The sequence below is a fragment of the Blastococcus capsensis genome, from assembly GCF_030165005.1.
In the GTDB taxonomy this organism is placed as follows: Bacteria; Actinomycetota; Actinomycetes; order Mycobacteriales; family Geodermatophilaceae; genus Blastococcus; species Blastococcus capsensis.
The window spans coordinates 111,766-167,430 of record NZ_JASNNW010000002.1; the positions used below are offsets into that span (position 1 = coordinate 111,766).

The following is a 55,665-nucleotide window of genomic DNA, read 5'->3' on the forward strand; positions in this document are numbered from 1 at the left end:
TCATCCCTTACGGTCTAGCGGCTGTGTGTCCCTGGTCACGACATGGAAGACGTCCACCCGTGGGACACGGACTCATCCGTCTAGAGGAGCGCGCGAGTGGTGGTCAAGTCCGGAACGAAGATCCGAACAGTGGGGAGTCGCACGGGTGTGGCCGCCGCGCTGATGGCCACGGTCGTCGGTTGCTCGAGCGGTGGTGACGTCGAGGCAACAGGTGAAGGTGGCAGCCCCTTCGAGGGGGAGACGATCGACTTCGTCGTGCCCTTCGACCCGGGCGGCGGGTACGACACCTACACCCGGCTCATCGCCCCGTACCTGGGTGAGTGCCTGGGAGCCGAGGTGGTCGTGCTCAACGAGCCAGGTGCGGGCAGTCTTCTCGCCACCGGCCGGACGGCGACGTCCGCGCCGGACGGGCTGCGCATCCAGATCATGAACATGCCGGGTGTCCTCAGCTCGCAGATCGCCGAGGCCGAAGGCGTCCGTTTTGACCTCAGCGAGTTCTCCTGGATCGGCCGGATCGCCGCCCCGCCGGAGGTGGTGCTCGTCCAGCCCAGTGGCGAGTACCAGAGCTTCGAGGATCTGATGGCAGCGACCGAGGAAGTCCAGTTCGTGGCCACGGGTCCCGGCGCCAGCGACTACATCAACGCCTCGGTCCTGGCGCAAGCCTATGGCATCCCGTTCAAGCTCACCACCGGCTTCTCCGGCTCGCAAGAGGCGACCAACGCCGTGGTCGCCGGCAATGCCGACGTGCACGTCATGCCCTTCGACACGGTGCTGCCCGTGATCACCAGCGACCAGGCTAAGGCGGCCGCTGTCGTCGACGACGAGCTGCCGGAGTACATGACGGAGGCTCCGCTGATCGGTCAGTTCCCGCCGCCGGGTGACGGCGGCCAGGAGCTGCTCGACAGCCTGATGAACCTTTCGGCGGCCGGGCGGGCGGTCGCGGCGCCTCCCGGTGTCCCGGAGGAGGAGCTCACCGCACTGCGGGAGGGCTTCAGCTGTGCCATGGAGAACCAGGAGCTGCTCGACGAGCTCGCAGAGCAGGAGCGGCCGGTGAACTTTCTGGGCGGCAAGGAGACCGCCGACCTGGTCCAGCAGGTGCTCGACTCGCCCAAGGAGTTCCAGGAGGCAGTCAAGAACTCCTTCTGAGCCCAGCGCCCCGGATCGCCGCCCGGCGAGTATCGGTCGGCAGTCCGGGGCGTATGGCCGGGGCCGCCCGGCCGAAGTCGCATTCCCACGGCCGCAGCCGGACGCTGCGCCCCTCAGTCGCACCACCCGGTGCGGCGCCCGTTAGAGGTGAGCATGTTCGACGCGTTCTTCGGAAGTCTGGTCGAGGTCCTGCAACCGCAGACCATGGCCCTGCTGGTGACCGGTGTGGCGGTCGGCTTCCTGGTGGGCATCCTGCCGGGCCTGGGCGGGCCGGTCACGTTGGCCCTGATGCTGCCCTTCACGTTCAGCATGGAGCCGATCCAGGCGTTCGCCTTCCTGCTCGGCATGCTGGTGGTGACATCGACGACTGGGGACATCACCTCGGTGCTCTTCGGCATCCCCGGTGAGGCAACCGCAGCCGCCGCGGCGCTGGACGGCTATCCACTGACCCGGCGCGGTGAAGGTGGCCGCGCGTTGGGTGCCGTGCTGTTCAGCTCCCTGCTCGGGTCGCTGATCGGAGCGGCGGTGCTTGCCGCGGCCGTGCCGATCATCCGGCCGGTGGTCCTCGCCTTAGGCGCCCCAGAGTTCTTCGTCTTGACCCTCCTCGGGCTGACGTTCGTGGTGGCGCTGTCCGGCCACCAGGTGATCAAGGGTTTCTTGATGGCCGCCGCCGGCCTGCTGGTCGCGGTCGTCGGCGTCGACTCCCAGGACGGTGTCCCCCGCTACACCTTCGACCAGCTCTACCTGTTCGACGGTATCGGGCTGGTCCCGCTGGTGATCGGCCTGTTCGGCGGCGCAGAGGTCCTCCAGCTGATGCTCAGCCGGCAGAGCATCGCCGGCGGTGCGGAGGCTCCGAGCAAGGTGACCGGGGTCGGCCAGGGGATCCGCGACACCCTGAGGAACTGGTCGGTGGTGGTCCGGTCCAGCGCCATCGGCGTGACAGTCGGCATGATCCCCGGGCTGGGCGGCTCGGTCGCCCAGTTCATCGCCTACGGCTCGGCCAAGCAGTCGTCGAAGAACCCCGAGCTGTTCGGCAAGGGCGCCATTGACGGGGTCATCGCCAGTGGTGCGAACAATAACGCCCGCGACAGCGGGAGCCTGATCCCGACCATCGCCTTCGGCATCCCCGGCGGGGCGAATACCGCCGTTCTGCTCAGCGCCTTCCTCATCGTCGGGTTGAACCCCGGCCCGGAGATGCTCACCACGAACGTCGACGTCACGTTCTCGATGGTCTGGATCACGGTCATCGCCAACGCCATCGCCGTGGCCGCCGCTTTCCTGGTGCTCAAGCCACTGACCCGGCTCACCTTCATCTCCGGTCCGCTGCTGGTGCCGTTCCTGGTCCTGCTGATGGCGCTGGGCGCCTACAGTGCGACCAATTCCTACGGCGACATCCTGACCATGCTGGCCGCCGCCGCCATCGGCGTGGCGTGCATCCGGTGGAACTGGCCGCGGATCCCGTTCCTGCTCGCCGTCGTCCTCGGCGGCCTGGCCGAGCGGTACCTCTTCGTCTCCTACGGCCTGTTCGGCTGGTCCTGGCTCAGCCGGCCGGTGGTGATCGGCCTGCTGGTCGTCATGGCCCTGGTGCTGTTCGCCCCGCTGATCCGCCAAATCCGCGACAGACGCCGCGACCGCTCCCGCGATGAGGTGACCGTGCCGTGAGCACGTCCAGCAGCACTCCGCCGAACTCTTCGCCGACCCGGCGAGTCGCACTGGCCGATCTACTCCTCACCGTGGGCATGCTCGCGATCTTCGTCATCGCGTTCCTCACCGCGCTGGACTGGTCGTTCAACACCGGGGTCTTCCCGCTGCTGATTACCGGGCTGGGAATCGCCCTCGCCGTGCTTCACCTCGTCGTCCTGCTGGTCCGCCGGCCTGTTCCGGACCTGCACCCGCATGGCGAGGATGAGGAGGTCGAGGCGATGGACGTCGAGTACGCCTTCGAGCACGCCGGCCGCGCCATGTGGGCCCGCACCCTGGCATGGGTGTTCAGCTTCTTCCTCCTGCTCTACGTCGCCGGCATCTTCATCGCCGCGCCGGTCTTCACCATCGCCTACCTGCGGCTCTCGGCAAAGGCCTCCTGGCTGCTGAGCGTGGTCTATGCCGTCGTCATCGGCCTGGCCCTGTACGCCAGCTTCGTGGTCTTCCTCGGGCTTCCCACGCCGCCGGGGTTGTTCCAGTGACCGGCGCGGGCGGCAACCCCCTGGAGGCGCACGGGCGGGTCGTGCTGCGGACCGAGCGGCTGGAGATGCGCCCGCTCAGCCGGGCGTATCTCCCGCACATGCTCGCGTTGTACGAAGACCCGCGGGTGACCGAGTTCCTCGTGCCGCTGGACGAGGCCGGTCATCTGCGGCGGCTCGCCGAGGCCGAGCAGATGTGGGCGTCGAGGGGGTTCGGGCGGGTCGCGATCCACGCGCGGGACGGCGGCCGCTTTCTCGGCCGCGGCGGGCTGCACTACTGGGCGCAGTTCGACGAGGTGGAGGTCGGCTGGGCGCTGCGCACGGAGGCTTGGGGACGCGGTTTCGCCACCGAGGCCGCGCGGGCGTGGCTGGAATGGGGCCTGACGAACCTGGACGTTCCCTATCTGACCGCATGCATCGCACCGGACAACATGGCGTCCCGTTCCGTCGCGGCGCGACTCGGCATGTCGGTGCTGCGCGCGGACATCTTCCACGGACGCGAGGTCCTGGTCCACGCTCTGCACCGCGCCCAGACGGACGTGTCGCCGGGCGACGGCGACGAGCTGCCGGGCGGGGAGCGGCGATGAGCGGGCACCCTGGCCTTGCCCATCGAGTGGTATGACCGGATGCAGGCCCTGCGGGACGGAGCGGTCCCGCTGCGGGGCCCGGCCCTTGACTTCCTGCCGGTGCGGATAGAGGAGGCCTTCGACCGCATGTCGCGGTTCCGAGAGTTCGAACGTGGCCGAGCTATCGGACGTCCCGGCCAGCCACCGGGTGCGAGGCGGAGCCCGGCGGGAGGCATCGAGCACGCCGGCCGTCCACATGCGGGTCAGCCGCCCAGCTCCATGGCCGGACGGGACGTCGGGCGGGACCGGATCGCTAGCCTGGCCCCGTTGACGTTATGAGTCCTATCCGCTCTACTGTACAGAGAAGCTGTCTGCGCATCAGAACCGACCATGGCGTCCCTGTCGGGGACGTCCGAAGGGGGCGACAACGATGACCGATCAAACCGGCGTCCTGGCGGACGTGCGGCGGGGCATGATCCCGGCGCACATCTACAACGACCGCGAGCTTTTCGAACTCGAGCGGGAACGGATCTTCGGTCGGGCCTGGATCTTCGTCGCCCACGAGTCGGAGATCGCCAAGCCCGGCGACTACGTCGTCCGCCGCGTGCTGGAGGATTCCTTCATCGTCGCCCGCGACGAAAAGGGTGAGATCCGGGCACACTTCAACATGTGCCTGCACCGCGGCATGCAGGTGTGCCGGGCCGAGATCGGCAACGCCTCGCACTTCCGATGCCCCTATCACGGCTGGTCGTACCGCAACGACGGCCGCATCGTGGGGCTGCCGTTTCACCAGGACGCCTACGGCGGCGAAGCCGGGTTCAAGCGCAAGGGGCAGCGGCTCCTGCCGGCTCCCAATCTGGCGACCTACAACGGCCTGATCTTCATCTCGATGGACCCCGACGCCGAGCCGCTGGAGGACTTCCTCGGCGACTTCCGGTTCTACCTCGACTACTACACCAAGCAGAGCCCCAGCGGCATCGAGCTGCGCGGCCCCCAGCGGTGGCGGGTCAAGGCAAATTGGAAGATCGGCGCCGAGAACTTCGCCGGCGACATGTACCACACGCCGCAGACGCACACGTCCGTGGTCGAGATCGGGCTGTTCCGGGAGCCGAAGGCGGAGAAGCGCAAGGACGGCTGCACCTACTGGGCCGGCGCCGGCGGCGGAACGACGTACAAGCTCCCGGAAGGGGACCTGGACGAGCGACTGCGCTACGTCGGATACCCCCAGGAGATGGTCGACCGGATGAAGCATTCTCTGTCGGAAGACCAGCTCAAGGTGGTCGGCGACGACGGGTTCATGATCTCCGCGGCGTCGGCGTTCCCCAACCTGTCCTTCGTGCACAACTGGCCGCGGGTGGCGGAGTCCGATGACGTGCTGCCATTCATATCCATCCGGCAGTGGCAGCCGGTCAGCGAGAACGAGACCGAGGTGTTGTCCTGGTTCGCCGTGGACGCCGAGGCGCCTGAGGAATTCAAGGCGCTCTCCTACAAGGCCTACCTGATGTGCTTCGGGTCGACGGGCATGTTCGAGCAGGACGACGTGGAGAACTGGGTGTCGCTGACCAACACCGCGGCTGGGTCGATGGCCCGCCGCCTGCTGCTCAACAGCCGGATGGGAATCCTGGAGGATGGCACGGAAGTGGTTCCGGCGCTGACCCCTGAGCAGTTCCACGGCCCGGGTGTCGCGCACACCGGGTACGGGGAGTACAACCAGCGCGAGCTGCTCAACCGGTGGGCCGACCACCTGGAGCGGCCGGTGTCGACGGTGTCGACCGTAGAGGTCGGCGGCCCCGCCGCCGGCCCCGCGGCGGCGGGCACCGCGGCCGGTGCGGCGCCGGCCGGTGCTCCGCCGAACGCGGTCGCCCCGACCGCCGCCGACCAGGTCCGGGCGCAGGCATGAGCACCCCGGCTACCACGACCTCGACGACGCCCGGGACGACTGCGGCGGCGCCGGAGGCAGCGCCGGTGGAGACGCATTCGACCCGGTCGGTGCTGGGCGCGCACGCCTCGCGGCTGCAGCGGGTCGGCGCGACGCTGCCCTTCGACGACGAGCGGCACCTAGCCGCGCACCGATGGCTGGTCGACGAGGCCTGGCTGCTGGATGCCCAGGCCTACTCCGACTGGCTGGCGCTGCTCACCGAGGACATCCACTATGTGATGCCGGTGCGGGTCACCACGGCGCTGGGTGCCGGTTTCGACACCTCGCCGGGGATGGCCCACTTCGACGAGGACTGGTACTCGCTGTCCCGGCGGGTGGCCCGTTTCCTCACCGAGCACGCCTGGACCGAGGACCCGCCGTCCCGGCTGCGGCACCACCTGTCCAACGTGCGGACCTTCGCCACCGAGGACCCCGACCACCTGATCGTGGACTCCGCCACCCTGCTGTTCCGCAACCGGGGTGACGTGCACGAGGGGTCGCTGGTGTCGGCCGGCCGGGAGGACCTGCTGCGCCGCACGCCGGAGGGCTGGAAGCTCGCCCGCCGGACGATCATGGTTGACGACTCGGTGATGCGGATGCAGAACCTGGCGATCTTCCTGTGAGCGAGCAGGAGGTCGGGCTGCACTGGGAAGGGGAACAGGAGGACGCGCAGGCCGCCCGCCGGGCCGCGGCCCAGCGCGCGTCCTTGCTCGACGGTGCCCGCGGTGAGGCGATCACCATCGCCAACGAGTTCGCCGAGGTCCGGGTGGTGCGGGTCGACACCCGCAACGGCTCACGGCTGCTGATCGAGTCACCCAAGTCCGGGCAGTGGGTGGCCCTGGATCCGATCGAGATGGAAGCGCTCACCTGGCAGAACACCGCCACGTTCTCCGCGATGATCGGCAACCCCTTCGGTCCGCTGATCCCCGAGGGGACGGGGGGGATCGTGGTCGCCCGCACGGCCGACGGCGACGACGAGGCCCGAGGAGTGCCAGAGGGCGGCAACCGATGAGCGTCCGCTCGGGCGGCTGGCTCGGCGGCCGACGGGCACTGGTCGTCGGCGCCGGATCCGGCATCGGCCGGGCGGTCGTCGACGCCTTCCTCGCCGAGGGGGCCCGGGTCGCCGCGCTGGAGCGTGACCCGGACAAGTGCGCGGCGCTGGCGCAGGCGGTGCCGGAGGTTCCGGTGACCGTCGGGGACGCGACCACCCGCGGGGCCAACGAGGCGGCGGTGACCGCTGCCGTCGATGCGTTCGGCGGCCTGGACGTGCTGGTCAGCTGCGTCGGGATCTTCGACTACTACCGTAGCATCACCGACTTGGACCCCGACGTGCTGGACACCGCGTTCGACGAGATCTTCCACCCGAACGTGAAGTCGATGTTGCACTCGGTGAAGGCCGCGATCCCCGCTCTGCAGGAGTCCGGGCAGGCGTCGATCGTGCTCACCGAGTCCACCTCGGCCTACTACCCGGGCCGGGGCGGCGTGCTGTACCTGGCGTCGAAGTTCGCCGTCCGCGGGCTGGTCACCGCACTCGCCCACGACCTGGCCCCTGACGTGCGGGTCAACGGCGTTGCGCCCGGCGGCACGCTGAACACCGACCTGCGCGGGCTGCCCAGCCTTGGGCTGGCCGAACGCAGCCTGGGCAACACGCCGAACCGGGCCGAGGAAATGGCCGCCCGCGTACCGCTGCGGGTGGCGCTGTCCGCCGAGGACATGGCCTGGAGCTTCGTGTTCCTCGCCTCCGACCGGGCCCGCGGCATCACCGGGACCACCGTGCACCCCGACGGCGGGGTCGGGATCTCCGCCGCCAAGAAACGATCCTGACCGAGAGGAATGCCACCATGCCCGTCCTGAAGGCCGACTTCGCCGCGTGCCAGGGCTACGCCAACTGCGTGGACGCCGCACCGACCGTCTACGACATCGACGACGACGGCATCGTGGTCCTGCTCAGGGAGACGATCACCGACGAGGAGCGACCCCGCATCGAGGAGGCCGCCCGCAGCTGCCCGGTCAGCGCCCTCACCATCGAGGACGAATGAGCCGCACGGTCGTCGTCATCGGCTCCTCCATCGGCGGGGTCCGCACCGCCCAGGCCCTGCGCAGCGAGGGCTTCGACGGGCGGGTCGTGCTGGTCGGGGAGGAGTCGGCCATGCCGTACGACAAGCCGCCGTTGTCTAAGCAGGTACTCGCCGGCCAGTGGACACCCGACCGGACGGAGCTGCTCAGCGCCGAGGCGGCGCAGCGAGAACGCATCGAGCTTCGGCTGGGCGTGGCGGCGACCCGGCTGGACATCGCAGCCAAGCAGGTCCACCTGGCCGACGGCACCCGAATCGACTACGACAACGCGGTCATCGCGACCGGGGCGTCGGCCCGGCCCTCGCCGTGGCGGCCAGGGTCCGGCGTGCACGTCGTCCGCAGCCTCGACGACAGCCTGGCACTGCGTGCCGACCTGCTGCGCGACGGGCCGGTGGTCGTCGTGGGCGGCGGGTTCATCGGCGCGGAGGCGGCCGCCACCGCCCGGGGGCTAGGCCACGAGGTGACCGTCGTCGACCCGATGCCGACGCCGATCGGCCGGGTCGTCGGCCCGGAGATCGGGCAGTACTTCACCGAGCTGCACCACCGGCACGGCGTGACCACCCGGTTCGGTACGGGCGTCGAGGGGATCGAGGGGACCGCCGGGGACCTTCGGGTCCGGCTCACCGACGGCACCGAGCTTGCCGCAGCGACCGTCGTCGTCGGTATCGGCGCGGTGCCCAACGACGAATGGCTGGCCGACTCGGGACTTCCCATCGAGAACGGCGTCATGTGCGACGAGTTCTGCCGTGCGCTTGACGCGCACGACGTCTTCGCCATCGGCGACGTCGCCCGCTGGTACCACCCCGGCCACCGCGAGTACGTCCGCGTCGAGCACTGGACGAACGCGGTGGAGCAGGGAGTGTGCGCCGCGCACAACATCGCCCGCCCCGACGACCTGCGGTCCTACCGGCCGGTGGAGTACGTCTGGAGCGACCAGTACGACTGGAAGGTGCAGATCGTCGGCCGGCCCACCCGGGGCACCCGGCATGAGGTGGTCGGCGGGCTGACCGGCGTGAAGCCGCGCGCCGCCGTCCTCTACACCGACGAGGACGGGCACCTGCTCGGCGTGGTCACGGTGAACTGGCCCAAGGCGCTGGTGCAGTGCCGGCGGCTGGTCACCGACCACGCCTCCTTCGACGAGGCGCTGGAACGGGTCACCACGCTGGACGCCTCGTCGCCGCCCCGTCCACCTCGGCCGGCCGTGCCGGCGGCCCCCGAGGCACTCCCCGCCGCGCCTGCGGCGGGAGGTGACCACGGGTGAACCCCGCTGGGACCGACCTCGCCGACCTCCGCGCCGAAATCGCCCAGGCCTGCCGGGTGCTCGCCGTCCGCGGACTGGCCGAGGGTTACCTCGGGCACATCAGCCTGCGAATCGACGAGGACCGGCTGCTGGTCCGCTGCCGCGGGCCGCAGGAGCGCGGCCTGGCTTGGACAACGGCCGAGGACGTCCGGCTGGTCACCCTGGACGGCGGACCCGGCGCCGACGGCGAGCTGGACGGGTGGGCCGCCCCCAACGAGCTGCCGCTGCACACCGAGGTGCTGCGCCGCCGGCCCGACGTCGCCGCGGTCGTGCACGCCCATCCGCCCGCCGTCGTGGCGGCCGACCTCGCCGGCCTGGCCATCCGGCCGATCGTGGGGGCCTACGACATGCCCGGCACCAAGCTCGCTGCGGGTGGCGTCCCGGTGTACCCGCGGGGCGTCCTGGTCCGGGACCGGCGGCTGGCCGCGGAGATGGTCGAGGCCATGGGCGACCGGCCGGTGGTGCTGCTGCGCGGGCACGGGCTCACCAGCTCGGGGAGCAGCGTCGCCGAGTCGGTGCTCCGGGCCATCTCGGTGGACCAGCTGGCCCGCCTCTCGCTGACGGTCACCTCGGCCGGGGGTCAGCTGCGCGACCTACCGGCGGAAGACATGGCCGAGCTGCCCGACCTGGGTGGCGGCTTCAACCTCGGGACGGCGTGGCGGCATGAACTCGCTCGGCTCCCGTGACCGGGATGCCGGCGGCTACGGCAAAGATGGTCAGAGGCTTTCTGCATTGCAGACATCCGATACCGTCCGGACGTGACTTCGACCGAAGCGTTGCCGCTGGCGCCCACCTACGGCACCGTTCCCCAGTACCCGATCGAGTCGGTCGACAACGCCCTGCGGGTCCTCCTGCTGCTCGGCGAGGAACCGAAGCTGCGACTCACGGACGTCAGCCGTTACCTGGGGGTCGCCTCCTCCACCGCGCACCGGCTGCTGGCGATGCTGCAGTACCGCGGTTTCGTCCGGCAGGACGCCGCGACCCGCAGCTACGTCCCCGGCCCGACACTGGACGGCCTGGCCTTCGGTGTGCTCCGCCGATTGGACGTGCGTACCCGGGCGCGGCCGGTTCTCGAGCGTCTGAATGCCGACCTGCAGGAGACGATCCACCTGGGTCGGCTCGAGGGCAGCGACGTCCACTTCATAGATTCCGTCGAGAGCTCGCGCGCACTGCGGGTCGGCGGCCGCCTCGGCCTGTCGATGCCCGCCCACTGCACGTCGACGGGGAAGGCGCTGCTGTCCGAGTTGTCCACCGAAGAGCTGTACCGGCTCTACCCCGAGGAGAAGCTGGTGCCGCTCACGCGGAACTCGATCGGCACCCGCACCGCACTGACCAAGGCGCTGGCCGAGGTGCGTGCGCGTGGCTTCGCGCGCAGCCGGGAGGAGAGCGAGGAAGGGGTCGCGTCACTGGCCGTCGCGCTGCATTCCACGCGTTCCCCGCGGCTGGCGGTCAACGTGTCGGTACCGGTGAATCGGATGGGCGAGGAGGTCGAGAAGGCCGTCCTGGGGCGGCTGATGGAGGCCGCCGAGGAACTCGACCACCTGCTGCTCTGACCTCTGCTCGGTCGCGGTGCCGGACCGAGCGGTCCTGATGCTCGGCGAGCTGCTGGCCGTCGCCGCGCTGCTCCTGTTCAGCGCTAACGTGCTGATGGTGGGCACGATGACCCGGCGAGTGCCCCAGGACCTCGGGTTCCTCATCGCCCTCGTCGGCAACGTCGTCTTCGCCGCGTTGATCGTCCTCGGCCAGTACATGCTCAGCGGCGAGGAGCTGTCCCCGGAGTGGGACGCAGTCGGCCTCTTTGTGGTCGGCGGGCTGCTTACCTCCTACCTCGGCCGTTGGTTCTTCCTGCGGGCGGTGATGACCATCGGTCCCACTCGGGCCACCGCGCTGCAGATCACCAACCCGGTTTTTGCTGCGCTGGCCGCCTGGGCGTTGCTCGGCGAGGCACTGTCACCGGTGGCCATCCTGTGCGGGCTCGCCGTCCTGGCCGGCCTGTACCTGACCTCGCGGAAGACCGACCGGTTGAGCCGGGTGTCGCCACGGCCCGGGAACCAGTCGATCCCGGTCACCGAGATCGGGCTGAGTCTCCTGGGTGCCCTCGCCTACGGGCTGGGGAACGTCGCCCGAGGCGCCGGGGTCCGGGACTGGGAAGTGCCCGTGGTGGGGAGCCTCGTTGGTGCGGCCGCCGGCCTACTGCTCTACGGCCTAGTCAACACAGACCTGCGCAAGCTGGGCGCCGCCGTGCGCGGTGCCGACCCGGTCGGCCGTCGTCTGTGGCTGCTCTCCGGGGTCCTGACCATCAGTGCTCAGACCTGTCTCATCGCCGCCAGCCTGTTCATCCCGGTCGCGATCGCTGTGGTGATCTCCGCGGCGGTGCCGCTCGTAGTCCTCCCCGTCAGCGTCGTGTTTCTCCGCCGAACTGAGGCCGTCGGCCTGTCCACCGGTATTGGAGCCCTCTTCATCCTCGGTGGCGTGGCAGGTCTCGTCCTCAGCTGAGGGCCGCCCCTGCCGTGGTCTGGTTGTAGTGACCAGCTAGGTCGTTGTGCCTTGCGCCATCTCGCAGACGTCGAATTCCAGGGTCCGCACCATCCGGCGGAAGCCCTGCACCAGGACCGGGAGCTCCTCGAAGTCGAAGGTCGCGCCCTCCGGGGTGACGGTGCCGTCGATCGGGCGCGGTTGTTGCCCTGGACGCGTGACAGTGCCAGGTGCAGATCTGCCATGGCGGCGGACGCGAGCCCGACTAAGGTCAGACCAATAGACCGTCCGCTAGGGTGCTGCAGGACACACCGAGGCGAGGAGCAGGCATGGCGGAGCAGGTGCTGGCAGCGGTCCGGACAGGGCCCGGGACGACGGAACTCCGGGAGTTCCCGATGCCCGAGATCGCGGACGACGCGGCGCTGCTCAAGATCGAGGTCGCGGGCATCTGCGGCACCGACGTCAAGCTGTACCGGAAGCCGACGATCGACGCGCCGGTGATCATGGGGCACGAGAACGTCGGCATCGTGGCGAAGGCCGGCGCGAAGTGGCAGGAGATCCACGGCCTCCGGGAGGGGGACCGGATCTTCGTCGAGCACTACGTCGGCTGCATGCACTGCGAGTGGTGCCGCCTCGGCGAGTACCGGCACTGCGAGCTCACCGACTGGCGCACCAACCCCGACGCCCGCCGCTACGGCTACACGTCCTCGGACAACCCGGGCCGGCTCTGGGGCGGGTTCTCGCAGTACATGTACCTGCCGTGGAACGCCGTGACCCACAAGGTCCCCGACGGCGTCACCGCCGAGCTGGCCGGGCTGGTCACCCCGTTGTCCAACGGCATCGAGTGGGCGCTCAACGCCGGCGGGGTCGGCTACGCGAAGACCGTCCTGATCCAGGGCCCCGGCCAGCAGGGTCTGTCGCAGGTGGTGGCCTCCAGGCAGGCCGGCGCCTCGCTGATCGTCGTCACCGGCACCACCCGCGACGCCACCCGCCTCCAGTTGGCGAAGGACCTCGGCGCGGACGCGGTCGTCGACGTCCTCCAGGAGGACGCGCTGGCGACCGTTCTGGAGCTCACCGGCGGAAAGGGGGTGGACGTCGTCCTCGACTGCACCTCCGGCGCCGGCACCGCCCCGGTGCTGCTCGGCATCGACGCGCTCAAGCGCCGCGAGGGCGTCATGGTCACCCAGGGCGAGGAGGCGGCGTTCCCCGACTTCCCGCTGAAGAAGATGACCGAGAAGTGCATCACGCTGGCCAGCGCCCGCGGGCACAGCTACCGGTCGGTCGAGCTGGCGCTCGCGCAGCTGGCGTCGCACCGCTTCCCGCTGGAGCGGCTGGCCACGCACAGCTTCGGCCTCGAGGACGTCGACCACGCCATCCGCGCGCTGGCCGGCGAGACCGGCGAGGACGCGCTGCACATCTCGCTCAAGCCGTGGGGCCACGAGTGACCGCCGCGCGCGGCCACGTCGTCGTCACGGGCATCGCCCGGGCGGACCGTGCGGTCGTCGACGGGCTGGCCGAGTGCGGCGTGGCGACGGTCCACGAGGCACAGGGCCGTACGCACCTGCTCGATCCCGCCCTGCGCCCGGTCTACGCCGGGGCGCGGGTCGCGGGCACCGCGGTCACGGTCAGCCTGCCCCCGGGCGACAACTGGATGGTGCACGTGGCCGTGGAGCAGTGCACCGAGGGGGACGTCCTCGTCATCGCCCCCACGACGCCCTCCCAGGCCGCCTACATCGGCGACCTGCTGGCCACGACCCTGGCCACCCGGGGCGTGCGCGGGGTCGTCGTGGACGGGGGCGTCCGTGACGTCGCCGACCTGACGGCCATGCGCTTCCCGGCGTGGTCCCGGCACATCTCCGCCTTCGGGTGCATCAAGGAGACCCTCGGCAGCGTCAACGTCGGCGTGGTCTGCGCCGGCCAGTGGATCGAGCCGGGCGACGTGGTGGTGGCCGACGACGACGGTGTCGTCGTCGTCCCGCGCGACCGCGCCGCAGACGTGCTGGAGGCGGCCCGGGCGCGGGAGGAGCGCGAGGCGGGTATCCGCGAGCGCTACCGCGACGGCCAGTTGGGCCTGGACATGAACAGCATGCGCGAGCCGCTGGCCGCCAAGGGGCTCACCTACGTCGAGCAGGAGCCCCCGCGTTGATCATCGACATCCACGGCCACTACACGACCGCGCCGAAGCAGCTGCAGCGTTTCCGGGACGCGCAGTTGGCGGCCCGGGAGAGCGGCGGTGCCGCTCCCCGGCTGGACACCATCAGCGACGAGGAACTGCGCGAGAGCGTCGAGGACAACCAGCTGCGCATCCTGCGCGAGCGTGGCGGCGACGTCATGGTCTTCAGTCCCAAGGCGTCGGGCATGGAACACCACGTGCCCGACCCGGCCACCGCGGTCGCGTGGGCGCGGGCCAGCAACGACCTGGTCGCCCGCGTGGCCGATCTCTACCCGGACACCTTCGCCGGCGTCGGCCAGCTGCCGCAGACCCCCGGCGGCGCCCTGGACGACGTCGTCGCCGAGCTGCGCCGCTGCGTCGAGGAACTCGGCTTCGTCGGGGCGAACCTCAACCCGGACCCCTCCGGTGGCTTCTGGACGTCGCGGCCGATGACCGACCCGTACTGGTTCCCGGTCTACGAGGCCCTGGTCGAGCTCGACGTGCCGGCGATGGTGCACGTGTCGAGCTCCTGCAACCCGAACTTCCACGCGCTCGGCGCGCATTACCTCAACGCCGACACCTCGGTGTTCATGCAGCTGCTCGAGGGCGACCTCTTCGAGCGCTTCCCGACGCTGCGGCTGGTCATCCCGCACGGCGGTGGCGCGGTGCCCTACCACTGGGGTCGGTACCGGGGGCTGTCGATGCGGAACGGGTGGCAGGACCCGTCGGAGCTGCTGCGCAACGTCTTCTTCGACACCTGCGTCTACCACCAGCCCGGTATCGACCTGCTCACCCGTGTCATCCCGGCCGAGAACATCCTCTTCGCCTCCGAGATGCTCGGCGCGGTGCGCGGTGGGGACCCGGAGACCGGCATCGCCTGGGACGACACGAAGCGCTACCTGGACGCCGCGGGGCTGGGCGAGGCCCAGCAGAAGGCGGTCTTCGAGGACAACGCCCGCCGGGTCTACCCCAGGCTCGACGCCCGCCTGAGAGGGCGGTGACCTCCGTGTCCCGACTGCACCTGACCTTCGCCTGCGGGGACTACGACCGCACCCGGGCACTGGAGGAGGGCACGGTCCGCCCCGACGGCATCGACCTGACCTACCTGCGGCTGCCGGTCGAGGAAACCTTCTTCCGCATGCTGCGGCACCGGGAGTTCGACGTCGCCGAGATGTCGATGTCGTCCTACGTGAAGTCCCTCGACCTCGACGACCCGCCGTTCGTGGCGCTGCCGGTCTACACCTCCCGGCAGTTCCGGCACACCGGCATCTTCGTCAACGCGGAGTCGGGCATCGAGGCTCCTGCGGACCTGCGCGGCAAGGTCGTGGGCACGCCCGAGTGGCAGCTGACCGCGAACGTCTGGATCCGCGGCTTCCTCGCCGACCACCACGGCGTGCCGGTCGACTCGGTCGAGTACCGCACCGGCGGGCAGGAGGCGCCGGGCCGCATCGAGAAGGCCGCGGTCGATCTGGGGAACCGCATCCGCGTCTCGCCGATCGGACCCACCCAGACGCTGGCGCGGATGCTCGCCGACGGCGAGATCGACGCCTTCCAGGGCCCGCGGGTCCCGTCGTCCTTCGTCCCGGGTGGGCACGTGCGCCGCCTGTTCGCCGACCCGGTGGCCGCGGAGAAGCAGTACTTCGAAGAGACCGGGATCTTCCCGATCATGCACGTCGTCGTCCTCCGCCGGGACGTCTACGAACGGCACCCGTGGGTGGCGCAGACCCTCACCAAGGCGCTGCACCTGGCCAAGCGGAAGGCGGCGGCCGAGCTGTACGACGCCTCTGCGCTGCGCTTCATGCTGCCCTGGCTCATCCCGGGGCTGGAGGAGGCGCGGGCGCTCATGGGGGAGGACTACTGGTCCTACGGGCTGCAGGGCAACGAGCACGTGCTGACCACCTTCCTCCGCTACCACCACGAGCAGGGGCTGTCCCGTCGGCAGTACGAGCCGGCGGAGCTGTTCGCCCCCGAGTCCACCGAGACGTTCGTCATCTGATGGGCACCGTGGAGGACATCCGCACGGTCGGGGTCGTGGGCTGGGGCCGGATGGGCGCGGAGATGGGCCGCTGGCTCGTCGAACGCGGCTGGCCGGTGCTCGCGACCGATCCGGCGCCGGGGGCCGACGAGCGGATCCGGGCGGCCGGCGCGCAGTTCCGCGGCTCCGCCGCCGACGTGGCGCGGGAGGCCGACCTGCTCCTGCTGGTCGTCGTGGACGACGCGCAGGTCGAGGAGGCGATCGCCGGGCCGGGCGGCATCCGCGACGTGGCCCGCCCGGGGACCGTCGTCGCGATCTGCTCGTCGGTGCGGCCCGACACCTGCGTCCGGATGGCCGCGGCGGCCGCCGAGCGGGACGTGGCGGTCGTCGACGTCGCCCTGGTCGGCGGCGAACGGGCGGCCGAGCAGGGCAGCCTGACCCTCATGTGCGGTGGGGACGCCGCGGTGCTGGACCGGTGCGCGCAGGCCTTCGCCGCGTTCGCGACCGACGTGTGCCAGATCGGCGGCCCGGGGACCGGTCAGGTGGCCAAGAGCGCCAACAACGTGCTCATGTGGACGGCTCTGCGAGCCGACGTGGAGGTGCTGCGGCTGGCCCGCTCCCTCGGAGTGCCGCCCGGCCGGCTGCGCAGCGTGCTGGGCGCCGGTACGGGGGCCAACCAGGTGCTCGCCGACTGGGGGCTGCACCGGCTGCGCTGGCCGGCGAAGGACCTGGAGGTCGCGCTGGCCTTGGCCGAGGAGGCGGGGGTGGACGTGCCGCTGGTCCGGGCGCTGCAGCCGCTCGTGACCGAGCTGACCCGCGAGGACCTCACCGACCTGCGGTAGCGCGCCATCCGCTCCGGTGGCGATCCCTGCGGATCGCCACCGGAGCGCGCCGGATCAGGCGGTGGGCGCGGTGAGCAGGGTCTTCAGCGGCGTGCCGGCGTCGGCGACCGCCTCGGCCGGCAGCGCGATCTCCTGGGTCAGCGCCTTGCGCACGGCGAGGTAGTCGGCGGGGGCGTTGACGGCGTCGACGGCCAGCAGGGCGCCGCTCCGGTAGTAGAGGACCGAGAAGCTCTCCGTGTCCGGGTCGCCCCGGACGACGTGCTCGTCGAACCCGGTCGAGAGCCCGGCGATCTGCAGCTTCAGGTCGCCCTGGTTCGACCAGAACCACGGCACGCTGCGGGTGGTGGCCTCCCTGCCGACCAGCGTCGCGGCGGCGAGGGTGGCCTGCGCGACGGCGCTCGGCACCGACTCCAGGCGCACCCGCCCCTCTCCGGTCAGCGGGTGGGGAAGGACGGTGCAGTCCCCGGCGGCGACCACCGACGGCGCGCTGGTGCGTGCGTGCGCATCCACGACGATCCCGCCGTCGCACTCGAGCCCGAGCTGCTCGGCCAGCTCCGTGCGCGGAACGACGCCGATGCCGACCATGACCAGGTCGGCGGGCAGGGCGCGGCCGTCGGCCAGCAGGACGCCGTCGACCCGGCCGTCGGTACCGCGGAAACCGACCACGCCGGTCGACAGCAGCACGGTGCTGCCACGGCGCTCGTGGGCCTGCCGGAGGAAGTCGGAGACGACCGGTGCCACGGCACGCCCGACCAGCCGGTCGGCCGCCTCCACGACGACGACATCCTTGCCCTGCGCCCGGGCGGCGGCCGCGGCCTCCAGGCCGATGAACCCACCGCCCACGACGACGACGCGCGAGGCGTCGGTGAGCCGGTCGCGCAGCGCGACGGCGTCGTCGAGGTCGCGGAGGTAGAGGATCCCGTCGAGATCGGCGCCGGGGACGTCCAACCGGCGGGGCCGGGCCCCGACGGTGAGCGCGAGCCGGGCGAAGGGCAGCTCCCGGCCGCTCGACGTCCGGGCGAGGCCGGGGCGGTTCCCGGCGGGGAGGGCGACGTCCACGACCCGCTCACCGCACACCAGCTCGATGTCGTGGTCGGCGTAGTACGAGGTGTTGCGGAACGCCAGCCCGTCCTGCGTCGCCGTCCCCGCCAGGAACTCCTTCGACAGCGGGGGCCGCTGGTAGGGCGGGTGGGTCTCCGCACCGACCAGCGTGATGGGGGCGGTGTCGCCGAGCTGGCGCAGCGACGCGGCCAGCTGGACGCCGGCCTGGCTCGCGCCGACGACGAGCGTGCCGGCCTCTTCCAGCGCGGGCGGCATGGGATCTCCGATCATCGGCATGCAATGGTATTACCATTCTGCCATAGCACACCGAGGAGGGCGAGAGATGACCGAGGACCTGCGCCGCCTGGTCTCCCTGGGATGCCGAGTCCTCGGCGACGCGGACCAGGGAGACCTCATCTGGGGCCACGTCTCCGCCCGGGACCCGGAGGGCCGCGGCGTCTGGATGAAGGCGTCCGGCCTCGGGTTCGAGGAGGTGGGTCCGCACGACGTCCTCCTCGTGTCCTGGGACGGCGAGGTGCTCGAGGGGGCGGGTCGCCGGCACGCCGAGTACCCCATCCACACCGAGGTCGTGCGGGCGCGCCCCGACGTCGGCAGCGTCATCCACACCCACTCGCCGGCGGCGGTCGCGCTGGGCGCGCTCGGCGTTCCGCTGCGGCCGATCTCGCACGAGGCGAACCTGTTCGTCCCGCCCGACGTCGCCCGGTTCACCGGGACCGGCGACCTGGTGCTGACCGCCGAGCTCGGCCGGGAGGTCGCCGCGGCGCTGGGCGACCGCAACGCGTGCCTGCTGGTCAACCACGGCATCGTCGTCGCGGCGCCGGACGTGCAGACGGCGACCGTCACCGCCTACCTGCTCGACCGCGCCTGCCGGATGCAGCTGACCGCCATGGCCGCCGGCGGGTGGGCGACCTGGTCCTCCCCGCAGGAGTCCCTCGCCAAGCGCGAGCACTGCTACCCCGACCCGCTGCTGCAGGGGGCGTGGGAGTACCTGGTTCGCCGGCTCGACCGGGGCTGACCGGGGCTATCCGGCGGTGCCGCGCCGGCGCAGGGCCAGGGCCGGGACGGTCATCACCGCGCCGACCACGGCCATGGCCGGCGTCAGCGGCGCGACCACCACCATGCCGGCGACGGCGAGCGGCGCGGCGAACAGGGCGGCGGCACGGAAGGTGCCGCTCACCGCGATCGCCTCCCCGCGCTCTTCCGGGTGCACCGCTTCCGCGGCGATCGCCGGGCCGAGCACCTGGACCGCTCCGGCGGCGACGCCGCTGACCACGAGCACCAGGGCGGAGAGCGCGACGCTCTGCGCCACGGCCGCGGTCAGCGCCGTGGCCACGCCGGTCAGCGCGATGCCCGTGCCGAGAACCGGCGTGGTCCACCGCCCGCGGACGCGGCCGGCCACGGCCGTGCCCACGAGGGACGCGCCGTTGGCCGCCGCCACGAGGGCCCCGATGGTGGTCGCCGACTGGCGCGCCTCGGCCAGGGCCAGGGGCACGTAGGACGTGAGCAGCGCCCGCCACGCTCCGGCCGTCATCCCGGCCCAGCACGCGACGTCGACCCCCGGCCGTCGCCAGAGCCGGCCCGGCGGCCGGTCGGCCGGGGGCACGAAGGGCGGCAACCGGTCCAGCAGGGCGTTGGGCACCAGGCCGAGCAGGGCGACCGCCGCGGCGACGAGCAGCGCCAGCGCCGCGCTGCCCTCGGAGAGCACGCCGGCGATCAGGGGCCCGACCAGCAGGCCGATGGAGGCGGCGAGGTTGACCCGGGCGAGCGCGCCGGCGGCGCGCCCCGCGCCCCGGACGACGTGGGTCTGGCTGCCGGTCCAGAACAGCGCGCGGGAGGCCCCCTGCAGCAGCTGGGCGACGACGAAGGGGACCAGGGCCGCGGAGACGGCGACGACGAGGCTGCTGACGGCGAGCAGGATTCCCGCGGTGGCGATCAGCATCCAGTCCGGCCACCGGCGCATGGCCCAGCCGAGGCCGAGCCGGACCAGCATCTGCGACAGGGCCGAGGCCGCCGTCAGGGCGCCGATCTCGAAGGCCGAGTAGCCCGCCTCGATCGCCAGTAGGGGCAGGGCGACGCTCGCGGTGCTCAGCGAGAGCGAGTAGATGCCGGCGCCGGTCGCCGAGGCCGTCGCGTCGCGTCGGCTGCTCACCGGTTCCTGCTCCGGGCCGGGAGGTGCGCGGGTGTGGGTCCGCCCTCGCCCACCTGCCACCTCCGCGCCCGGTCGCCGTCCCCGGAACGGTAACAGTGGATCACGTAATGGTCTGACCTCAGCCCAGGAGCCTCCTGCCCGTGCTCCTCGCCGTAGGGTCGGCGCTCGTGTCCCCACTCGTGGCAGCCGTCAGCGGCCTCCGGTGAGCCGCCCCCGGCCGGCGCCGGGAGGTGGCCGCCAACTGGGGGTGAGCCCCGAGCGCCTCGGCCGCTGGCTGGACGGCGTCGCGACCCGGCACGGCTCCTTCAGCGAGGTGGTCCCCGACGGCGAGCGGCTGCACCTGGTCTGCGCCGACACCACCACCGTGCTCCTGCGCGCCCCCTTCGGCTGGGTACCCGCGCCGCCGCTGATCGCCGGATTCACCGCCGCCGCGGCCCGGCCGCACCGGGCCGCCGTGCTCCTGGTGCGCCGGGGCCGCTGGGCCGTCGGCGTCTTCGACGGCGACCGGCTGATGGTGTCGAAGGTCGACGCCAGGCAGGTGCAGGGCCGGACGGCGGCCGGTGGCTGGTCGCAGCAGCGGTTCGCCCGCCGCCGCGCCAACCAGACCGACGCCGTGGTCGGGCACGCGGTCGAGACCGCCGTCCGGGTGCTGCTGCCGCACGCCGAGGGGCTCGCGGCGCTGTTCACCGGCGGTGACCGCGCGCTGGTCGACGAGGTGCTGTCCGACCGCCGGCTGGCCGGTCTGGCCGCGCTGCGCCGCGAGCCGCCGCTGGGCGTGGGGGAGCCGACCAAGGCCACCCTGCTGGAGACCCCCGAGCAGTTCCGGGCCGTCGCCGTCACGATCGTGGAACCGGGCGACCGCCCCGCCTAGCGCCGCGCCAGGGATCGTCGGCGCCGTGGTCGTCTCGGCGAGCCTCGCCGTACGGCCGCCGTCCTCACTCTGCAGCGCGAGGACGGCGACCGCAGGGTGAGGACGGCGGGCTGCCACCCGCGGTGTCGCCCCTACGGCGTGATCACCAGGCGGATGGGGTTGCCCTCCTTGCTCGCCAGCCGCTGCACCCCGTCGGCCGCCTCGGTGAGCGGCAGCGTGCCGGAGATCGACCGGGACAGGTCGAGCCGGTGGTGGCGCACCAGGGCGACGAGCTCCTCGACGTGGCCGGGCTCGGAGCCGTAGTGGCCGAGGATCCGCTGCCCGAAGTAGCTGAACTGCGTACCGTTCCGGATGCTCAGCGGCTGGTCGGTCAGCCCGACGAGCACCAGGGCGCCGTCGCGCTCCAGACAGCGCACCGCCTGCTCCCGCACCGCGGCCACCCCGGCGAAGTCGAAGGCGAATGCCAGCCCGGCCCCACCGGTGAGCTCGCGGACCCGCGCGGCGATGTCGTCGGCCGGGTCCAGCGCCAGGTCGGCGCCGAACTCCAGCGCCCGCTGGCGGGCCGCCGGCACGGGGTCGACGGCGACGATCGGCGCAGCCCCGGCCAGCCCCGGCCAGCCGCAGCAGCTGCACCGCGTGCGCCCCGAGCCCGCCGATGCCCCAGACGCCCACGGGCTGCGCGGGCCGCACCTGTGCCGTCCGCACGATCGAGGCCCAGGGCGTCGAGACGGCGTCGGGGACGATGCAGGCCTGCTCGAACGGCAGCTCGTCGGGGATGGGGACGACGGTGCCGGCGGTCGCCAGCGCGTACTCCGCCCAGCCGCCGTCGTAGTCGACGCCGCGGGTGTGCACCCAGCCGTTCTTCTCCTCGCCGGCCTGCAGCAGCACCCGCCGGCCCTCGCTCCACTCCTCGACACCGGCGCCGAGGGCCGCGACCGTACCCGCCACCTCGTGCCCGAGCGTCACCTCGTCGCCGGGCAGGAACAGCGGCGACAGCTCGCCCTCGATGAGGTGCACGTCGGACAGGCAGATGCCGGCGGCGGCCACCTTGATCAGCACCTCACCGGGGCCGGGGGTCGGCTTCGGGACCTCCTTCACCGTGAACTCGCGGGTGCGGACGTCGAGCCGGCCGGCCAGCATCGATTCAGACATGGGCCCATCCAACCGTGGCCGGTCGCCCGCGGTCCGCCCCCGGTCGGCGCGCACCGCGCCCTGGACGGCCGCCGACGCGGTGCTGGCCGACGAGGTGGCCGGGTAGCAGGTGGGGCGGGCGGGTCCCGGGAGGCGGACGGGGCGGTCCCGGTTGCGCCCCTGCCGCGAGGATGCTTGTGGCGCGTGATCATTCCTGCTGAGCTGGCCGCTCGGAGCGGTAGGAGGGTCATGGAGTCGCGCACGGGCACGGGCCGAACGCTGCTCAGGCTCGCCGGTGCGATCGTGCTGGCCGGCGCGGTGCTGGCCGGGTTGCTGCTGCCCTGGGTGGGTGGCCCGGCCCTGGCCGCCCGGCAGTCCTCGGCCCTGCTCGGTGATCCGCCGCGCGAGTTCTCCGTCGACGTGCCGCCCCGCAACACGGTCATGCTCGCGGCCGACGGGGAGGTCATCACCTCCTTCTACCGGGAGAACCGTGCCCCGGTCGGGTCCCACCAGATCGCCGAGGTGATGCGCCAGGCGCTGATTGCGGTCGAGGACGCCCGGTTCTACGAGCACGGCGGCCTGGATGCGCAGGGAACCGTGCGGGCACTCCTGACGAACATCGCCGCCGGTGAGGTCGAGGAGGGTGGGTCCACCCTGACCCAGCAGCTGGTCAAGCAGACGCTGCTGCAGGCCGCCCGGACCGAGGCGGAGCGCGATGCGGCCACCGAGAAGACGTTCGGCCGCAAGCTGCGGGAGGCGCGGCTGGCGCTGGCGTTCGAGGACACCTACACCAAGGAAGAGCTGCTCACCCGCTACCTGAACATCGTGTACTTCGGGCGGAACGCCTACGGCGTCCAGCCGGCCGCGCAGGCCTTCTTCGGCGTGGACGCCGCCGCACTGACCCTGCCGCAGGCCGCTCTCCTCGCCGGCCTGGTGCAGAACCCCCTGGACCACGACCCGTTCAGCGACCCCGAAGGCGCCACGGTGCGCCGCAACCAGGTGCTGGCCCGGATGGCCGACCAGGGCTACATCACCCCGGAGCAGCAGGCCGAGGGCTCGGCCGCCCCTCTCGGGCTGTCGCCCGCCCCGGCACCGCCCCGTGGGTGCGCGGAGGCGACCGTGGGGGCCTACGTCTGCGACTTCGTGCAGCGGTACCTCATCCGGGATCTCGGCCTCACGCAGGAGGAGCTGGACGTCGGCGGCTACGTCATCCAGACGACGCTGGACCCGGAGCTGCAGCGCGCCGGGGACGCCGCGGTGGTCGCCACCGAGCCGCTGGAAAGCTCACTGGCGGCGACGTTCACCGCGGTGGAGCCGGGGACCGGACATCTGCTGGCCATGAGCGTCAACCGGATCTTCGGCCACGACGAGAGCGACCGGAGGCAGGAGTCGGTCAACCTCAACGCCGCGCCGAGCCGGGGGGCCGGGTCCACGTACAAGGTGTTCGTGGCCGCGGCCGCGCTGGCCCGGGGCTACTCGACCGAGTACACGCTCACCGCGCCCAGCCCGTACTACTCGCGCGTCTACGAGAAGGACGGCGGGCCGTACCCGGTGCGCAACGCCGGCAGCTACCGCGACACCCTCGATCTGACGACGGCGCTCTACCAGTCCTCCAACACCTACTTCCTCGCGCTCGAGGACGCCCTGGGCAGCGTGGCTGAACCGGTGCGCATGGCCGAGCGCATGGGGCTGTACGCGCACGGGCCGCAAGGGTTGGCCGAGCGGACCGTCCAGGAGAACAACGGCTCGTTCACGTTCGGTCCCGACGCCACCAGCCCGCTGGGGCTGGCCAGCGCCTACTCGACGCTGGCCGCCGGCGGCACCCGGTGCGACGTCGTCCCGGTGACCGGGTTGCTCGACCGGCACGGCGAGCCGGTCGTCGGCGACGACGGCGCGCCGCTCGTGGACGGCGACGTGTGCACGCCCGAGGCGATCCCGGCCGGGGTGGCCAACACGCTCAACCAGATGCTGCGCAAGGACGTCGAGCCCGGGTACGCCGGGCAGACCGGCCGGCGGGCGTACGTGCCCGGGCACCAGATCGCCGGCAAGACCGGGACGACGCAGGAGAACGTCTCGGTGGCGTTCGTCGGCTACACCCCGGAGATCGCCGCGAGCGTGATGGTGTTCAACCCCAAGGAGGCCGAGGACGTCGGCGGCTTCGGCGGCGGCAAGGGCGCGACGATCTGGCACGACGCCATGGCGCCGATCCTGACCGTGCGGGGGAGCAGCGACTTCCCGCCCGCCGATCCGGCCGTGGTGCGGGGCAACACGATCCGGGTGCCGCGCTGCGCGGAGCCGGACGAGTGCCAGGACGTGCTCGGCCGGGCCGGTTTCGTCGACTGGGTCGTCCGGGTGGACAGCGCCCTGCCGGCGGGGGAGCTGGTGGGCACGGGCCCGCCGGTGGGGGGTCGCGCCGTCCGTGGCCAGGTCGTCTCCGTGCTGGTCAGCAACGGCTCCCGGTACGTACCGCCGCCGCCACCCCCGGTCGTGCCGCCGCCGGACCTCCCACCGCCGCCGGCCCCACCACCGGGCGCCCCACCGCCGCCGGCCCCACCGCCGACCGGACCCGCCGCGGGCGGCCCCGCCCCGCCGCCGGCGTCCCCCGGCCTAGCCGGGATCGAGGCCTGGCTCGACCGGCGGCCGGCCGACCGCCTGCCCCCGCGCTGAGTGGCGGGCGAGTTCCTGGTCCAGGGACTGGGTGGCCAGCCAGCCGCACAGCACGACGACGTGCAGGGCGAACAGCCACAGGCCCAGCGCCACCACCCCGCCGACGAGGTCGAGCCCGCCGAAGGGTGCGCCGAGGTCGAGGGGCAGGCCCAGGAAGAGCACGAACCCCTGCAGGAAGCCCGAGAGGCAGGCGGCGGTGAAGAGCGCGCCCGCCGTCAGGGCCGGCCAGCGCACCCGGCTGCCGCCGACGACCCGGAAGCCCCAGGCTAGGGGCACGGTGAGCGCGGCGAGGACCGAGTAGTAGCCCAGCGCGACCTGACCCGCCGTGGCCGCGAGCCCGCCGCGGGCGGCGAGGTCGGCCATGAGGGACGCGGCCAGCAGCAGCGGGTACAGCAGCACCGGGGTGAGCAGGAGCAGCGGCAGGGCGGCGAGCCTTCCGCGCCAGCCGGTCATGCCCTCACGCCGTGCGCCGAAGCGCAGCAGCGCCCGCCGGAGGCCTTCGCCGTAGAGGGACATGGGCAGCAGGGCCAGCAGCGCTCCCACGAGGTCCAGCCGTGCCCCGGCGTCCACCAGCCGCGCCACCGCGTCGGGCGCGCCGAGCTGCTCCGGCAGCAGCTCGGCGACCCGCACGCCGAGCTGGTGCACCCGCTCGGCGGAGGTGAGCCAGGCGGTGAGCCCGAAGGACAGGACCAGCAGGGGCACGACGGCGATGCCGGCGTAGAAGGTGAGGCCGGCCGCGATCAGGGCCAGGTCGCGGCCCACGAGCCGGTCACGGACGCCGGGGACGACGCCGCGGAGCGCTGACCGGAGCCCCTGGCGGCGTCCGCGCCCGGCGTCCTCCCGGGGCCACTCGCCGGCCCCGGGAGGCAGCGCCCGGCTCACCTGGGCCCGGTCACTCGGCGTCGTCGCTGTCACCGGTCTCCTGGCAGCCGGCGTCCTGCCGCACCAGGGGCTCGTGGGCGTCCATGCCTCCGTACGTGTCCGCCGGTACGTCGGCGAAACCGCCGGACGGCATGGCCGATGAGTTCGCGCTGGTCGGGTGGGCAGCACGGTGACGGAGCGGAGGCCGGCGTCGGGCGCGACGTGACGAGGCGCGCAGCCGAAATGACATGAATGTCCTTCGGGGCATTGTCACGGCCGGGTCACGACGCTTACGGTGAGTGTGCCCGCCGGGGCTTTCAGTCACCGAATGAGTGACACCCGCGGGCGCCGTCGAGTCGGTCCCCCCGCACAGGCTGCGGTGGTCAGCGGGCGACGGGCCGGCTCGTGGAAGAGATCGGAGAGCCGCCGCACCATGGCGACCCCCCTGCGCACCCCCGCCCGCCGCACCGTCCGGCGGGCCGGCCTGGCCCTCGCCGGCACGGTCGGCATCCTGCTCGCCACGGTGCCCGCTTCCGCGGCGCCGGGCTCGCCGGGGACCTCCGCGGAGGCGGCCCGGCTGGTCGCCGAGCGCGGCCACGAGCTCGAGGTCGTCACCGAGCGGTTCAACGAGGCCCAGGACACCCTCGCGGCGCAGCAGGCGGCCGCGGCGGGCGCCGCCGCCGAGCTGGAGAAGGCCACGGCGGCCCTGGCCCAGGCACAGCGGTCCGTCCGCGGCATCGCGCGCAGCGCCTTCACCGGGGAGGGCCTCGGCACCTTCCAGGCACTGCTGACCAGTGGATCCGCCGACGAGTTCGTCAACCGGGTGACCATGCTGGAGACGATCGCCGGCCACCAGGGCGGCGTCCTGCAGCAGGCGGCCCAGGCCAACGTCGCTGCCGCGCAGGCCCAGGCGGCCGCTCAGCAGGCCGCCGCGGCCGCGCAGGCCACCTACGACTCCGCCCTGGCCCAGCAGGCCGAGCTGGAGAAGCAGATCGCCGACTACCGGGCGCAGTTCGACCGGCTCAGCGCCCAGGAGCGGCAGGCCGCCCTGGCCGCGCACCACCCCGCGGAGACCTCCGCCGACGAGCGCCCGGCCGAGCCGGAGCGCGCCAGCCGCGACGAGCGGGAGGCCCCGGCGGCCACGGCACCGGTGGTGGCCAGCAGCGGAGCGGTGCAGGTCGCCGTCGACACGGCGCTCGCCCAGCGCGGCAAGCCGTACGTGTGGGCGGCGTCGGGCCCCGGGTCCTTCGACTGCTCGGGCCTGGTGCAGTACGCCTTCCGTGCCGCCGGGATCAGCGTGCCGCGCGCCAGCCGCAACCAGGCCTCGATGGGCGCCCCGGTGTCCCGTGCCGAAGCCCGCCCCGGCGACCTGGTGGCCTTCTACAGCCCGGTCAGCCACATCGGGATCTACCTCGGCAACGGTCAGATGGTGCACGCCCCGACCTCGGGCGACGTCGTGAAGGTCGCCAGCGTCGACGGCATGGGTGCCACGCCGAAGTTCAACCGCATCGCCGGCTGACGCTCAGCGAGCCGGCCGGGCCACCTGCTGGAGCAGGCCCAGGCAGAACTCCCGCGGGGCCAGTCCGCGCTCCCGTCCGACCCTGCCACTGCAGCCGAGGTCACACGCCGGCCGGGGACCCTCGACGCCGCCCGGTCGTCGAGGATGAGGAGACCGCCGCCGACCCTTAGGACGTCCGTTGAACCCCCAGACCGCCGCCACCGCCTTCCGCGTCGTCGCCGTCGCCGAGGCGCTGTCCTGGATCGGCCTGCTCGCCGGCATGTTCGTGAAGCGGGTCCTCGACGCCTCGGAGATCGGTGTCCAGGTGTTCGGCCCCATCCACGGCGGCATCTTCGTCCTCTACCTGCTCGTCACCCTGGTGGCCGCCCGGGTGCTCGGCTGGTCACGCGGTACGACGCTGCTGGCCCTGGCCGCCTCGGTGCCGCCGCTGGCGACCGTCTGGTTCGAGCGGCGCGCCACCCGCACCGGTCAGCTCCCCGCACGGAAGACGCTGACCGCCTGATCCCGCGAGCCGCGCGGGTCGCTACGGTCGCCGTCATGCCCGAGCCCGTGCTGCCCTCGACCGCTCGCCTCCTGCTCGCGCGGACCGCGCGTGTCCAGCGCGACGGCCGCGCCCCCAGCCTGGTCGCCGGTGTGGTGCGCGAGGGCGGGCTCGTGTGGTCCGCCGGCCGCGGTGTGGTGCCCGAGCCCCACACCGACGTCCAGTACCGGCTGGGCTCGATCAGCAAGACGGTGACGGCGGTCGTGGTCATGCGGCTGCGCGACGAGGGGCGGCTGCACCTGGACGACCCGCTGGACCGCCACCTCCCGGGCACGCCGTTCGGCGACCGGACGGTCGGCCAGCTGCTCTCCCACCTGGCCGGCGCCTCGGCGGAGAGCCCCGGCGGCTGGTGGGAGCGGACCCCGGGCGGATCGCTCGGCGACCTCGGGCTCGGCGGGACCGACGTCGTCCTCGGGGCTGCCCGCCGGTTCCACTACTCCAACCTCGGCTTCGGCCTGCTCGGCGAGCTGGTCGCCCGCCAGCGGGGCAGCTCCTGGGACGAGGCGGTCCGCGCCGAGGTGCTCGCGCCGCTGGGGATGGACCGCACCACCCCGCGTCCGGTGGCCCCCGCGGCCGAGGGCCGGGCGGTGCACCCGTGGGCCGACGTCGTCCTGCCCGAGCCGGAGCACCACGCCGGCGTGATGGCCGCCGCCGGGCAGCTGTGGGCGACGCTGGCCGACCTCGGCCGGTTCGCCGCCTTCCTGCTCGGCGACACCGCCGACGTCCTCGACCCGGCGACGCTGGAGGAGATGATCGTGCCCGCCGGCGTGGACTCCACCGCGCCGGGCTGGTCGGCCTACGGCCTGGGGCTGCAGGTGCTGCGGGTCGACGGCCGCACGCTGGTCGGCCACGGCGGCTCCATGCCCGGGTTCCTCGCCGGGGTCTTCGTCGACCGGGACGAGCAGGCCGGCGCGGTCTCGCTGGCCAACACCACCAGCGGCCTGGACCCACTGGTCTTCGGCCTGCTGGCCGACCTGCGGGGCGCCGAGCCGCGCATCGTCGAGCCGTGGAGCCCGTCGCCGTCGCCGGTTCCGCTGGAGAGCCTGGGCGCGTGGTTCTGGGGGCCGTCGCCGTACCTGCTGCGCTCGGTGGCCGGCGGCCTGCTGCACCTCGGCCCGATGCCCGGTCGCGGCGGCCGGGCCAGCCGGTTCGCCCGTCGCGACGACGGCACGTGGAAAGGGCTGGACGGCTACTTCGCCGGCGAGACGCTGCAGATCGCCCCCGATCACCTGGACCTGGGCACGTTCGTCTTCACCCGCACGCCCTACGACCCCGCGGCCCCGGTGCCGGGCGGGGTGGACGAGCGCGGCTGGCGCTGAGACTCCGCGAGCCATGCGAACTCGTGGCCATCAGCGCTGATGGCCACGAGTTCGCATGGCTCGTGCGGTCGTGCGGTCGGAAAGAGTCGGGCGGTGTGAGGTTCCCCCGAACCCGTGAAGAGCTGGCAATGCGGCTGGTGATCTCGTCGCCCTCGGCCCCTCAGGGGCGGTCGAAGGCGTCGATCGTGTTCTTGACGACCACGCCGTACGCCAGGTGCGGCACTACGTCGCTGAGCCAGGACGATGCCGACCACTTGCGCGGATCGGTGACCCCCAGCGCCGTCATCGGGCCGTTGCTGGCGATCATCACCCCGACCGTCGTCAGCGCGATGCCGACGGGCTTCGCCGAGAGGAAGCCCGACGCGCGGGCCAGCCCGCCGAGGGTCCCCACGCCCACACCGGCGACGAGACCGATCAGCGGCCCCAGCCCCTGCTTCCGGTTCTCGCGGGTCTCCTCGTCGCCGGGGATCTGCACGTGCGCCTTCTCGGCGAGCTCCTGCACGGTCTGCTCGGGCGTGGAGCTGCTGCCCCGCCCGCGCACCGCCATGTCCAGATACGTGACGGCGTTGAGCGCGGTACTGCCCGCCGCTCCCGCGGCGGCTCCGCGTAGCGCCCAGCCCACCGTGCTGATGCCCCGCTTGCCCTTGCCTGCCACGCCGAATCGAGTTCGTTCCATGCACGCGTCCGTACCCGTCGTCGGGATCGGCACACCCGCTGGTCAGGACCCGGGCGCCGGGCGGCGCAGGTACCCGGCGACCAAGCGGGCGCACCGGTCGACCGCGTCGCGGTGCTGCACCTCGTAGCCGTGCGTGCTCAACGGGGGCAGCGTGAGCAGCCCGGCACGGGCGGCCTGCCCGCTGCTCTTGGCCCGCGATCCGTCGGAGGCGAAGGACTCGAAGACGGCCGACTGCGGATCCACGTCCAGCTCCCGGCCGAGGGCCAGGAGGTGGTCGGCGACCACCTTGTCGTAGACCACGGAGTCGTCGGCGTAGACGACCACCGGCCCGGACTCGACGGTCACCTGGTACTCCGCCTCGGCTGGGCCGACGTCGAGGGCCAGGGTGACGTCACCGGGCAACGTCCGGCCGGCGTAGCTCGCGCCGATCCCGCCCATCTCCTCACCGGTCGTGCAGACCAGGTGCACGTCGGCCGGTGGTCGACCGCCGCCCTGCAGCTGCCGGGCGGCGGCGACCAGCGCCGTGAGCGCCGAGCGGTCGTCGAGGAAGTAGCTGCCGACGAAGTCGCCGACGTCGACGAGGGTCCGGCGGCTGCGGTCCACGCACACCCGGCTGCCGGCGTGCACGCCGGCAGCCGCGAGCTCCTCGGGGGACGGCCGGTGAGGCGTAGACGTCGCTCCACTGCATCGCGCGGCCGCCGCCAGCAGGCTTGGTCTGCCACACCTGTGGCGTCTCCTGGGTGGTGTGCTCCGAGCCGAGCAGGAGAACCGGGGCCAGCGCCTCGGCGTCGCCGAGGGCGGTCAGCGGGCCGAGGCCGAAGTTCGCCGGGCACATCACCCCGAGCTGCGAGAGGTGCAGGGAGCCGTCCGGCTCGACCCGCTCGACGATCATGGACAGCTCGTCCATGTGGGCCATCACCCGTACCACCGGCGCACGTGTGGCACCGCTGCCGCGGATCAGCCCGACCAGGCTCCCGGCCGGGTCCATCTGACAGCTCGTCGACCAGCGGCGCCAGCTCGCGGTGGCAGACCTCGCGGACGGGTTCCTCCTGCCCGCCCGGCCCGTAGGCGTACAGGAGTTCCTGCAGCAGGTCACGGTCGGTGGGGGGCACGGGGCTCCTCGGAGGATGACGGCACGGCCGCGACCCCGGCTACCCGAGCGGGGGCGGCGGTCGACGGCGGCAGGGAGCCCGTCGCACGATCGTCATGCGGACGATTTTCCGCGCGGCGTCCTCCCGCTGCGGGACCGGTGCCGCCACCGGCGGCCGAGCAGCAGCGCCACCCCGACGAGCGCGAGGCCGGCGACGAGCAGCTGGATCGTGCCCGGCCCGCTGTCCGCGAGCTCGGTGCCGGCCGCGCCGGTCCGGGGAGCCGCCTCCCGGGCAGCCTCCCCCGGTGCGGCGAGCGCCCGGAGCTCGGCCTCCAGGGCCGGCGTCAGCTCGGCGGTGCCGCCGCACAGGAAGGCGGCGTACTGGCCCTCGGCCAGGGCCGTGAACGGGGTCTCGCCGAGGGTGGCGTCGCGCGTGGCGAACACGGCGAACGGCCCGTCGCCGGTCAGCTCCAGGCCGCAGCTGGCGCCGGACTCCGGGGACACGACCCCCTGTCGTTCGTGCGCAGTCCCCTTGAACACCGTGTCGACACCGAAGACGTGCAGCGCCGGATCGGTGCTGGAGCCGATCGGGCCGGGTGGCTGGTCGACGCTCCGCGAGCCCAGGGAACCGGTGAACACGGCGTCGGCCCGGGCGAAGAACTCCGCCGTCGTCCCGCCCGTGCAGCTGCAGGCCGACGCCGGTGCGGCGGCGACCACGCCCGCGACCGCGAGCAGGCAGCCGAGCAGCAGGGCGACCCGGATCCGCAGCATGCGGAGCAGCATCCACCCGGGCGCGGCGTCCCGGCTAGACCTCGTCGGACCCGGTGCCGGCGGCCCGCTCGAGCAGCGGTGCCACCCGGCGCTCGACGAAATGACGCATCGCCAGCGCGGTGTCCACCCGCTGCACCCCCGGGATGGCGAGGACGGTCTCGGTGATCCGCCACAAGTGGTCGGCATCGGTGGCGACGACGTGCACGAGCAGGTCGGTGGCGCCCGACAGGCCGGTCACCTCCAGGACCTCCGGCACGTGCTCCAGGGCGTCGCTCACCTCGGCCAGCCCCCGCTGGGCCACCTGCACCGACATGTAGGCGCCCAGCCGGTAGCCCAGGGCCTCCGGGCGCACCCGCTGGTCCAGCGGGGCGAGCACCCCGTTGCTCTCCAGCCGGCTCACCCGGGCCTGCACCGTGTTGCGGGCCAGCCCCAGCCGCTGGGACAAGGCCATCACGCTCGCGCGGGGGTCCTCGGTGAGCGCCAGCAGCAGCCGCGCGTCGGTGGCGTCGATCTCGGGCACGTTGCGCAGTCTGGCAGGACGACCGCCCCGAGGGACAGCGTTCTGCGCAACCGCAGGGGAAGCGGCTGTGCAGATCGTCGCGGAGAGGGGCTGGCCACCGACGGGCCCGGCGTGCCAGGATGTGTGAGGGCCGCCACACCCGGTGGTCCGGAACGTCCAGCACCACCGCGTCGCCGGTGACCCCGGCGGCGGTGGCAGACGGCGAGGAGCGACCCGTGACAGCGAAGACCTCGACCACGGAGATGGTCGACCCGGTCCCGGGGGCCGCCGCGCCCCATCTGCCGCAGCGCACGGAGCTGGTCCAGCTGCTCACGCCCGAGGGTGACCGGGTCGAGCACCCGGACTACTCACTGGACATCTCCGGCGACGAGCTGCGCAGCCTGTACCGCGATCTCGCGCTGGTCCGGCGGTGGGACCTCGAGGCCACGGCGCTGCAGCGCCAGGGCGAGCTCGGCATCTGGGCCTCGCTGCTGGGCCAGGAGGCCGCGCAGATCGGCGCGGGCCGGGCCATGGCCGAGTCGGACATGGCCTTCCCCACCTACCGCGAGCACGGCGTCGCCTGGACCCGCGGCGTCGACCCGCTGCACGTCATCAGCCTCTTCCGCGGCGTGGACAACGGCGGCTGGGACCCGGTGGCCACCGGTTTCAACCTCTACACCGTGGTCATCGGCGCGCAGACCCTGCACGCCACCGGTTACGCCATGGGCCTCCAGCGTGACGGCGCGGAGAGCGCGGCGCTGGCGTTCCTCGGCGACGGCGCGACCAGCCAGGGCGAGGTCAACGAGGCGATGATCTGGGCGGCGAGCTTCTCGGCCCCCGTCGTCTTCTTCTGCCAGAACAACCAGTACGCGATCAGCGTCCCGCTGGAGCGCCAGTCGCGGGTGCCGCTGTACCAGCGGGCTGCCGGCTTCGGCTTCCCGGGCGTCCGGGTCGACGGCAACGACGTCCTCGCCGTCCTCGCGGTGACCAAGGCAGCGCTCGCCGCCGCCCGCGAGGGCCAGGGCCCCACGTTCATCGAGGCGTTCACCTACCGGATGGGGGCGCACACCACCTCCGACGACCCGACCCGCTACCGGTTGGCCAGCGAGCTCGAGGAGTGGAAGCTGCGCGACCCGATCGCCCGGCTGAAGGCGCACCTGTCGCGCGGCGGCGTCGCCGACACCGCGTTCTTCACCGGGATCGAGGCCGAGGCCGACGAGCTGGCCGCCCGCATCCGCAGCGGGACGCTGGAGATGCCCGACCCGGCGCCGGCGGCGATGTTCGACTTCGTCTACGCCGAGCAGACCCCGCAGCTGGCACAGCAGCGTGCCGACTTCGTGCAGTACCACGCGTCGTTCGAGGAGGGTGAGCACTGATGGCCACCGAGACGCTCACCATCGGCAAGGCGCTCAACCTCGGCCTGCGCAAGGCCATGGAGGACGACGCGAAGGTCCTGCTCATGGGCGAGGACATCGGCAAGCTGGGCGGGGTCTTCCGGATCACCGACGGCCTGCAGAAGGACTTCGGCGAGGCCCGCGTCGTCGACACCCCCCTGGCGGAGGCCGGCATCCTCGGCACCGCGGTCGGCCTGGCCATGCGGGGCTACCGCCCGGTCTGCGAGATCCAGTTCGACGGCTTCGTCTTCCCGGCCTACAACCAGATCGTCACCCAGGTCGCCAAGATGCACGCCCGGTCCCGGGGGAAGCTGCCGATGCCGGTCGTCATCCGCATCCCCTTCGGCGGCGGCATCGGCGCGGTCGAGCACCACAGCGAGAGCCCCGAGGCGTACTTCGCGCACACCGCCGGGCTCAAGGTCGTGGCGGTCAGCAACCCGGTCGACGCCTACTGGGGCATCCAGCAGGCGATCGCCTGCCCCGATCCGATCGTCTTCCTCGAGCCCAAGCGCCGGTACTGGGAGAAGGCCGAGGTCGATCTCGACGCGACAGCCGACCCGCTGTTCGCCTCCCGCGTCGTCCGCGGTGGCGACGACGTCACGGTGCTGGCCTACGGGCCGATGGTGAAGACGGCGCTGCAGGCGGCGGAGGCCGCGGCCGAGGAGGGGCGGTCGCTGGAGGTCGTCGACCTGCGCACGGTCTCCCCGCTGGACCTGGAACCCGTCTTCGAGTCGGTGCGCCGCACCGGCCGCTGCGTCGTGGTGCACGAGGCGCCGGTGACGCTGGGCCTGGGCGCCGAGATCGCCGCCCGGGTGACCGAGACCTGCTTCCACTCGCTGGAGGCGCCGGTGCTCCGGGTCGGGGGCTACGACACCCCGTACCCCCCGTCGAAGCTCGAGGAGGAGTACCTCCCCGACCTCGACCGGGTGCTGGACGCCGTCGACCGATCGATGGGGTTCTGAAAGCCATGACCCGGACGTCCGCGCTCCGTTCGTTCAAGCTGCCCGACGTCGGTGAGGGGCTCACCGAGGGGGAGATCATCCAGTGGCTGGTCGCCGTCGGCGACACCGTCACGGTCAACCAGCCGCTCTGCGAGGTCGAGACGGCCAAGGCCGCCGTCGAGCTGCCTTCGCCGTGGGCCGGTACCGTCGTCGAGCTGCTGTTCGAGGCCGGCACGATGGTCGACGTCGGCACCCCGATCATCACCATCGACACCGGCGGAGCGGGCGGTGGCGGGCCGTCCCCCGAAGCCGAGCCGGCCGACGACGGCGAGCCCGCCGCCGGGCTGATCGGCGGCTCGGCGCCCGGTGGGCGGACAGCGGTGCTGGTCGGCTACGGCCCCCGCACCACCGAGGCACGGCGTCGGCCGCGCCGGTCGGGCACCTCCGCCGCCGCCCGGGCGACCGCCCTCCCGGGCGCCGACTACGGCTCCGGCGGCGCCGACCGCCCGCCGCTGCCCACCGACGACGGCCCGCCGCTGCTCGCCACCGCACCGGACATGCGCAGCAAGCCGGTCCGGCACGGCGGTCTGGAGGTGGGCCGGCAGGCCGAGGTCGCAGCGCTCCGCGAGGACGCCGCACCCGCCCGGGGCGTCGCGCCCGGCCGCCGCGGGCCGCGCCCGCTGGCCAAGCCCCCGGTGCGCAAGTACGCCAAGGACCTCGGCGTCGACCTGACCACCCTCACCGGGACGGGCACCGGCGGCTGCATCACCCGGGCCGACGTGGACGCCGCCGTTGCCGGGCCTACCACCCCGGACGCGGCCCCGTCGGGCCGCGGCACGGCTGGGGAGGAGCGGATCCCGGTCAAGGGGGTGCGCAAGGCCACCGCAGCGGCCATGGTGGCCAGCGCCTTCACCGCCCCGCACGTCACCGAGTTCCTGACCGTCGACGTCACGCGGATGATGAAGCTGCGTGGCCGGCTGGCCGCCCGCCCGGAGTTCGCCGGTGTCAAGGTGAGCCCGCTGCTGTTCGTCGCGAAGGCGGTGCTGCTCGCCGCGCAGCGGTACCCGATGGTCAACAGCTCCTGGGACGAGGCGGCGCAGGAGATCGTCGTCCACGGGCAGGTCAACCTGGGCATCGCCGCGGCGACCCCGCGGGGCCTGATCGTCCCGAACATCAAGGACGCGGGCCGGCTCGCCCTGCCGGAGCTGGCCGCGGCACTCGGGGAGCTGACCGAGACCGCCCGGGCGGGGCGCACCGCACCGGCCGACATGACCGGCGGCACGATCACGATCACCAACGTGGGGGTCTTCGGCGTGGACACGGGGACGCCGATCCTGAATCCGGGGGAGTCGGCGATCCTCGCCTTCGGGGCCGTGCGGGAGATGCCGTGGGTGCACAAGGGCCGGATCCGGGTGCGGCAGGTGACCCAGCTGGCTCTGTCGTTCGACCACCGGGTGGTGGACGGCGAGCTCGGGTCCCGGTTCCTGGCCGATGCCGGCGCGGTGCTGCACGATCCAGGCAGCGCACTGGCCTACTGACGCCGGACCGCCCCGCGCCCGACCTTCCGGGGGGCCGCCCGGCCGGGCGGCCGGGGAGCTGGGCGGTCCGCGCTCTAGCGTGGCCCGGTGACCGAGCTGGACGGCCTCCTGGCCTTCGCGACGCGTTCCCGGCTGGACGACGGCTTCGGCTACCTCGGCGACGACGGCGCCGTGCTGGCGGACCGGCCGCAGGAGGCGTGGATCGTCGCCCGGATGACCCACGTCTTCGGCCTCGCGACGCTGCTGGGCCGACCGGGTGCGGACGAACTGGCCCGTCACGGTGTGACGGCGCTGCGCGACGGCCCGCTGCACGACGACGAGCACGGCGGCTGGCGGTCGAGCACGGCCGACGACACCAAGGCCGCCTATGTGCACGCCTTCGTCGTCCTGGCCGGTGCCACAGCCAGCACCGCGGGCGTCGATGGCGGGCCCGCCCTGCTCGACGAGGCCCTGGACGTCTGGCAGGACCGGTTCTGGGATTCCGACGCCGGGCTCGCGGTCGAGGAGTGGGACGCCGCCTGGTCGAGGCTGTCGGACTACCGCGGCGCCAACGCCAACATGCACGGCGTCGAGGCGACACTCGCCGCAGCCGACGCGGTCGCCGATCCGGCGCGGGCGGCGCGGCTGCGCTCCCAGGCGCTGCGCAGCGTCGAGCGGGTCGTGCGCGGCTGGGCCCGGGAGCGCGACTGGCGGCTCCCGGAGCACTTCACCGCGGCGTGGGAGCCGGTGCCGGAGCTCAACCGGGACCGGCCGGCCGACCCGTTCCGGCCCTACGGTGTGACGGTGGGGCACCAGTTCGAGTGGGCGCGGCTGGCCCTGCACCTCCGGGCGGTGCTGCCCGAGCCTCCGTCCTGGCTGCTGGAGGACGCCGTCGCGTTGTTCGACGCCGCGGCGGACCGGGGCTGGGCGGCCGACGGCGCCGACGGCTTCCCGTACACCCTCGGCTGGGACGACCGCCCCGTGGTGGTCGCTCGCATGCACTGGGTGCTGTGCGAGGCGGTCGCGGCGGCGGCCGTGCTGGCCGAGGTCACCGGCGAGCCGCGCTACCGGGAGCTGGCCGCCCGCTGGCGGGCGCACGGCGAGGCCCGGTTCGCCGACCCGGGGACGGGCAGCTGGCACCACGAGCTGACCGCCGCCGGCGAGCTCGCGTCGGGCACCTGGTCGGGGCAGCCCGACGCCTACCACCTGGCGCAGATGCTGCTGCTCGACGGCCGCCCGGTGCGCGGCAGCATCGCGGCGGCGCTGCGCTGACCGGTTCCCTCGTGAGGGCCGCCTGCCGGTCCCGCTCGCCCCGGGCATCGAGCCGCCCGTACGCGTGTCCGACGGCGTGCTCGGGGGTAGGCCGACATGCAGTTACCACCGAGAGCGAGGAGGTTCCCATGGCCAGCGTGCAGGAGTCCGTCGACGTCGACGTCCCGATCCGTGTCGCCTACGACCAGTGGACGCAGTTCGAGTCCTTCCCCCAGTTCATGGGCGGCGTCGAGAGCATCAGGCAGATCGACGAGACCCACACCCACTGGGTCACGAACGTCGACGGCGTGAAGCGTGAGTTCGACGCCGAGATCACCGAGCAGCACCCCGAGGAGCGGGTGGCCTGGACCAGCACCAGCGGCGAGGCCAAGCACGCCGGTGTGGTCACGTTCCACCGCCTCGCCGACGACAAGACCCGCGTCATGATCCAGATCGACTGGGAGCCCACGGGTCTGGTCGAGAAGGCCGGCGCCGCGCTCGGCTTCGACGACCGGCAGATCAAGGCGGACGCGAAGAAGTTCAAGGAGTTCATCGAGAGCCGGGGTACCGAGACCGGTGCCTGGCGCGGGGACGTCCAGCGGCCCAGCTGAGCGAGGGCCCCGCGCCCCTTTTCGCATGCTCGGGGCGGGGCCGTGCGGCGAGGCCGTTCCAGCACGTCACGATCGGCGGCGCCCCGGACCCCCCGGGGCCCGGGGCCCCCCGCGGGCGGGGGGGGGACCCCCCCGCCCCGTGGGGGGCCCCCTGTCCCCGGGGGGCACGGGGCGCCGCCGTCGTCCGTGGCGGGAACGCCCGGGTCCGGAGAGGTCTGCAGGGCCGGCTCGTGACCACTCTCACCGCAAAGGGTGAGAAACCGTAGGTTCCACCTCAGGCTCACCGACGTTTCGTCGGATTAGAGTGGTTCGTGCCTGCGTTACTACGGCTGCAGGCGCATCACTTCGACGAAAGAGGCAGCACCATGAACAGCGTGACGACCAGCTGGCGGAACCGTCGGCAGGTGGCGCGTACGCGGCGGGCGCTGAACAAGGCGCTGTCGCGCAGCAGCAGCCCGGCCATGCGTGACGAGCTCCTGACGATGGCCAACGGCGCCCAGTTCCTCGGCCGCTGAGCCCCGGGCCGTCCGCGGCCCGCGAGATCTCGACCCCGGTCTCCATCGAGACCGGGGTCGTGTGCGTCCAGGGGCGCCTTGTCTCGGCCCTCCATCGATGGCAATCTGTAGCCGTGCGCACACGCCGGGTACCCACCCGTCGGTGCGGCGTCCCCCGAACGGGGGGACACGCTCCACCCGCCGGGTCCCCGTGCCGATCAGAGGACGTGCGCACCCAGCGGATCCTCGGCACCGGCGGCCGGCGATGAGCCAGCCCACCGCCGGGCGCGAGACCTCCGGCGCCACCACCGGGGGTCTGCTCCGCTACGTCCGCAGCCAGGCAGGTGACGACGCCGTCGCCGAGGTGCTGCGGCGGGCCGGCGTGGCCGCGTCCGCCGCTGAGCTCGAGGACCAGTCCCGCTGGTGGAGCTACGACACCCGGATCGACCTGTTCGCGGCCGCGACCGAGGTCCTCGCCGACCCGCGCACGATGTACCGGGTCGGCGCGGCGGCCCTGCAGTCCGGCCTGGCGCACTCGCTGGTCATCCTGCTGCGCGCGATGGGCGCACCTCGCCAGGTATTCGGCCAGCTGCCTCGCGCCGTACAGAAGTTCAGCACCACCTCGACCATGGAGATCCTCGAGGCGACGGCCACGACAGCCACCATCCGTTACCGGCTGCACGACGGCTTTGCGCACTCCCGGCTGGACTGCGACTACACCCAGGGACTGCTGAGCGTGGTCCCGCAGGTCTTCTCGCTGCCGCCCGCCCGGATCACGCACGAGGCGTGCCAGTCGGACGGGCACCCCGCGTGCCTCTACCACCTGACGTGGGACCGGCGGTCCCGGCTGCCCTGGCGCCGTGGCGGTTCCGCCCGGGTCGACCCCGAACTGCAGGCGCTGCGCGGTCAGCTGCAGATCCTGCAGTCGGCCGCGACCGACCTGGTGGCCAGCGACGACGTCGACACGGTCCTGGAGCGCATCGTCGCCCGGGCCGCCGAGGCGGTGCTCGCTCCGGCGTACCTGCTCGCCGTCCACGCTCCCGGTGGTGGCCCGCCGCTGGTGCACGGAGCCGGCCTGGCGCCCGAGCTGATGCCCGAACTCGCCGCGGTACTGCTCGACGGCGGTGATCTCGGGTCCGACGCCGTCGTCGTGGACGTGACCTCCGCCCGCCGGTCGCACGGCCGGCTCGCCGCCCTCTACCGGCCCGGTGGCGCCGCCATGGGGGACGAGGCCGCCATGTTGGCCGCCTACGCCGGGCACGCCGCCGCCGCCCTCGATCTGATCATCGCCCTCGAGGACGCGCGGACGGAGGCCGACCGGGCCGGTGCGCTGCTGGTCCTGGCGCACGAGCTGGCGCTCGCGACCGACATCGCCGAGGTCACCGAGCTGGTCACCTCGGCGCTGCCGCGCGTCGTCGGCTGCACCCGCGCCTGCCTGCTGCTGTGGCACCCGGGCGCCGGGGTGCTGCGGGCGTCGTCGACCGTGGGCATGTCCGACGAGCAGTCGGCGCTGCTGCAGGCGGCCGAGCTGCGTCCGGAGGACGTCCCCGAGCTGGTGGGCATGCTGACCGACCGGACCCCGCTCATCATCGACGACACCACGAGCAGCCCCCTCCTGCGATCGGTGCTGCGCGGCATCAGCAGCGTCGACGTCGTCGCCGTTCCGCTGCTGGCCGGCACGACGTTCCTCGGAGTGGCGACCGTCGGCTGGCAGGCCGGCGAGGCTCCTCCGTCCCTCGCCGGGGACGTGCTCGTCCGGCTGTGCGGCGTGGCGGACCAGGCGTCCACCGCGCTGCAGAAAGCGCGCCTGCTGCAGACCGTCCGCCACCAGGCGACCCACGACGCCCTGACCGGGTTGCCGAACCGGGTGCTGTTCCTCGACCGGCTCACCGCGGCGATCGCGGCTGCCGGCCCCCGGGCCCATCTCGGCGTGCTGTTCTGCGACCTGGACCGGTTCAAGCAGGTCAACGACACCCTCGGCCACGCGGCGGGCGACGAGCTCCTCCGCCAGGTGTCGGCCCGGCTGCGCGCTGCCGTGCGCCCCGGGGACACCGTGGGCCGGCTCAGCGGCGACGAGTTCGCGGTCATCCTGCCCGGGCTGGGCGAGCCCGGGGACGCCGACGGCCTGGCTGCCCGGGTCATCGACTCCTTCCGCGAGCCGTTCCGGCTCGACGGCGTCGAGGTGCCGGTCGGCACGAGCGTCGGAGTGGGCGTGCTCGGTGCCGACGGCGGCACCGCCGAGGAACTGCTGCGGGCAGCCGACGCGGCGATGTACCGGCACAAGCACGAGGGGCGGCCCACGTCCGCGCGCGGATGAGCGCGGACCGGATCACCCCGTCCGGTTCGGGTGGGCACGGGCGTGGGCATCGCGGTCCCGGGTGCGGGGACGAGCCGCAGGGCCGACCAGCTGATCCGTGAGGCCGACGCGGCGATATACCGGGAGAAGGCGATATACCGGGAGAAGCAGCGCCGCGGGGCGGCCCGGACCGCCCGTGCGGGGTCAGTCCCGCAGCCGGGTGCGCAGCACTGCCTGCTCGTCCGCGCCGAAGCCGTGCGCCTCCAGCCAGCCGGAGGGGCCGCCGAAGCGCTCGTCGAGCAGCGTCAGCACCCGGTCCATGGTCTGGGCCCGCGGCGTGTGGCTGCCGACGTCCCGGGTCTCCATGTCGGGGGCGTAGGTCGGGGACGTGGCGAGCTTGGCGACGAGGGCGTCGATGATCTCGGCGGTGAGCGCGTAGTCGGCGACGATCTCCTCGTGCGGCACCCCGGCGACGGCCAGGGCCAGGGCGCACACCACGCCGGTGCGGTCCTTGCCCGCCGCGCAGTGCACGAGCGAGGCGCCGTCCGGGGCTTCGGTGATCGCCCGCAACGCCGCGACGACGTTGTCCCCCCGCTGGCCGAGGTAGCCCAGGTAGGAGCGCACGGCCGGCGGTTCCTCCTCGTCGTGCGCCGCGACCTGACGGGGCAGCAGCGACTCGGCCCACCCGGCGGCCGGGAGCTCGATCCCCGGGTCGTCCTCCTCCACCGCGAACACGTCGGTGTGGTGCCCGCGCTCGGGCAGCAGGGTGAAGTGCCGGTGGGTGACGTCCGGGTGGCCCCGTAGCGGTCCCCGTCCTTCCAGCAGGATCTCCGCGGTGGTGCGCAGGTCGATCACCTGGCGCAGCCCGATCTCCCCGACCAGGCGGGCGACGTCGGCGTCGCTGAGCGTCTGCAGGTTGTCGCTGCGCAGGATCCGCCCGGGCACCGTGCGTCCGCCGTCGGTGGTGGGCAGCCCACCGAGGTCCCGGGTGTTCGTGGTGCCGTCCAGCCGGATCCAGCGGTCGGTGTTCGTCGCGGTCACGGGCCGACGGTACGGCGTGCAGCATTCGCCACGCACTCCGAGCCCGGGTCGAGGTGGCTGGTGTTCCGACCCACAGGGACCGTCATCAGTATGGGGCAGCCATACATGGGCGCATGATCAGCTTGCCCCTACGGTGTGGTCCAGACCACTCGTGCACCCCGCACACCGGAGGAGATCGCCATGTCCCGCACCCGTTTCCGGTCCCGGACCGCCAGCATCGCGGCGGCCGCAGGTGTCCTCGCGCTCGGCGCCGCGTGCGGCAGCCCCGGTGCGCCCGCCGCGAGCGGCGGTGGTGGCGGCGGTGGTGGCGGCGGTGAGGAGGCGGCGCCGGTCCAGGTGGGGCTGATCACGTCGACGTCCGGCCCGCTCGCCTCGTACGGCGCGCAGTACCTGCAGGGCTTCGAGGCGTGCCTGGACCACCTGACCGACGGCACCGGGGAGGTCGGCGGCCGCCCGGTCGAGGTCATCCAGCGTGACGACGCCGGCGACCCGGCCAAGGCCGTCGCCGAAGCCACCGACCTGATCGGCCAGGGGGTCCAGATCCTCGCCGGCTCGGCGTCCTCCGGCGTCGCCACCCAGGTGGCCCCGCTGGCCGAGCAGAACGACGTCCTGTTCATCTCCGGCCCCGCCGCCACCGACGCGCTGACCGGGATCAACGGCAACACCTTCCGCTCCGGCCGCCAGACCTACCAGGACGTCAAGACGGCGGAGTCCTTCATCGGCGACGCCGCCGGCAAGGACGTCCTCGTCTTCGCCCAGGACAGCGCGTTCGGCCAGGCCAACGTCGCCGCCGTCACCTCGATCCTCGGCGGGGCCGGCGCCACCGTGACGCCGCTGCTCGTGCCGGCCAGCGCCACCGACCTGACTCCGTTCGCCGCGCAGGCGCGCGACGCCGGCGCCGACCTGACCTTCGTCGCCTGGGCGGGGGAGACCGCCCCCGCGATGTGGCAGGCCATGGGCCAGCAGGGTGTCTTCGACGCGACCAACGTCGTCACCGGCCTGGACATGCGCGCCTCCTACCCGACCTACGGGGAGCAGGCCGCGGACCTCAACTTCCTGTCGCACTTCTTCGCCGAGGCGGTGGACAACGAGACGAGCCAGGCCATGGCCGAGGGCGTCGAGGCGGCCGGTGGCGAGGTGGACATCTTCACCCCCGACGGCTGCAACGCCGCGCAGATGATCGTGCGCGCGGTCGAGGAGAGCCCCGACGACGTCGCCGGGATGGTCTCGGCGCTCGAGGGGTGGACCTTCGACGGCGCCAAGGGCGAGATCACCATCCGCGAGGAGGACCACGCCGTGCTCCAGCCGATGTTCCAGGCCCGCCTCGAGGAGCAGGGCGGCGAGCTCGTCCCGGTGCTGGTCGACACGCTCGCCCCGGAGGACACCGCTCCTCCGGTCGCCACCTCCTGAACGCGTCCGGGGACCACGCGTGTCCACGAGTGCCTCGGCGGCGCCGGCCGCCCGCTCCACGGCGGGCGGGCCGGTGCTGCAGGTGGCGGGGCTGACCTGCGCGATCGGCGGTGCGGTGATCGTCGACGACGTCACGTTCGACGTGGCGCCGGGTGAGTTCATCGCCGTCATCGGCCCCAACGGCGCGGGCAAGACGTCGCTGTTCAACCTCCTGTCCGGGCTGCTCCCGGCGACCGGCGGGACCGTCACCCTGGCGGGGACGGACATCACCGGGGCCTCGCCGTCGGCGCGGGCGCGGCGGGGCCTGGGCCGGACCTTCCAGGCGTCCTCGGTGTTCGCCGGACTCAGCGTCCGCGAGAACGTCCGGCTGGCCGCGCAGGCCCGGCTGGGCGGCAGCATGCGCCCCTGGCAGCGGGTGCGGCCGGGGGACGCCGCGCAGGAGGTCGCCACCGGCGCGCTCGCCCGCGTGGGGCTGGCCGGCCGCGGCGACGACCTCGCCGGCGCCCTGTCGCACGGGGACAAGCGCAAGCTCGAGCTGGCCATCCTGCTGGCCACCGACCCCGCGGTCGTCCTGCTGGACGAGCCGATGGCCGGGGTCAGCATCGAGGACGTCGCCGGGCTGACCGAGGTCATCGGCTCGGTGCACCGCGAGGAGGGCAAGACCGTGCTCATGGTCGAGCACCACATGGACGTCCTGCTGGGCCTGGCCGACCGGGTAGCGGTCATGCACCACGGGAAGCTGCTGGCGTTGGACACCCCGGCCCGGGTGACCAGCGACCCGGCCGTGCAGCAGGCCTACCTGGGGGAGTCCCTGTGAGCGGCTCTGTGATCGACCGGCTCCGCCGGGCGGTAGCGAACGGGACAGCGCTGTGACGGATGCGCCGCTGCTGCGGCTGTCCGACGTGCACGTGCGGCTGACCGGCAGCCACATCCTCCAGGGAGTGGACCTGTCGGTCCGGCGGGGCGGGGTCACCGCTCTCCTCGGCCGCAACGGGGCCGGCAAGACCACCACGGTCAAGGCGGTGCTGGGCCTGGTGCCCTGCACCGGGACCATCGAGTTCGCCGGCGCCAGCGGCCGGATCGAGCGGATCGACGGCCGGCGGACCCACGAGATCGTCCGCCGCGGGATCGGCTACGCCCCGGAGGACCGCGAGGTCTTCGCCGGGCTGACCGTGGCGGAGAACCTGGCGCTGGCCGAACGGCGCAACTCCGCGCACCACCACGACCGCGTCTTCGAGCTGTTCCCCGAGCTGAAGCAGCGCAGCAGGCAGCTCGCCGGCACGCTCTCGGGCGGGCAGCAGCAGATGGTGGCGATCGCGCGGCTGCTGCTCAACGACAACCAGCTGCTGCTCATCGACGAGCCGACCAAGGGCCTGGCGCCGCTGCTGGTGGCCGAGGTCGCCGACGTGCTGGCCCGCGCGGCCGAGGAGGTGACGATCCTGCTCGTCGAGCAGAACCTGACCGTGGTGCAGCGGATGGCGCAGGACGCCGTCGTCGTCGACCAGGGGCGGGTGGCCTGGTCGGGGCCGGCCGGTGACCTGCTGGCCGACGCCGACCGGACCCGCGAGCTGCTCGGCGTCGCCACCAGCGGGGGAGGTGGGCGCCTGTGACCACGCTGGTGCTCCTCACCATCACCGGCCTGGGGCTGGCGGCGCTCTACTTCCTGGTCGCCTCCGGGCTCTCGCTGATCTTCGGCCTCATGGACGTGCTGAACTTCGCCCACGGCGCCTTCCTCACCATCGGGGCCTACGGGACGTGGTGGGCGGCCGGCAACCTGCCCGGCGCCGGTGAGTCCGGATGGGGTTTCGTCCTCGCCGTCGTCTTCGGCGTCGCGGTGGGCACACTGGTCGCCGCGCTGATCGAGCTGCTGCTGATCCGGCCGCTGTACCAGCGGCACATCGAGCAGGTCCTGGTCACCGTCGGCCTGAGCCTGGCGCTGGTGGCCCTGGTGCGGGCCGTCTGGGGCGCCGACCCGCGGCCCTTCCCCCGGCCGGGCTGGGCCCGCGGCACCACGTCGATCCTCGGCGCGAACGTGCCCAACGACCGGTTCCTCCTGATCGTCAGCGCCGTCGTGGTGCTGGTGGCGGTGCTCGCCTTCCTCCGGTTCACCCGCGTCGGGCTCATCATCCGGGCCGGGGTGGAGAACCGGACGATGGTGACGGCACTGGGCATCGACGTCCGCAAGGCCTTCACCCTCGTCTTCGCGATCGGAGGCGCTTTCGCCGCCCTGGCCGGGGCGCTGGGCGGCATCTACCTGGGCTCCATCTCGCCGGGGCAGGGCACCTCCCTGCTGATCTTCGCCTTCATCGTGGTGGTGATCGGCGGCATGAGCTCGATCACCGGCACGGCGGCGGCCGCGGTGCTGGTCGGCCTGGTGCAGCAGTTCGCGAACTACTACGCCGCGAGCGGGGTGGGTGACCTGTCGGTGGTGCTGCTGCTCGCCGTGGTGCTCCTGGCCCGGCCCAGCGGCCTGAGGGCGAGGTTGGCGTGAGAGAACAGGCCTTCGACCGGACCGGACGTCTGCGGCGGCTGGCACCGTTGGTGGTGCTGGTGGTCCTGGCGTTGCTGCCCTACTCGACGTTGAGCCTGCCGGGGCTCTTCGAGGGGGTGCTCAACAGTCCGGGCACGCTGCAGCTGCTGGCCCTGTGCCTGGTCTTCGGTGGCGTCGCGCTCTCCTTCGACCTGCTGTTCGGCTTCACCGGGCTGCTGTCGTTCGGCCACGCGCTCTACTTCGCCGCCGGCACCTACGGGGCGAACCTGCTGCTCACCGAGCTCGGCTGGGGGCTGGGCGCCGCGGTGGCGGTCACCACCATGGCCGGGGTCGTCCTCGCCCTGCTGGTCGGCAGCGTCGCGCTGCGCGTCACGGGCATCGCCTTCTCCATGGTCACCCTGGCCACCGCGCAGGCCGGCTCGATCATCGTGCTGCAGGACCCGAGCGGCCTCACCGGCGGTGAGGAGGGCCTGGCCGTGGCCCGCGCCCCGATCCCCGACGCGCTCATCGGGGTCTTCAACACCGCCAACAAGTACTGGCTGGCGCTGGCGTACCTGGTCCTGGTGTACGCCGTCGTCACCTGGGTGACCGGTTCGCGCGCAGGCAGGGTCTGGCAGGCGATCCGGGAGAACGAGCGCCGCGTCGAGGTCCTCGGGCTGCGCCCGTACCGCTTCAAGCTGCTGGTCTTCGTGCTGGCCGGCCTGCTCGCGACCCTGGGAGGGATCGTCCACCTGCTGCTGCTCGGCGGCTCCACACCCCGGGTGACCACCGCCGACTTCACGATCGGCCTGCTGGTCATGGTGGTGCTCGGCGGCGCGGGGAGCCGGTGGGGCGCGGTGCTGGGCGGCGTCCTCTACACCTACCTGGACAGCCGGCTGACCGGTCTGGCCAGCTCGGCCGCGATCCAGGACCTCCCCGCCTGGCTGCGGGTGCCGCTCTCCGAGCCGCTGTTCATCCTGGGCACCCTGTTCATCCTCGTCGTCCTCTTCGTACCCGGGGGCATCGCCGGGCTCGTCGAGCGGCTGGGCGCACGGCGTCGCGACCGGCGGCCGGAGATCGACGGCCCGCCACCCGGACGTGCGGTGGAGCGCCTGCGGGATGAGGTCGGTGCGGGCGTCGGCGCCGGTCTGGGCACTCCTCGGCGCCCGGACGGCGCCTGACTCCACCGCACCGGGAGGCAGTCGGTGATCAGGAACCCTGATCATCGAGCGTCCTCCCTCACGTTCTGCGATGAGGGAGGACGCCGGACGATCAGGTGACCTGACCCCGGCTCAACGATCAGGCGCGGGAGTCAGGCCTCGGCGAGCAGTTCGTCGCAGAGGTCGACCAGGCGCCGCCGCAGGACGGCGCCGCGGGCAGCGAACCCGCGCTGGGCGGAGACGTACTCCGCCCTGCCCTCGGGGGTCTCGATCGGCACCGGCAGGTAGCCGTGGTCCCGGAGGTCGTACGGCGAGGCCCGCATGTCCAGCTCGCGCAACTCCACCGCGAGCTCGAAGCAGTCGGCCAGCAGCTCCCCGGACGTTGCCGGACCGAGCTTGTACGCCCACTTGTAGAGGTCCATGCCCGCGTGGAGGCAGCCCGGCTGTTCCAGGTCGTGCTGGGTCTCGCGGGTGGGCCGGAGCCGGTTGTGCGTGACTGCCGGCGGGGTGAAGAAGCGGAAGGCGTCGAAGTGGCTGCACCGGACCGGGTGCGCCTCGACGACGGCGTCGGTGCCCTCGGGCCCCAGCCGTAGCGGCAGCGCGTGGCGGGTCTCCCGGTCGCGGTAGACCATCGCCCACTCGTGCAGGCCGAAGCAGCCGGTGAACGCGGGCCGGGACGCCGTCGCGACCAGCAGTCGGCGGACGAACCGGACGGTGTCCTCGCGGTCGGCCAGGAACGCGCCGGTATCCAGCCGGACGACGCCCCGGTCGTCCGTCGCGTACCAGCGCCAGGCCGAGTGCGGCGCCGGTCCGGCCGGGGAGGGCGCCAACGCGATGCTCGGGCCGGGGTGCCACCGTCGCAGCCGCCCCGGCGGCTGCGAGTAGTAGGTGAACAGGAAGTCGAGGACCGGGTGGGTCTCCCCGCGCCGGCGGCGGTCCCGGTGCGGCGTCGTCCACCGGTCGACGCGGGTCTCGTGGACGGCGACCCGCGCACGCCACTCGTCGGCCTCGAGGACCGACGGCTGGGCGAGGACCGGCTGCACCGGTCCAGGCTAGGTGCCGGCCTCCGGCGTCCCCGGACCCTGGCTCCCTCCCGGCGTCCCGGAGCGGGGGAGGCCAACGGGGCGACGGTCGGGCGTCAGTCGCTGACGGGGCGGGTGAGCCGGTGCAGGCGGAGGGCGAGCTGGACCTCCAGCGCGCGGGCCGGGGACGACCAGTCGCGGCCCAGCAGCCGGCCGATCCGGTCCAGCCGCTGCGTCACCGTGTTGACGTGGACCTGCAGCGCCTCGGCAGCCCGGGCCGGTGAACTGCCCGTGTCGAAGAACGCCCGCAGCGTGCCTTCCAGGTCCGTTCCCCGCTTGGCGTCGTACTCGAGCACCGGCGCGAGCGTGGCGCGCACGAAACCCTGCACGTCGCGTCCGTCCCCGACGAGCAGTCCGAAGAAGCCCAGCTCGTCGGCGCTCGCGGCGTCCCCCGACCGGCCCAGCGCGACCAGCGTGGCGGCGCAGCGCGCCGCCTCGGCGTGTGCCGCGGCGACGGCAGTGGCACCGCGGGCCGGCCCGGCCCCGCCGACGGTGACCGGACCGGCCCCCGCCGCGCCGAGTTCCCGGCGGATGGCGGCCGCGGCCGGCCCGGCCTCCAGCCCGGGCAGGCAGAGCACGACGGAGCCACCGTGGACGCCGGCCAGGCCGCCCCGCGTCGCGGCCAGGTGCGTCGCGGCGGCCAGCGCCCGCGGTCGGCATCGGGCCTCGACCCGGGCGACGACGACGGCGTACGGGCGGTCCAGGTCCGCGCCCAGGCGCCGGGCTCGCTCGCGCAGGCCTTCCGGGTCGCGGAGCCCGTTGCTCAGCAGCTCCTCGAGCAGCTCCCCGCGCACCCGGTTCTCCGCCTCGCCCGCCGTCCGCCGGATGAGCAGCAGCAGGGCGGTGACCAGCGCGGCCCGCTCCAGGATCCGCTGCTCGGAGTCCGAGAGTTCCTCGTCCCGGTGCAGCACCAGCCCGCCCAGCAGCTCGCTCTCCACGGTCACCGCAGCGGTCCACCAGCCGCCGTCCCGTACGGTCCGGCCGGTGGAACGGGCGAGGGTGAGGGCCCCCGCGGGATCGGGGGGCAGCTCGGATGCCCGCTCTGCGTCGGGCGGTGCGGCCCGCCCCTCTTCGTCGAGCACGGTGATGCTGCCCCCGAGGGCCTCGGTCACCGCGGTGGCCACGTCCTCGACCCCGCCGCCGCGCAGGACGACGTCGATGAACCGGTCGTGGGCGCCGGCTGCCCGCTCGACGGAGGCGGTGTGGGCGCGCAGCCGGCGGCTGGCTGCGGACAGCTCGTCCAGGGCCGACCGGGTCTCCTCCAGGAGCCGGGCGTTGTCCAGCGCGACCGCGGCGTGGGCCGCCAGGGAACCGAGCAAGGAGACCTGCGACCGGTCGAAGGTGCGCTCTCTGCGATCGGCGGCGAAGAGGACGCCGATGACCTGGGCGCCACGGATGAGCGGGACCCCCAGGATCGCGACGAGGCCCTCGTCGTGCACGCCGTCGTTGATCTCGGTGGTGTGCCGGAAACGGGGGTCGGCGAAGTAGCTGGCCGTCGCGTACGGGGCTGCGGTCTGGGCGACGAGCCCGCCGAGCCCGGCGCCCATCGGCAGGCGGAGGCCCTGGAAACGCGCCGAGACCGAACCGTCGGTGACCCGCATGTACGTGTCACCGCGCACCGCATCGTTCAGCGTCAGGTACGAGACGTCGCTACCGAGCAGCTGGCGAGCGCGCCGGACGATGGCGGTGAGCACGGAGTCGACCCCGCGCAGCGCAGCGAGGTCATTGGCGGTGTCGAAGAGGGCGGAGAGCTCGGACTCCCGGCGGCGACGGACGGCGAACGCCTCACGCACCTCCAGCGCCAGCAGCTTCACCCGCTCGAGTTCGGCCAACTCGTCGGCGTCGGCGCCGGCCGTCCGTGCGCGCACCAGCGGACGTTCGTACTCGATCGCTGCCGCGTCCCCCAGGAGCAGCTCGAAGTACTCCGCGGCGCGTCCCGCGGCCGAGCGCGGACCGTCACCGGCGGGGGGCTGGGCCGGGGAGCGGGACACGACCGGCATTCTGGCCGGTCGAGCGCTCAATGTGCGCTCCACCCGCCGTCCATCACCAGGGAGGTTCCGGTGACCGACGCCGCGGCCGGCGAGCACAGCCAGGACACCGCGTCGGCCACCTCCGCCGGCTCGATGAGCCGCTTGACCGCCGCCGGCGCAAGCATCACCTGCTCCACGACCTGGTCCTCGGACAACCCGTGCGCCTTCGCCTGGTCGGCGATCTGGCCCTCCACCAGGGGTGTCCGCACGTAGGCCGGGTTCACGCAGTTGGAGGTGACCCCCTTCCCGGCTCCCTCCAGCGCGACGACTTTCGACAGGCCCTCCAGCCCGTGCTTGGCCGTCACGTAGGCGGACTTGTAGGCCGAGGCGCGCAGCCCGTGGATCGAGCTGATGTTCACCACCCGGCCCCAGCCGCGCTGGTACATGTGCGGCAGGGCGCCCCGGACCAGCCGGAACGGCGCCTCGAGCATGAGCCGCAGGATGTAGGAGAAGCGGTCGACCGGGAACTCGTGGAGCGGGGCCACGTGCTGCAGCCCGGCGTTGTTCACCAGGATGTCCACGGCCAGGTCGAGGGCGTCCACGGCGGAGAGGTCGGACAAGTCAACCGTGACCGCCGTGCCGCCGACCTCCGTGGCCACGGCTGCAGCGGCGTCGGCGTCCCGGTCGACGACCACGACGTCGGCGCCGTCGGCGGCCAGTCGGACGGCGCAGGCGCGGCCGATGCCGGACGCGCCACCGGTGATGAGTGCCCGCCGCCCGACCAGGGGACCGTTGACCGCCATGGTGGCGACGCTAGGCCCCGGACGAGACGTGCCCCACGGGTGCCCACCACACAGCTGAGCGGCATGGGGTGGGGTTGTGCCACACGACTGCGGACGTCGTGACCGGGGGACGACACCCCTGCCGGTGCGCTCCCGTGGGCGGCGCCACCAGAGTGCCGGCCTCCCGCACGCCCCCGCGTGCCAGCGGACGCCCGGGAGGGCGCTGGGTCAGTCGGGCTCGTTCCCGGGGCGCGCCACCGAGTCGTCCTGCTGGGCGTCGGCATCGGTGGTGAGGGTCACGTCGTCATCGCGGCGGCTCTCGGTGGGGCCGTCGTCCGCGGTGTCGGGGGAATCCCGGTAGCCGGTCGGCTCGGACCCGCTCATCGGCCGTCATCTCCTGATCGGTTGGTCGGGGCCCCGACCTCGCCGGAGGCGCCGGCGCGCTTCGCCCGGGCGATGTCGCCGTCGGCTCGTGCGGGCAGGTCGTCGCCCTGGGCGGCGTCCCGCTCGATCGCCTCGTCGGCGGTGAGGGGCACGTCGTCGAACGATGAGGCGAGGTCGCTGTTGGCGCCAGTGCCCGACGCGGTCGGGACGTCCTGCTGGATGCGGTCGCTGCCCTGTGGGTCGGTCATGCCGGCCTCCTGTCCGTCGGCGTCATCCCCCGCCCATGCCCGACGGGCGGTCGCCGAAACGGCCGGCGGCCGCCTCCCGCACGGGGAGACGGCCGCCGGCCGGGCGGGCGGGATCAGCAGCGCGCGTCGATCACTTGGCCGCCGCCTGTTCCGGGGCGAAGGGCTGGTCCTCGGCCCAGTCCAGGATCTCCTCGTTCGCCTCCCGCGCCTCCTCGAGGATCATCGCGTGCGACCCGTCGTCGATGATCTCCAGGTCGGCTCCGGGAATGGCCTCGGCCATCTGCTGGGAGATGCTCACCGGGTAGATCGTGTCCTGCAGGCCGACCATGACGAGCGTCGGCACGTCGATCTCCGGCAGCAGCGGCCGGAAGTCCGGCCGCGTGGCCAGCGCCTCCGCCCCGGCGATGTACGCCTGCTTGGAGGCCTCGTCCATGAGGCCGATCACGTAGTCGACGAGCTCGGGCTTCTCCAGCCGCGCCTCGCCGGTGAGCATCTCGTCGATGATCAGCGGCGGTACCGCTTCCGTGCCCTGCTGGTTGACGACCTCGATCAGCCCGCGCCAGGTGCCCACCTCCGGCGGGGGGGCAGGGGTTGCGACCGTGTCGATGAGGATGATCCCGTCGAAACGGTCCGGCGCCTGCTGGTACATCGAGAAGACGATCGGGCCGCCCATCGACATGCCGCCGATGACCGCCGACTCCACCCCGAGCTCGTCCATGACGGCGAGCACGTCACCGGCGTAGCTCTCGATCGACCCCTCGGGCTGCTCGCCCAGCGCCTCGCTGCGGCCGTAGCCGCGCAGGTCCACGGTGATCACCCGATAGCCCGCCTGCACGAGCGCCTCCCGGTTCTCGGCGAAGAGGTCACCGGTCAGCGGATAGCCGTGGATCAGGAGGATCGGCTGGCCCTCACCCTGAGCCTGGTAGAAGATGCGTGCGCCTTCCACCTCGACGAAGCCCTCCTCGCCGGCGAACGTGCTCTCGACCGGACCCGGCCCGGCCTCGGGTGCGGGATCGGTCCCGGCTGCCGCCATTCCGAGCGGGGCCATGCAGGCAGTGGTCAGGCCGACGGCGAACAGGCTGCGGCGCAGCAGCATGAGGACTCCTGGGGGGATCGGGAAGGCCGGCGACAGGCATCGGTCACCGGATCGGATGCCTTCGGCCTACCCCTTGCCCCCGAGAGCGAATACGACGTTCCCATGACGTCGGCGCGTGCGGCGGCAGGCGGCCATCCGGAGGACGGGGAGCCGCCTGCCGCCCAGCCGAGCTCAGAAGGCGGCCTCGTCGACCTCCATGAGGGCGTTGTCGGTGTTCTCGACGACGGCCCGCTCCGAGGTCAGCCGCGGCAGCACCTGGGTGGTGAAGAAGCGCGTGGCGGCGAGCTTGCCCTCGTAGAAGTGCCGGTCCTTCTCGGAGACCGGGCCGGCCAGGGCGGCCAGGGCCACCTCCGACTGACGGACCAGCAGCCACGCGGTGACCAGGTCACCGGTGGCCAGCAGCAGCCGGCTGGTGTTCTGGGCGACCTTGTACAGGGCCGTCATGTCCTGCTGGGCCTCGGCGAGGTGGCCGAACATGGTGGTGAGCATGCCCTGGACATCGGCGAGCGCGGTCGCCAGCAGCGCCCGTTCCTGCTTGAGCCGGCCGTTGCCGGCCTCGGCGTCGATGGTGGCCTGGATCTGCGAGGCCACCCAGGTCAGCGCGACGCCGCCGTCCTTGACGATCTTCCGGAAGAAGAAGTCCTGACCCTGGATCGCGGTGGTGCCCTCGTAGAGGGTGTCGATCTTGGAATCGCGGATGTACTGCTCGATCGGGTAGTCCTGCAGATATCCCGAGCCGCCCAGGGTCTGCAGCGACTCGGCGGTGAGCAGCTGGGTGGCGCGCTCGGAGCCGAAGCCCTTCACGATCGGCAGCAGCAGGTCGTTGACCTGCTCGGCCAGCTTCGCGTCCTCGCTCTTCCCGGTCCCGGCGGCCTCGGCCTCGGTGACCTGGTCGCGGAAGCTCGCCGCGTAGAGGTACAGGGCGCGCATGCCCTCGGCGTAGGACTTCTGCAGCATCAGCGACCGGCGGACGTCCGGGTGGTGGGTGATCGTCACACGGGGGGCGTCCTTGCTCGTGGCGGTGAGGTCGGCGCCCTGGACGCGGGTCTTCGCGTAGTCCAGCGCGACCTGGTAGCCGGCCGAGAGGGTGGCGATGGCCTTCGCGCCCACGAACATGCGTGCGTGCTCGATGACCTCGAACATCTGCGCGATGCCGTCGTGCACCTCGCCGACCAGCCAGCCCTGCGCCGGCACGGGGCCGTCGCCGAAGGTCAGCTCGCAGGTCGTGGACACCTTGAGGCCCATCTTCTTCTCGACGTTGGTGACGTAGGCGCCGTTGCGCTCGCCCAGCTCGCCGGTCGCGAGGTCGACGTGGAACTTGGGGACGACGAACAGCGACAGACCCTTGGTGCCGGCCTTCGCGCCCTCGGGGCGGGCCAGGACCAGGTGGACGATGTTGTCGCTCAGGTCGTGCTCGGCGGAGGTGATGAAGCGCTTCACGCCGGAGATGTGCCAGGAGCCGTCGGGCTGCTGGACGGCCTTGGTGGTGCCGGCGCCGACGTCGGAGCCGGCGTCGGGCTCGGTGAGCACCATCGTGGCGCCCCAGCCATTCTCCAGCATCAGCTCGGCCATGCGCTTCTGGTCAGGGGTGCCCAGCTCGTCGAGGATGGCCGCGAAGGCCGCGCCCGAGCCGTACATGAACGCCGCCGGGTTGGCGCCGAGGATCATCTCGAAGGCGCCCCACGTCAGGGCGTGCGGTGCGCCGAAACCGCCCAGGTGCTCGGGTAGGTCGAGCCGGTACCACTCGCCGTCCTCGATGGCCTTGACCGACTTCTTGAACGACTCGGGGAGCATGACCGAGTTCGTCGCCGGGTCGAACACCGGGGGGTTGCGGTCGGCGTCGGCGAACGACGCGGCGACCGGCCCCTCGGCCAGCCGGCGGATCTCCCTGAGGATCCCGCGGGCGGTCTCGACGTCCATCTGCTCGAACGGCCCGGTGCCGAAGCGGTCCTTCGTGTCCTGGAACTCGAAGAGGTTGAACTCGAGGTCCCGCAGGTTGGCGGTGTAGTGCGTCATTGGGCTCAGGCTCCCGTGCTCCGTGCCGGCGTACGGCGTCGTGCTACTCGCGAGTAACAAACGCTATTACTCGCGAGTAGCAACGGCAAGCGCCGGGTTCCCCGACACGCCTGCGGCGGGGTGCCTGACCCGGACGGGTCAGCGCTTGCGGCGCCTGGCCCGGCGGACGAGGCCGGCCAGCCACACCAGGAGCCCGCCCAGGGCCGCGGCGATCAGCAGCGCCAGCACCAGCGGCCCCTGGACATCGGTGAAGACCAGGCTGATCTGCACCGTCTGGCCGTTGAACACCACGAAGAGCACCAGCAGGACGGTGACGAAGATCAGCAGCGCCAGGGCCAGCGTGCGGCCGATCGTCCGTCCGGCGTGCCGCTCCTTCTGCGGAGCCTGCGGGGCCTGCTGTGGCGGTGCGGGCGGCGGCGCCGCGGGCTCGCCGTCTGCGGGGCCGGTGGGGCCGTTCCCCAGCCCGACGTCGAGCGGGTCGCCGGGCGTGCCGGGTGTCGGCCGGCCGGGCCCGGTCATCGGGCGTCCGGCTCGGTGTCGGCCGGCGGGTACGCCGGGCCGGCGATGCCGTCGGCCGGCCCCTCGGTGGCGCCCAGGGACTCGCGGTCCTCGCCCGGCGCCTTCTGCGCGCCGAGCGGCTGGGCTTCGCGGTCGGACCCTGCGTTGTTCTCGTCGGGCATGGTCATGCCGGCAAGCTTGCCCGTGGGCAGGTGCGGGGAAACCGCTCAGTCGCTCAGCGCCGGGCCGGCCTCGTGCGCCGGGTGCCCGGCGGTCCGCTCGCGCTGCTTCATGCGGGCCTCGAAGACGTGCCGGTCCCCGCCGGCGAGCTCCTCGCGCGCGCGTTCGTCGTACGCGCGGAAGCTGCTCCAGTAGTTCTCGTCGAAATCCTCGACGATCTGGAAGGTCCACCGGTCGGCGATGACGTTCCGCCCGACGAGGTCCCGCTCCAGGTCCGCGGCCAGCCGCGCCGCGCCCGCCTCCCCGAACAGCTCGACGGACTCCTGCAGCAGGCGGTCGGCCTTGCCGGTGAGCTGGTGGAAGGCGTAGAGGAAGCCGCGAGCCTGGTCCACGGTCTCCAGGGCCTCGGACAGCTTGCCCAGCGCTGCCACGGTGGTGTCGTCGAGGTCGGGACGCGTGCGGTCGTACGTCACCGGCCCATCCTGCGGTCAGCCCTGCGCGACCGCGATCTCGATCAGCCGCTCGGCCAGTTGCCGGCCGTGCGCGGCGGGCCCGTCTGGGCCCAGCAGGCCGCCGGACAGGTACATGCCGTCGATGATCAGGTGGATCTGGGCGGCCAGGTCGTCCCCGTCGCCGGGCACGACCTCGTCGGCCAGACGCTCCAGGCGGGTGTGCAGCTCGAACTTGTAGTCGGCTGCCGCGCTGCGCGCCGGGTGCTGCGGGTCGTCGTACTCGCTGCTGACGTTGGTGAACGGGCAGCCACGGAAGCCGGTGCGGGTGACGTCCCGCTCCACGGCGTCGACCACCGACAGCAGCGCGGCCCGCGGGTCACCCTCCAGCCGGTCCAGCTCGGCGTCGATGAACGCCAGCACCGTGGCCGCCTTGCGGGTCAGGTACGCCCCGACGAGGTCGTCCTTGCTCTTGAAGAGCCGGTACACCGTCATCTTGCCCAGCCCGGTCTCGCGGACCAGCTCGTCCATCCCGACGCTGCGCGAGCTGCGGCCGGAGAAGAGGCGCTCGGCGGTGTCGAGCACGATC

Annotated in this window: 58 protein-coding genes and 2 pseudogenes (1 of these 60 only partly in view); 37 read left to right on the top strand and 23 right to left on the bottom strand. The window is 73.0% G+C overall.

Annotation, left to right across the window (positions count from 1 at the left end; genetic code table 11):
- Positions 1-147: 147 nt before the first annotated feature.
- The 18 genes from QOZ86_RS02880 to QOZ86_RS02965 all read left to right on the top strand — a co-directional run bounded on the left by QOZ86_RS02880 (position 148) and on the right by QOZ86_RS02965 (position 16,630).
- Positions 148-1,146: a tripartite tricarboxylate transporter substrate-binding protein gene (locus QOZ86_RS02880; RefSeq protein ID WP_284490444.1), complete on the top strand. Its 999-nt coding sequence runs from the start codon at positions 148-150 to the stop codon at positions 1,144-1,146.
- 153 nt (positions 1,147-1,299) lie between these two features.
- Complete coding sequence (locus QOZ86_RS02885; RefSeq protein ID WP_284490445.1) at positions 1,300-2,808, top strand: tripartite tricarboxylate transporter permease; 1,509 nt, start codon at positions 1,300-1,302, stop codon at positions 2,806-2,808.
- Positions 2,805-3,329, top strand: coding sequence for a tripartite tricarboxylate transporter TctB family protein (locus QOZ86_RS02890; protein ID WP_284490446.1), 525 nt, complete (start codon positions 2,805-2,807; stop codon positions 3,327-3,329). Before QOZ86_RS02885 ends, QOZ86_RS02890 begins: the two co-directional genes overlap by 4 nt.
- Complete coding sequence (locus QOZ86_RS02895) at positions 3,326-3,913, top strand: GNAT family N-acetyltransferase (RefSeq protein ID WP_284490447.1); 588 nt, start codon at positions 3,326-3,328, stop codon at positions 3,911-3,913. Before QOZ86_RS02890 ends, QOZ86_RS02895 begins: the two co-directional genes overlap by 4 nt.
- A 409-nt stretch (positions 3,914-4,322) precedes the next feature.
- Complete coding sequence (locus tag QOZ86_RS02900; protein ID WP_284490448.1) at positions 4,323-5,792, top strand: aromatic ring-hydroxylating dioxygenase subunit alpha; 1,470 nt, start codon at positions 4,323-4,325, stop codon at positions 5,790-5,792.
- Positions 5,789-6,433: a 3-phenylpropionate/cinnamic acid dioxygenase subunit beta gene (locus QOZ86_RS02905; protein WP_284490449.1), complete on the top strand. Its 645-nt coding sequence runs from the start codon at positions 5,789-5,791 to the stop codon at positions 6,431-6,433. The genes QOZ86_RS02900 and QOZ86_RS02905 overlap by 4 nt, the downstream gene beginning before the upstream one ends.
- Positions 6,430-6,822: a hypothetical protein gene (locus QOZ86_RS02910; RefSeq protein WP_284490450.1), complete on the top strand. Its 393-nt coding sequence runs from the start codon at positions 6,430-6,432 to the stop codon at positions 6,820-6,822. Before QOZ86_RS02905 ends, QOZ86_RS02910 begins: the two co-directional genes overlap by 4 nt.
- Positions 6,819-7,634, top strand: coding sequence for a 3-(cis-5,6-dihydroxycyclohexa-1,3-dien-1-yl)propanoate dehydrogenase (gene hcaB, locus QOZ86_RS02915; protein WP_284490451.1), 816 nt, complete (start codon positions 6,819-6,821; stop codon positions 7,632-7,634). Before QOZ86_RS02910 ends, hcaB begins: the two co-directional genes overlap by 4 nt.
- 17 nt (positions 7,635-7,651) lie before the next feature.
- Positions 7,652-7,849: a ferredoxin gene (locus tag QOZ86_RS02920; protein ID WP_284490452.1), complete on the top strand. Its 198-nt coding sequence runs from the start codon at positions 7,652-7,654 to the stop codon at positions 7,847-7,849.
- Positions 7,846-9,147, top strand: a complete 1,302-nt coding sequence (locus QOZ86_RS02925) for an NAD(P)/FAD-dependent oxidoreductase (protein ID WP_284490453.1) — start codon at positions 7,846-7,848, stop codon at positions 9,145-9,147. Before QOZ86_RS02920 ends, QOZ86_RS02925 begins: the two co-directional genes overlap by 4 nt.
- Positions 9,144-9,872: a 3,4-dihydroxyphthalate decarboxylase gene (gene phtC / locus QOZ86_RS02930; protein WP_284490454.1), complete on the top strand. Its 729-nt coding sequence runs from the start codon at positions 9,144-9,146 to the stop codon at positions 9,870-9,872. Before QOZ86_RS02925 ends, phtC begins: the two co-directional genes overlap by 4 nt.
- Positions 9,873-9,944: 72 nt before the next feature.
- On the top strand, positions 9,945-10,739 hold the full coding sequence (locus QOZ86_RS02935; RefSeq protein ID WP_284490455.1) for an IclR family transcriptional regulator: 795 nt from the start codon (positions 9,945-9,947) through the stop codon (positions 10,737-10,739).
- Positions 10,740-10,755: 16 nt separating this feature from the next.
- Positions 10,756-11,682, top strand: coding sequence for an EamA family transporter (locus QOZ86_RS02940; RefSeq protein ID WP_284490456.1), 927 nt, complete (start codon positions 10,756-10,758; stop codon positions 11,680-11,682).
- 308 nt (positions 11,683-11,990) lie between these two features.
- Entirely contained in the window at positions 11,991-13,106 is a 1,116-nt protein-coding gene (locus tag QOZ86_RS02945; RefSeq protein WP_284490457.1) for a zinc-dependent alcohol dehydrogenase, read from the top strand.
- Positions 13,103-13,807, top strand: a complete 705-nt coding sequence (locus tag QOZ86_RS02950) for a 4-carboxy-4-hydroxy-2-oxoadipate aldolase/oxaloacetate decarboxylase (RefSeq protein WP_284490458.1) — start codon at positions 13,103-13,105, stop codon at positions 13,805-13,807. Before QOZ86_RS02945 ends, QOZ86_RS02950 begins: the two co-directional genes overlap by 4 nt.
- A complete protein-coding gene (locus QOZ86_RS02955; protein ID WP_284490459.1) occupies positions 13,804-14,814 on the top strand; it encodes an amidohydrolase family protein in 1,011 nt (336 codons plus the stop codon). Before QOZ86_RS02950 ends, QOZ86_RS02955 begins: the two co-directional genes overlap by 4 nt.
- A 5-nt stretch (positions 14,815-14,819) precedes the next feature.
- Complete coding sequence (locus QOZ86_RS02960; RefSeq protein WP_284490460.1) at positions 14,820-15,809, top strand: substrate-binding domain-containing protein; 990 nt, start codon at positions 14,820-14,822, stop codon at positions 15,807-15,809.
- Positions 15,809-16,630, top strand: coding sequence for an NAD(P)-dependent oxidoreductase (locus tag QOZ86_RS02965; RefSeq protein ID WP_284490461.1), 822 nt, complete (start codon positions 15,809-15,811; stop codon positions 16,628-16,630). The genes QOZ86_RS02960 and QOZ86_RS02965 overlap by 1 nt, the downstream gene beginning before the upstream one ends.
- Positions 16,631-16,684: 54 nt before the next feature.
- On the opposite strand, the gene QOZ86_RS02970 is transcribed toward QOZ86_RS02965, so the two are convergent.
- Positions 16,685-17,962: an NAD(P)/FAD-dependent oxidoreductase gene (locus QOZ86_RS02970; RefSeq protein ID WP_284490462.1), complete on the bottom strand. Its 1,278-nt coding sequence runs from the start codon at positions 17,960-17,962 to the stop codon at positions 16,685-16,687.
- Positions 17,963-18,014: 52 nt separating this feature from the next.
- Here QOZ86_RS02970 and QOZ86_RS02975 point away from each other — a divergent pair, with 52 nt between their 5' ends.
- Entirely contained in the window at positions 18,015-18,707 is a 693-nt protein-coding gene (locus tag QOZ86_RS02975; RefSeq protein ID WP_284490463.1) for a class II aldolase/adducin family protein, read from the top strand.
- A gap of 6 nt (positions 18,708-18,713) precedes the next feature.
- Here QOZ86_RS02975 and QOZ86_RS02980 read toward each other — a convergent pair whose 3' ends face one another.
- On the bottom strand, positions 18,714-19,841 hold the full coding sequence (locus QOZ86_RS02980) for an MFS transporter (protein ID WP_284490464.1): 1,128 nt from the start codon (positions 19,839-19,841) through the stop codon (positions 18,714-18,716).
- A 247-nt stretch (positions 19,842-20,088) separates the two neighbouring features.
- On the opposite strand from QOZ86_RS02980, the gene QOZ86_RS02985 reads away from it, so the two are divergent.
- Complete coding sequence (locus QOZ86_RS02985; protein WP_284490465.1) at positions 20,089-20,712, top strand: acVLRF1 family peptidyl-tRNA hydrolase; 624 nt, start codon at positions 20,089-20,091, stop codon at positions 20,710-20,712.
- A 131-nt stretch (positions 20,713-20,843) separates the two neighbouring features.
- Here QOZ86_RS02985 and QOZ86_RS02990 read toward each other — a convergent pair whose 3' ends face one another.
- Positions 20,844-21,284 carry a zinc-binding dehydrogenase gene (locus QOZ86_RS02990; protein WP_284490466.1) on the bottom strand — a complete coding sequence of 147 codons (441 nt, stop codon included), beginning with the start codon at positions 21,282-21,284 and terminating at the stop codon, positions 20,844-20,846.
- Between the two features lie 83 nt (positions 21,285-21,367).
- On the opposite strand from QOZ86_RS02990, the gene QOZ86_RS02995 reads away from it, so the two are divergent.
- Entirely contained in the window at positions 21,368-21,544 is a 177-nt protein-coding gene (locus tag QOZ86_RS02995; RefSeq protein ID WP_284490467.1) for a hypothetical protein, read from the top strand.
- On the opposite strand, the pseudogene QOZ86_RS21120 reads toward QOZ86_RS02995, so the two are convergent.
- Positions 21,541-21,864: pseudogene (locus QOZ86_RS21120) on the bottom strand (alcohol dehydrogenase catalytic domain-containing protein); the annotation flags it as partial. The gene QOZ86_RS02995 and the pseudogene QOZ86_RS21120 sit on opposite strands and share 4 nt — an antisense overlap.
- A 228-nt stretch (positions 21,865-22,092) precedes the next feature.
- Between QOZ86_RS21120 and QOZ86_RS03000 the strand changes: the two are divergent.
- Positions 22,093-24,510, top strand: a complete 2,418-nt coding sequence (locus tag QOZ86_RS03000; protein WP_284490468.1) for a transglycosylase domain-containing protein — start codon at positions 22,093-22,095, stop codon at positions 24,508-24,510.
- Here QOZ86_RS03000 and QOZ86_RS03005 read toward each other — a convergent pair.
- Positions 24,451-25,425, bottom strand: coding sequence for a YihY/virulence factor BrkB family protein (locus tag QOZ86_RS03005; RefSeq protein ID WP_284490469.1), 975 nt, complete (start codon positions 25,423-25,425; stop codon positions 24,451-24,453). The two genes, QOZ86_RS03000 and QOZ86_RS03005, sit on opposite strands and share 60 nt — an antisense overlap.
- Complete coding sequence (locus QOZ86_RS03010; RefSeq protein ID WP_284490470.1) at positions 25,403-25,525, bottom strand: hypothetical protein; 123 nt, start codon at positions 25,523-25,525, stop codon at positions 25,403-25,405. The genes QOZ86_RS03005 and QOZ86_RS03010 overlap by 23 nt, the downstream gene beginning before the upstream one ends.
- 279 nt (positions 25,526-25,804) lie before the next feature.
- Between QOZ86_RS03010 and QOZ86_RS03015 the strand changes: the two genes are divergently transcribed.
- From QOZ86_RS03015 to QOZ86_RS03025, 3 genes are all read left to right on the top strand, one after another.
- Positions 25,805-26,890 (top strand): C40 family peptidase, encoded by a 1,086-nt coding sequence (locus QOZ86_RS03015; protein WP_284490471.1) that lies wholly within the window; start codon positions 25,805-25,807, stop codon positions 26,888-26,890.
- 178 nt (positions 26,891-27,068) lie between these two features.
- Positions 27,069-27,392, top strand: coding sequence for a DUF3817 domain-containing protein (locus QOZ86_RS03020; protein WP_284490472.1), 324 nt, complete (start codon positions 27,069-27,071; stop codon positions 27,390-27,392).
- 35 nt (positions 27,393-27,427) lie between these two features.
- Positions 27,428-28,750, top strand: coding sequence for a serine hydrolase domain-containing protein (locus QOZ86_RS03025; RefSeq protein ID WP_284490473.1), 1,323 nt, complete (start codon positions 27,428-27,430; stop codon positions 28,748-28,750).
- Between the two features lie 160 nt (positions 28,751-28,910).
- Here the strand turns inward: QOZ86_RS03025 and QOZ86_RS03030 are convergent, their stop codons facing one another.
- The 5 genes and pseudogenes from QOZ86_RS03030 to QOZ86_RS03045 all read right to left on the bottom strand — a co-directional run bounded on the left by QOZ86_RS03030 (position 28,911) and on the right by QOZ86_RS03045 (position 31,807).
- Positions 28,911-29,426: a hypothetical protein gene (locus QOZ86_RS03030; RefSeq protein ID WP_284490474.1), complete on the bottom strand. Its 516-nt coding sequence runs from the start codon at positions 29,424-29,426 to the stop codon at positions 28,911-28,913.
- A 42-nt stretch (positions 29,427-29,468) separates the two neighbouring features.
- On the bottom strand, positions 29,469-30,134 hold the full coding sequence (locus QOZ86_RS03035; protein ID WP_348637944.1) for a hypothetical protein: 666 nt from the start codon (positions 30,132-30,134) through the stop codon (positions 29,469-29,471).
- A gap of 40 nt (positions 30,135-30,174) precedes the next feature.
- Positions 30,175-30,414: pseudogene (locus tag QOZ86_RS21125) on the bottom strand (hypothetical protein); the annotation flags it as partial.
- Positions 30,415-30,630: 216 nt separating this feature from the next.
- Entirely contained in the window at positions 30,631-31,287 is a 657-nt protein-coding gene (locus QOZ86_RS03040; protein WP_284490475.1) for a hypothetical protein, read from the bottom strand.
- A 34-nt stretch (positions 31,288-31,321) separates the two neighbouring features.
- A complete protein-coding gene (locus QOZ86_RS03045) occupies positions 31,322-31,807 on the bottom strand; it encodes an Lrp/AsnC family transcriptional regulator (RefSeq protein ID WP_284490476.1) in 486 nt (161 codons plus the stop codon).
- 215 nt (positions 31,808-32,022) lie between these two features.
- Here QOZ86_RS03045 and pdhA point away from each other — a divergent pair, with 215 nt between their 5' ends.
- The 7 genes from pdhA (at position 32,023) to QOZ86_RS03080 (ending at position 40,311) form a co-directional block, all read left to right on the top strand.
- Positions 32,023-33,162, top strand: a complete 1,140-nt coding sequence (gene pdhA, locus QOZ86_RS03050; RefSeq protein WP_284490477.1) for a pyruvate dehydrogenase (acetyl-transferring) E1 component subunit alpha — start codon at positions 32,023-32,025, stop codon at positions 33,160-33,162.
- Positions 33,162-34,142, top strand: coding sequence for an alpha-ketoacid dehydrogenase subunit beta (locus QOZ86_RS03055; RefSeq protein WP_284490478.1), 981 nt, complete (start codon positions 33,162-33,164; stop codon positions 34,140-34,142). The genes pdhA and QOZ86_RS03055 overlap by 1 nt, the downstream gene beginning before the upstream one ends.
- 5 nt (positions 34,143-34,147) lie before the next feature.
- Positions 34,148-35,659, top strand: a complete 1,512-nt coding sequence (locus tag QOZ86_RS03060; protein ID WP_284490479.1) for a dihydrolipoamide acetyltransferase family protein — start codon at positions 34,148-34,150, stop codon at positions 35,657-35,659.
- A gap of 87 nt (positions 35,660-35,746) precedes the next feature.
- On the top strand, positions 35,747-36,910 hold the full coding sequence (locus QOZ86_RS03065) for an AGE family epimerase/isomerase (protein WP_284490480.1): 1,164 nt from the start codon (positions 35,747-35,749) through the stop codon (positions 36,908-36,910).
- Between the two features lie 128 nt (positions 36,911-37,038).
- The gene (locus QOZ86_RS03070; RefSeq protein WP_284490481.1) at positions 37,039-37,500 is read left to right on the top strand and encodes an SRPBCC family protein; all 462 of its coding nucleotides are present in this window, start codon (positions 37,039-37,041) and stop codon (positions 37,498-37,500) included.
- 374 nt (positions 37,501-37,874) lie between these two features.
- The gene (locus QOZ86_RS03075) at positions 37,875-38,015 is read left to right on the top strand and encodes a hypothetical protein (RefSeq protein WP_284490482.1); all 141 of its coding nucleotides are present in this window, start codon (positions 37,875-37,877) and stop codon (positions 38,013-38,015) included.
- A gap of 244 nt (positions 38,016-38,259) precedes the next feature.
- The gene (locus QOZ86_RS03080) at positions 38,260-40,311 is read left to right on the top strand and encodes a sensor domain-containing diguanylate cyclase (RefSeq protein WP_284490483.1); all 2,052 of its coding nucleotides are present in this window, start codon (positions 38,260-38,262) and stop codon (positions 40,309-40,311) included.
- Positions 40,312-40,494: 183 nt separating this feature from the next.
- Here the strand turns inward: QOZ86_RS03080 and QOZ86_RS03085 are convergent, their stop codons facing one another.
- Complete coding sequence (locus tag QOZ86_RS03085) at positions 40,495-41,331, bottom strand: tyrosine-protein phosphatase (RefSeq protein ID WP_284490484.1); 837 nt, start codon at positions 41,329-41,331, stop codon at positions 40,495-40,497.
- Between the two features lie 180 nt (positions 41,332-41,511).
- On the opposite strand from QOZ86_RS03085, the gene QOZ86_RS03090 reads away from it, so the two are divergent.
- Genes QOZ86_RS03090 through QOZ86_RS03110 form a run of 5 tightly spaced genes read left to right on the top strand, consistent with a single transcriptional unit; the run spans position 41,512 to position 46,392 of the window.
- On the top strand, positions 41,512-42,741 hold the full coding sequence (locus QOZ86_RS03090; RefSeq protein WP_284490485.1) for a substrate-binding domain-containing protein: 1,230 nt from the start codon (positions 41,512-41,514) through the stop codon (positions 42,739-42,741).
- A gap of 19 nt (positions 42,742-42,760) precedes the next feature.
- On the top strand, positions 42,761-43,558 hold the full coding sequence (locus tag QOZ86_RS03095; protein WP_284490486.1) for an ABC transporter ATP-binding protein: 798 nt from the start codon (positions 42,761-42,763) through the stop codon (positions 43,556-43,558).
- Positions 43,559-43,610: 52 nt separating this feature from the next.
- Positions 43,611-44,351 carry an ABC transporter ATP-binding protein gene (locus QOZ86_RS03100; RefSeq protein WP_284490487.1) on the top strand — a complete coding sequence of 247 codons (741 nt, stop codon included), beginning with the start codon at positions 43,611-43,613 and terminating at the stop codon, positions 44,349-44,351.
- Positions 44,348-45,232: a branched-chain amino acid ABC transporter permease gene (locus QOZ86_RS03105; protein ID WP_284490488.1), complete on the top strand. Its 885-nt coding sequence runs from the start codon at positions 44,348-44,350 to the stop codon at positions 45,230-45,232. The genes QOZ86_RS03100 and QOZ86_RS03105 overlap by 4 nt, the downstream gene beginning before the upstream one ends.
- Positions 45,229-46,392 carry a branched-chain amino acid ABC transporter permease gene (locus QOZ86_RS03110; RefSeq protein WP_284490489.1) on the top strand — a complete coding sequence of 388 codons (1,164 nt, stop codon included), beginning with the start codon at positions 45,229-45,231 and terminating at the stop codon, positions 46,390-46,392. The genes QOZ86_RS03105 and QOZ86_RS03110 overlap by 4 nt, the downstream gene beginning before the upstream one ends.
- A 131-nt stretch (positions 46,393-46,523) precedes the next feature.
- Here the strand turns inward: QOZ86_RS03110 and QOZ86_RS03115 are convergent, their stop codons facing one another.
- The 11 genes from QOZ86_RS03115 to QOZ86_RS03165 form a co-directional block, all read right to left on the bottom strand.
- Positions 46,524-47,414 (bottom strand): 3-methyladenine DNA glycosylase, encoded by an 891-nt coding sequence (locus QOZ86_RS03115; RefSeq protein ID WP_284490490.1) that lies wholly within the window; start codon positions 47,412-47,414, stop codon positions 46,524-46,526.
- A gap of 95 nt (positions 47,415-47,509) precedes the next feature.
- Positions 47,510-49,453, bottom strand: coding sequence for a helix-turn-helix domain-containing protein (locus QOZ86_RS03120; protein WP_284490756.1), 1,944 nt, complete (start codon positions 49,451-49,453; stop codon positions 47,510-47,512).
- A 17-nt stretch (positions 49,454-49,470) separates the two neighbouring features.
- A complete protein-coding gene (locus QOZ86_RS03125; protein WP_284490491.1) occupies positions 49,471-50,226 on the bottom strand; it encodes a 3-hydroxybutyrate dehydrogenase in 756 nt (251 codons plus the stop codon).
- A gap of 207 nt (positions 50,227-50,433) precedes the next feature.
- Complete coding sequence (locus QOZ86_RS03130) at positions 50,434-50,589, bottom strand: hypothetical protein (RefSeq protein ID WP_284490492.1); 156 nt, start codon at positions 50,587-50,589, stop codon at positions 50,434-50,436.
- On the bottom strand, positions 50,586-50,837 hold the full coding sequence (locus QOZ86_RS03135) for a hypothetical protein (protein ID WP_284490493.1): 252 nt from the start codon (positions 50,835-50,837) through the stop codon (positions 50,586-50,588). The genes QOZ86_RS03130 and QOZ86_RS03135 overlap by 4 nt, the downstream gene beginning before the upstream one ends.
- 130 nt (positions 50,838-50,967) lie before the next feature.
- Positions 50,968-51,933 (bottom strand): alpha/beta fold hydrolase, encoded by a 966-nt coding sequence (locus QOZ86_RS03140; RefSeq protein WP_284490494.1) that lies wholly within the window; start codon positions 51,931-51,933, stop codon positions 50,968-50,970.
- 171 nt (positions 51,934-52,104) lie between these two features.
- Entirely contained in the window at positions 52,105-53,949 is a 1,845-nt protein-coding gene (locus QOZ86_RS03145; RefSeq protein WP_284490495.1) for an acyl-CoA dehydrogenase, read from the bottom strand.
- A 138-nt stretch (positions 53,950-54,087) separates the two neighbouring features.
- Positions 54,088-54,468: a lipopolysaccharide assembly protein LapA domain-containing protein gene (locus QOZ86_RS03150; protein ID WP_284490496.1), complete on the bottom strand. Its 381-nt coding sequence runs from the start codon at positions 54,466-54,468 to the stop codon at positions 54,088-54,090.
- Positions 54,465-54,635 carry a hypothetical protein gene (locus tag QOZ86_RS03155; RefSeq protein WP_284490497.1) on the bottom strand — a complete coding sequence of 57 codons (171 nt, stop codon included), beginning with the start codon at positions 54,633-54,635 and terminating at the stop codon, positions 54,465-54,467. The genes QOZ86_RS03150 and QOZ86_RS03155 overlap by 4 nt, the downstream gene beginning before the upstream one ends.
- A 39-nt stretch (positions 54,636-54,674) precedes the next feature.
- Positions 54,675-55,100 carry a hypothetical protein gene (locus QOZ86_RS03160; RefSeq protein WP_284490498.1) on the bottom strand — a complete coding sequence of 142 codons (426 nt, stop codon included), beginning with the start codon at positions 55,098-55,100 and terminating at the stop codon, positions 54,675-54,677.
- Positions 55,101-55,115: 15 nt separating this feature from the next.
- A protein-coding gene (locus QOZ86_RS03165) for a TetR/AcrR family transcriptional regulator (protein ID WP_284490499.1) crosses the window boundary here: on the bottom strand, positions 55,116-55,665 show its 3' portion. 77 nt of this gene lie beyond the right edge of the window; 550 of the gene's 627 nt are visible here — the last part of the coding sequence; its start codon lies off the right edge, out of view; the stop codon is at positions 55,116-55,118.

Bases quoted from the DNA above. Each gene is read 5' to 3' on its own strand.
- QOZ86_RS03090 (WP_284490485.1), top strand. From the start codon at position 41,512: ATGTCCCGCACCCGTTTCCGGTCCCGGACCGCCAGCATCGCGGCGGCC.
- QOZ86_RS03155 (WP_284490497.1), bottom strand. From the start codon at position 54,635: ATGACCATGCCCGACGAGAACAACGCAGGGTCCGACCGCGAAGCCCAG.
- QOZ86_RS03120 (WP_284490756.1), bottom strand. From the start codon at position 49,453: ATGCCGGTCGTGTCCCGCTCCCCGGCCCAGCCCCCCGCCGGTGACGGT.
- QOZ86_RS03055 (WP_284490478.1), top strand. From the start codon at position 33,162: ATGGCCACCGAGACGCTCACCATCGGCAAGGCGCTCAACCTCGGCCTG.
- QOZ86_RS02920 (WP_284490452.1), top strand. From the start codon at position 7,652: ATGCCCGTCCTGAAGGCCGACTTCGCCGCGTGCCAGGGCTACGCCAAC.
- QOZ86_RS03130 (WP_284490492.1), bottom strand. From the start codon at position 50,589: ATGAGCGGGTCCGAGCCGACCGGCTACCGGGATTCCCCCGACACCGCG.
- QOZ86_RS03015 (WP_284490471.1), top strand. From the start codon at position 25,805: ATGGCGACCCCCCTGCGCACCCCCGCCCGCCGCACCGTCCGGCGGGCC.
- QOZ86_RS02945 (WP_284490457.1), top strand. From the start codon at position 11,991: ATGGCGGAGCAGGTGCTGGCAGCGGTCCGGACAGGGCCCGGGACGACG.
- QOZ86_RS03025 (WP_284490473.1), top strand. From the start codon at position 27,428: ATGCCCGAGCCCGTGCTGCCCTCGACCGCTCGCCTCCTGCTCGCGCGG.
- QOZ86_RS02995 (WP_284490467.1), top strand. From the start codon at position 21,368: ATGCCCCAGACGCCCACGGGCTGCGCGGGCCGCACCTGTGCCGTCCGC.
- QOZ86_RS02905 (WP_284490449.1), top strand. From the start codon at position 5,789: ATGAGCACCCCGGCTACCACGACCTCGACGACGCCCGGGACGACTGCG.
- QOZ86_RS02900 (WP_284490448.1), top strand. From the start codon at position 4,323: ATGACCGATCAAACCGGCGTCCTGGCGGACGTGCGGCGGGGCATGATC.
- QOZ86_RS03145 (WP_284490495.1), bottom strand. From the start codon at position 53,949: ATGACGCACTACACCGCCAACCTGCGGGACCTCGAGTTCAACCTCTTC.
- QOZ86_RS03040 (WP_284490475.1), bottom strand. From the start codon at position 31,287: ATGCTGCGGATCCGGGTCGCCCTGCTGCTCGGCTGCCTGCTCGCGGTC.
- QOZ86_RS02975 (WP_284490463.1), top strand. From the start codon at position 18,015: ATGACCGAGGACCTGCGCCGCCTGGTCTCCCTGGGATGCCGAGTCCTC.
- hcaB (WP_284490451.1), top strand. From the start codon at position 6,819: ATGAGCGTCCGCTCGGGCGGCTGGCTCGGCGGCCGACGGGCACTGGTC.
- QOZ86_RS03135 (WP_284490493.1), bottom strand. From the start codon at position 50,837: ATGACCGACCCACAGGGCAGCGACCGCATCCAGCAGGACGTCCCGACC.
- QOZ86_RS02965 (WP_284490461.1), top strand. From the start codon at position 15,809: ATGGGCACCGTGGAGGACATCCGCACGGTCGGGGTCGTGGGCTGGGGC.
- QOZ86_RS03140 (WP_284490494.1), bottom strand. From the start codon at position 51,933: ATGCTGCTGCGCCGCAGCCTGTTCGCCGTCGGCCTGACCACTGCCTGC.
- QOZ86_RS03010 (WP_284490470.1), bottom strand. From the start codon at position 25,525: ATGCCGTCCGGCGGTTTCGCCGACGTACCGGCGGACACGTACGGAGGC.
- QOZ86_RS03060 (WP_284490479.1), top strand. From the start codon at position 34,148: ATGACCCGGACGTCCGCGCTCCGTTCGTTCAAGCTGCCCGACGTCGGT.
- QOZ86_RS03030 (WP_284490474.1), bottom strand. From the start codon at position 29,426: ATGGAACGAACTCGATTCGGCGTGGCAGGCAAGGGCAAGCGGGGCATC.
- QOZ86_RS03150 (WP_284490496.1), bottom strand. From the start codon at position 54,468: ATGACCGGGCCCGGCCGGCCGACACCCGGCACGCCCGGCGACCCGCTC.
- QOZ86_RS03070 (WP_284490481.1), top strand. From the start codon at position 37,039: ATGGCCAGCGTGCAGGAGTCCGTCGACGTCGACGTCCCGATCCGTGTC.
- QOZ86_RS03000 (WP_284490468.1), top strand. From the start codon at position 22,093: ATGGAGTCGCGCACGGGCACGGGCCGAACGCTGCTCAGGCTCGCCGGT.
- QOZ86_RS03125 (WP_284490491.1), bottom strand. From the start codon at position 50,226: ATGGCGGTCAACGGTCCCCTGGTCGGGCGGCGGGCACTCATCACCGGT.
- QOZ86_RS02885 (WP_284490445.1), top strand. From the start codon at position 1,300: ATGTTCGACGCGTTCTTCGGAAGTCTGGTCGAGGTCCTGCAACCGCAG.
- QOZ86_RS03080 (WP_284490483.1), top strand. From the start codon at position 38,260: ATGAGCCAGCCCACCGCCGGGCGCGAGACCTCCGGCGCCACCACCGGG.
- QOZ86_RS02970 (WP_284490462.1), bottom strand. From the start codon at position 17,962: ATGATCGGAGATCCCATGCCGCCCGCGCTGGAAGAGGCCGGCACGCTC.
- QOZ86_RS02925 (WP_284490453.1), top strand. From the start codon at position 7,846: ATGAGCCGCACGGTCGTCGTCATCGGCTCCTCCATCGGCGGGGTCCGC.